General features: G+C 70.5%; 48 protein-coding genes and 1 pseudogene (1 of these 49 running past the window's edge). 23 read left to right on the top strand and 26 right to left on the bottom strand.

Annotated features, from left to right (window positions below; translation table 11 throughout):
• Positions 1 to 165 carry the 5' end (the start) of a ricin-type beta-trefoil lectin domain protein gene (locus QQ657_RS33055; protein WP_284746209.1) on the bottom strand. Its footprint begins 2,217 nt before the window's first position, so 165 of the gene's 2,382 nt are visible here — the first part of the coding sequence; the start codon lies at positions 163 to 165; its stop codon lies beyond the left edge, outside the window.
• A gap of 26 nt (positions 166 to 191) precedes the next feature.
• Positions 192 to 2,159, bottom strand: coding sequence for an alpha-L-fucosidase (locus QQ657_RS33050; protein WP_284746208.1), 1,968 nt, complete (start codon positions 2,157 to 2,159; stop codon positions 192 to 194).
• Positions 2,160 to 2,413: 254 nt separating this feature from the next.
• Here QQ657_RS33050 and QQ657_RS33045 point away from each other — a divergent pair, with 254 nt between their 5' ends.
• Both QQ657_RS33045 and QQ657_RS33040 read left to right on the top strand, forming a co-directional pair.
• Entirely contained in the window at positions 2,414 to 3,793 is a 1,380-nt protein-coding gene (locus QQ657_RS33045) for a glycoside hydrolase family 43 protein (protein WP_284746207.1), read from the top strand.
• Between the two features lie 33 nt (positions 3,794 to 3,826).
• Complete coding sequence (locus QQ657_RS33040; protein WP_284746206.1) at positions 3,827 to 5,443, top strand: glycoside hydrolase family 27 protein; 1,617 nt, start codon at positions 3,827 to 3,829, stop codon at positions 5,441 to 5,443.
• Between the two features lie 258 nt (positions 5,444 to 5,701).
• Here the strand turns inward: QQ657_RS33040 and QQ657_RS33035 are convergent, their stop codons facing one another.
• The 4 genes from QQ657_RS33035 to QQ657_RS33020 form a co-directional block, all read right to left on the bottom strand.
• Complete coding sequence (locus QQ657_RS33035) at positions 5,702 to 7,135, bottom strand: arabinofuranosidase catalytic domain-containing protein (protein ID WP_284746205.1); 1,434 nt, start codon at positions 7,133 to 7,135, stop codon at positions 5,702 to 5,704.
• Between the two features lie 56 nt (positions 7,136 to 7,191).
• The gene (locus tag QQ657_RS33030) at positions 7,192 to 8,217 is read right to left on the bottom strand and encodes a LacI family DNA-binding transcriptional regulator (protein WP_284746204.1); all 1,026 of its coding nucleotides are present in this window, start codon (positions 8,215 to 8,217) and stop codon (positions 7,192 to 7,194) included.
• A gap of 69 nt (positions 8,218 to 8,286) precedes the next feature.
• Positions 8,287 to 9,639 (bottom strand): RICIN domain-containing protein, encoded by a 1,353-nt coding sequence (locus tag QQ657_RS33025; RefSeq protein ID WP_284746203.1) that lies wholly within the window; start codon positions 9,637 to 9,639, stop codon positions 8,287 to 8,289.
• Between the two features lie 143 nt (positions 9,640 to 9,782).
• Positions 9,783 to 10,526, bottom strand: coding sequence for a FadR/GntR family transcriptional regulator (locus tag QQ657_RS33020; protein WP_284746202.1), 744 nt, complete (start codon positions 10,524 to 10,526; stop codon positions 9,783 to 9,785).
• Between the two features lie 259 nt (positions 10,527 to 10,785).
• On the opposite strand from QQ657_RS33020, the gene QQ657_RS33015 reads away from it, so the two are divergent.
• Both QQ657_RS33015 and QQ657_RS33010 read left to right on the top strand, forming a co-directional pair.
• A complete protein-coding gene (locus QQ657_RS33015) occupies positions 10,786 to 13,155 on the top strand; it encodes an RICIN domain-containing protein (RefSeq protein WP_284746201.1) in 2,370 nt (789 codons plus the stop codon).
• Between the two features lie 16 nt (positions 13,156 to 13,171).
• Positions 13,172 to 14,254, top strand: a complete 1,083-nt coding sequence (locus QQ657_RS33010) for an RICIN domain-containing protein (protein ID WP_284746200.1) — start codon at positions 13,172 to 13,174, stop codon at positions 14,252 to 14,254.
• A gap of 75 nt (positions 14,255 to 14,329) precedes the next feature.
• Here the strand turns inward: QQ657_RS33010 and QQ657_RS33005 are convergent, their stop codons facing one another.
• Positions 14,330 to 15,100 carry a FadR/GntR family transcriptional regulator gene (locus tag QQ657_RS33005; RefSeq protein ID WP_284746199.1) on the bottom strand — a complete coding sequence of 257 codons (771 nt, stop codon included), beginning with the start codon at positions 15,098 to 15,100 and terminating at the stop codon, positions 14,330 to 14,332.
• Positions 15,101 to 15,325: 225 nt separating this feature from the next.
• Here QQ657_RS33005 and QQ657_RS33000 point away from each other — a divergent pair, with 225 nt between their 5' ends.
• From QQ657_RS33000 to QQ657_RS32980, 5 genes are read left to right on the top strand one after another with little or no spacing between them, the layout of a single operon-like run.
• A complete protein-coding gene (locus tag QQ657_RS33000; protein WP_284746198.1) occupies positions 15,326 to 16,687 on the top strand; it encodes an ABC transporter substrate-binding protein in 1,362 nt (453 codons plus the stop codon).
• Positions 16,684 to 17,592 carry a carbohydrate ABC transporter permease gene (locus QQ657_RS32995; protein WP_284746197.1) on the top strand — a complete coding sequence of 303 codons (909 nt, stop codon included), beginning with the start codon at positions 16,684 to 16,686 and terminating at the stop codon, positions 17,590 to 17,592. The genes QQ657_RS33000 and QQ657_RS32995 overlap by 4 nt, the downstream gene beginning before the upstream one ends.
• Entirely contained in the window at positions 17,582 to 18,457 is an 876-nt protein-coding gene (locus QQ657_RS32990) for a carbohydrate ABC transporter permease (protein ID WP_284746196.1), read from the top strand. The genes QQ657_RS32995 and QQ657_RS32990 overlap by 11 nt, the downstream gene beginning before the upstream one ends.
• Before the next feature lie 18 nt (positions 18,458 to 18,475).
• Positions 18,476 to 20,368, top strand: a complete 1,893-nt coding sequence (locus QQ657_RS32985) for a DUF8034 domain-containing protein (protein ID WP_284746195.1) — start codon at positions 18,476 to 18,478, stop codon at positions 20,366 to 20,368.
• Complete coding sequence (locus QQ657_RS32980) at positions 20,365 to 21,234, top strand: amidohydrolase family protein (protein WP_284746194.1); 870 nt, start codon at positions 20,365 to 20,367, stop codon at positions 21,232 to 21,234. The genes QQ657_RS32985 and QQ657_RS32980 overlap by 4 nt, the downstream gene beginning before the upstream one ends.
• Here QQ657_RS32980 and QQ657_RS32975 read toward each other — a convergent pair.
• Positions 21,219 to 22,157, bottom strand: a complete 939-nt coding sequence (locus QQ657_RS32975; protein ID WP_284746193.1) for an oxidoreductase — start codon at positions 22,155 to 22,157, stop codon at positions 21,219 to 21,221. The two genes, QQ657_RS32980 and QQ657_RS32975, sit on opposite strands and share 16 nt — an antisense overlap.
• A gap of 259 nt (positions 22,158 to 22,416) precedes the next feature.
• On the opposite strand from QQ657_RS32975, the gene QQ657_RS32970 reads away from it, so the two are divergent.
• The gene (locus tag QQ657_RS32970) at positions 22,417 to 26,949 is read left to right on the top strand and encodes an RHS repeat-associated core domain-containing protein (RefSeq protein ID WP_284746192.1); all 4,533 of its coding nucleotides are present in this window, start codon (positions 22,417 to 22,419) and stop codon (positions 26,947 to 26,949) included.
• Positions 26,950 to 27,127: 178 nt separating this feature from the next.
• Here QQ657_RS32970 and QQ657_RS32965 read toward each other — a convergent pair whose 3' ends face one another.
• Positions 27,128 to 27,961 (bottom strand): hypothetical protein, encoded by an 834-nt coding sequence (locus QQ657_RS32965; RefSeq protein ID WP_284746191.1) that lies wholly within the window; start codon positions 27,959 to 27,961, stop codon positions 27,128 to 27,130.
• Between the two features lie 816 nt (positions 27,962 to 28,777).
• A pseudogene (locus QQ657_RS57005) lies at positions 28,778 to 28,969 on the bottom strand (hypothetical protein); the annotation flags it as partial.
• 594 nt (positions 28,970 to 29,563) lie between these two features.
• Here QQ657_RS57005 and QQ657_RS32955 point away from each other — a divergent pair.
• The gene (locus QQ657_RS32955) at positions 29,564 to 32,698 is read left to right on the top strand and encodes a PA14 domain-containing protein (RefSeq protein WP_284746189.1); all 3,135 of its coding nucleotides are present in this window, start codon (positions 29,564 to 29,566) and stop codon (positions 32,696 to 32,698) included.
• A 69-nt stretch (positions 32,699 to 32,767) separates the two neighbouring features.
• Here the strand turns inward: QQ657_RS32955 and QQ657_RS32950 are convergent, their stop codons facing one another.
• Complete coding sequence (locus tag QQ657_RS32950) at positions 32,768 to 33,622, bottom strand: DeoR/GlpR family DNA-binding transcription regulator (RefSeq protein ID WP_284746188.1); 855 nt, start codon at positions 33,620 to 33,622, stop codon at positions 32,768 to 32,770.
• A gap of 275 nt (positions 33,623 to 33,897) precedes the next feature.
• Here QQ657_RS32950 and QQ657_RS32945 point away from each other — a divergent pair, with 275 nt between their 5' ends.
• Genes QQ657_RS32945 through QQ657_RS32935 form a run of 3 tightly spaced genes read left to right on the top strand, consistent with a single transcriptional unit; the run spans position 33,898 to position 36,944 of the window.
• Complete coding sequence (locus QQ657_RS32945; RefSeq protein WP_284746305.1) at positions 33,898 to 35,037, top strand: SIS domain-containing protein; 1,140 nt, start codon at positions 33,898 to 33,900, stop codon at positions 35,035 to 35,037.
• Between the two features lie 3 nt (positions 35,038 to 35,040).
• Positions 35,041 to 36,012 (top strand): N-acetylglucosamine kinase, encoded by a 972-nt coding sequence (locus QQ657_RS32940; RefSeq protein ID WP_284746187.1) that lies wholly within the window; start codon positions 35,041 to 35,043, stop codon positions 36,010 to 36,012.
• Positions 36,009 to 36,944, top strand: coding sequence for a DMT family transporter (locus tag QQ657_RS32935; RefSeq protein ID WP_284746186.1), 936 nt, complete (start codon positions 36,009 to 36,011; stop codon positions 36,942 to 36,944). The genes QQ657_RS32940 and QQ657_RS32935 overlap by 4 nt, the downstream gene beginning before the upstream one ends.
• A gap of 34 nt (positions 36,945 to 36,978) precedes the next feature.
• On the opposite strand, the gene QQ657_RS32930 is transcribed toward QQ657_RS32935, so the two are convergent.
• Both QQ657_RS32930 and QQ657_RS32925 read right to left on the bottom strand, forming a co-directional pair.
• Positions 36,979 to 37,563: a DUF2218 domain-containing protein gene (locus QQ657_RS32930; protein WP_284746185.1), complete on the bottom strand. Its 585-nt coding sequence runs from the start codon at positions 37,561 to 37,563 to the stop codon at positions 36,979 to 36,981.
• A 3-nt stretch (positions 37,564 to 37,566) separates the two neighbouring features.
• Positions 37,567 to 38,178, bottom strand: coding sequence for a class I SAM-dependent methyltransferase (locus QQ657_RS32925; protein WP_284746184.1), 612 nt, complete (start codon positions 38,176 to 38,178; stop codon positions 37,567 to 37,569).
• Between the two features lie 76 nt (positions 38,179 to 38,254).
• Here QQ657_RS32925 and QQ657_RS32920 point away from each other — a divergent pair, with 76 nt between their 5' ends.
• On the top strand, positions 38,255 to 38,836 hold the full coding sequence (locus tag QQ657_RS32920) for a TetR/AcrR family transcriptional regulator (protein ID WP_284746183.1): 582 nt from the start codon (positions 38,255 to 38,257) through the stop codon (positions 38,834 to 38,836).
• A gap of 1 nt (position 38,837) precedes the next feature.
• Here QQ657_RS32920 and QQ657_RS32915 read toward each other — a convergent pair whose 3' ends face one another.
• Positions 38,838 to 39,815: an AraC-like ligand-binding domain-containing protein gene (locus tag QQ657_RS32915; protein WP_284746182.1), complete on the bottom strand. Its 978-nt coding sequence runs from the start codon at positions 39,813 to 39,815 to the stop codon at positions 38,838 to 38,840.
• Between the two features lie 159 nt (positions 39,816 to 39,974).
• Between QQ657_RS32915 and QQ657_RS32910 the strand changes: the two genes are divergently transcribed.
• Genes QQ657_RS32910 through QQ657_RS32895 form a run of 4 tightly spaced genes read left to right on the top strand, consistent with a single transcriptional unit; the run spans position 39,975 to position 43,745 of the window.
• Positions 39,975 to 40,928 (top strand): VOC family protein, encoded by a 954-nt coding sequence (locus QQ657_RS32910; protein WP_284746181.1) that lies wholly within the window; start codon positions 39,975 to 39,977, stop codon positions 40,926 to 40,928.
• Positions 40,929 to 40,939: 11 nt separating this feature from the next.
• Positions 40,940 to 41,932 carry an alpha/beta fold hydrolase gene (locus QQ657_RS32905; RefSeq protein WP_284746180.1) on the top strand — a complete coding sequence of 331 codons (993 nt, stop codon included), beginning with the start codon at positions 40,940 to 40,942 and terminating at the stop codon, positions 41,930 to 41,932.
• Positions 41,929 to 43,107: an acyl-CoA dehydrogenase family protein gene (locus QQ657_RS32900; RefSeq protein ID WP_284746179.1), complete on the top strand. Its 1,179-nt coding sequence runs from the start codon at positions 41,929 to 41,931 to the stop codon at positions 43,105 to 43,107. Before QQ657_RS32905 ends, QQ657_RS32900 begins: the two co-directional genes overlap by 4 nt.
• Positions 43,107 to 43,745, top strand: coding sequence for an alpha/beta hydrolase (locus tag QQ657_RS32895; RefSeq protein WP_284746178.1), 639 nt, complete (start codon positions 43,107 to 43,109; stop codon positions 43,743 to 43,745). The genes QQ657_RS32900 and QQ657_RS32895 overlap by 1 nt, the downstream gene beginning before the upstream one ends.
• 11 nt (positions 43,746 to 43,756) lie before the next feature.
• Here the strand turns inward: QQ657_RS32895 and QQ657_RS32890 are convergent, their stop codons facing one another.
• Positions 43,757 to 45,235, bottom strand: a complete 1,479-nt coding sequence (locus tag QQ657_RS32890; RefSeq protein WP_284746177.1) for an FAD-dependent monooxygenase — start codon at positions 45,233 to 45,235, stop codon at positions 43,757 to 43,759.
• Between the two features lie 62 nt (positions 45,236 to 45,297).
• On the opposite strand from QQ657_RS32890, the gene QQ657_RS32885 reads away from it, so the two are divergent.
• Positions 45,298 to 45,924 (top strand): TetR/AcrR family transcriptional regulator, encoded by a 627-nt coding sequence (locus QQ657_RS32885; RefSeq protein ID WP_284746176.1) that lies wholly within the window; start codon positions 45,298 to 45,300, stop codon positions 45,922 to 45,924.
• Between the two features lie 62 nt (positions 45,925 to 45,986).
• Positions 45,987 to 46,457, top strand: a complete 471-nt coding sequence (locus QQ657_RS32880; RefSeq protein ID WP_284746175.1) for a YdeI/OmpD-associated family protein — start codon at positions 45,987 to 45,989, stop codon at positions 46,455 to 46,457.
• Positions 46,458 to 46,549: 92 nt separating this feature from the next.
• Here QQ657_RS32880 and QQ657_RS32875 read toward each other — a convergent pair whose 3' ends face one another.
• The 4 genes from QQ657_RS32875 to QQ657_RS32860 form a co-directional block, all read right to left on the bottom strand.
• The gene (locus QQ657_RS32875) at positions 46,550 to 46,795 is read right to left on the bottom strand and encodes an acyl carrier protein (protein WP_284746174.1); all 246 of its coding nucleotides are present in this window, start codon (positions 46,793 to 46,795) and stop codon (positions 46,550 to 46,552) included.
• A 13-nt stretch (positions 46,796 to 46,808) separates the two neighbouring features.
• Positions 46,809 to 48,014: a ketosynthase chain-length factor gene (locus QQ657_RS32870; protein WP_284746173.1), complete on the bottom strand. Its 1,206-nt coding sequence runs from the start codon at positions 48,012 to 48,014 to the stop codon at positions 46,809 to 46,811.
• On the bottom strand, positions 48,011 to 49,276 hold the full coding sequence (locus QQ657_RS32865; protein ID WP_284746172.1) for a beta-ketoacyl-[acyl-carrier-protein] synthase family protein: 1,266 nt from the start codon (positions 49,274 to 49,276) through the stop codon (positions 48,011 to 48,013). Before QQ657_RS32865 ends, QQ657_RS32870 begins: the two co-directional genes overlap by 4 nt.
• A gap of 117 nt (positions 49,277 to 49,393) precedes the next feature.
• Positions 49,394 to 49,825 (bottom strand): MerR family transcriptional regulator, encoded by a 432-nt coding sequence (locus QQ657_RS32860; RefSeq protein ID WP_284746171.1) that lies wholly within the window; start codon positions 49,823 to 49,825, stop codon positions 49,394 to 49,396.
• 50 nt (positions 49,826 to 49,875) lie between these two features.
• On the opposite strand from QQ657_RS32860, the gene QQ657_RS32855 reads away from it, so the two are divergent.
• Complete coding sequence (locus QQ657_RS32855) at positions 49,876 to 51,324, top strand: MFS transporter (protein ID WP_284746170.1); 1,449 nt, start codon at positions 49,876 to 49,878, stop codon at positions 51,322 to 51,324.
• A 359-nt stretch (positions 51,325 to 51,683) separates the two neighbouring features.
• Here the strand turns inward: QQ657_RS32855 and QQ657_RS32850 are convergent, their stop codons facing one another.
• From QQ657_RS32850 to QQ657_RS32820, 7 genes are read right to left on the bottom strand one after another with little or no spacing between them, the layout of a single operon-like run.
• A complete protein-coding gene (locus QQ657_RS32850; RefSeq protein ID WP_284746169.1) occupies positions 51,684 to 52,922 on the bottom strand; it encodes a cytochrome P450 in 1,239 nt (412 codons plus the stop codon).
• A complete protein-coding gene (locus QQ657_RS32845) occupies positions 52,919 to 53,983 on the bottom strand; it encodes a methyltransferase (protein WP_284746168.1) in 1,065 nt (354 codons plus the stop codon). The genes QQ657_RS32850 and QQ657_RS32845 overlap by 4 nt, the downstream gene beginning before the upstream one ends.
• Positions 53,980 to 54,444, bottom strand: coding sequence for a cupin domain-containing protein (locus QQ657_RS32840; protein WP_284746167.1), 465 nt, complete (start codon positions 54,442 to 54,444; stop codon positions 53,980 to 53,982). Before QQ657_RS32840 ends, QQ657_RS32845 begins: the two co-directional genes overlap by 4 nt.
• Positions 54,445 to 54,446: 2 nt before the next feature.
• The gene (locus QQ657_RS32835) at positions 54,447 to 54,779 is read right to left on the bottom strand and encodes a hypothetical protein (RefSeq protein WP_284746166.1); all 333 of its coding nucleotides are present in this window, start codon (positions 54,777 to 54,779) and stop codon (positions 54,447 to 54,449) included.
• Complete coding sequence (locus QQ657_RS32830) at positions 54,776 to 55,171, bottom strand: SCP2 sterol-binding domain-containing protein (RefSeq protein WP_284746165.1); 396 nt, start codon at positions 55,169 to 55,171, stop codon at positions 54,776 to 54,778. The genes QQ657_RS32835 and QQ657_RS32830 overlap by 4 nt, the downstream gene beginning before the upstream one ends.
• On the bottom strand, positions 55,168 to 56,178 hold the full coding sequence (locus QQ657_RS32825) for a methyltransferase (RefSeq protein WP_284746164.1): 1,011 nt from the start codon (positions 56,176 to 56,178) through the stop codon (positions 55,168 to 55,170). Before QQ657_RS32825 ends, QQ657_RS32830 begins: the two co-directional genes overlap by 4 nt.
• On the bottom strand, positions 56,178 to 56,963 hold the full coding sequence (locus QQ657_RS32820; protein ID WP_284746163.1) for an aromatase/cyclase: 786 nt from the start codon (positions 56,961 to 56,963) through the stop codon (positions 56,178 to 56,180). The genes QQ657_RS32825 and QQ657_RS32820 overlap by 1 nt, the downstream gene beginning before the upstream one ends.
• Positions 56,964 to 57,154: 191 nt before the next feature.
• Between QQ657_RS32820 and QQ657_RS32815 the strand changes: the two genes are divergently transcribed.
• Positions 57,155 to 57,556 (top strand): group I truncated hemoglobin, encoded by a 402-nt coding sequence (locus tag QQ657_RS32815; protein WP_284746162.1) that lies wholly within the window; start codon positions 57,155 to 57,157, stop codon positions 57,554 to 57,556.
• The last annotated feature ends 115 nt before the right edge of the window (positions 57,557 to 57,671 follow it).

Here is a 57,671-nt window from a genome sequence, read left to right as displayed (position 1 = left end):
GCCGCCGCTGACCGCGCCGACGCCGTCGAACGTACGGCCGGCCGATCCGCCGTTGATGGTGATCGAGGTGGCGGCCTCGGCCGGCGCAGCCGCGGCCACCACACCGCCGGCCAGGACGACGACGGCGACCAGCGAGGCTCGCACCCTCCGGAACAGGGTTGGCATGGCAGTGCTCGCTTCCGACGAAGGGGTCAGACGGCTGTGACGGTCCACTGGTTGTTGGTGCTGCTGTTCGGCGCCCACAGGACCACCGGGGAGCCGGCCGTGGTGGTGCCCGCGCCGTCGAGTGCGGTGCCGGTGCCCCGGTTGACGATCTGGTAGCGCCCGTTCCCGAGCCCGGTCAGCCGCCACTGCTGGTTGTCGCTCCCGGTCCAAGACGTCTGCACGGCGTTGACGCCGTTGCCCGTCCGGCCGCCGCTGTCGGCGACCATGCCGTTGGTGCGGTTGACGATCCGGTAGTAGCCGCTGCCCAGGTCGACGAGTTGCCACTGCAGGTTGGCCGAACCGTCGTAGGACCACTGCTTGAGCACCGACCCGGCCCCGACGGTCCCGCCGCTGTCGAGCACAAGACCGGTGGTGACGTTCGCGATCCGCACCCAGCTCGTCGGGACCGGGCCGGAGCCCAGGGCCGGGATCTGGCCGGAGAACGTCAGCTTGACCACGTACGCCGGGGCGCTGAACGGCGCCGACGGCAGCCGGACGTGCAGCCCGGAGCCGTCCTGGGTGCGGTCGGGCAGGTCGGTGTACGACCCGGCGGTGGCGCCGAGCAGCTCCACGGACTTCAGCGAGCCGAGGGTGATCCGGCCCGACCCGAGCGTCCCGATGTCCAGCGTGCTGCCCGGCCAGCCCAGGACCGTGGCGTACAGGACGGTGTTGTCCTTGCTGCGGGTGAACCGGATGTCGCGGTTGGTCCCCTCGCGCGGCGTCGTGAAGGAGCCGCCACCCATCTGCGTCGGGCCTTCGCCGAAGGACGACCAGGCGCGGGTCGCGTAGATGGATTCCCCGAAGCGGGCGAGGTAGTCGCCGATGCCGAGCAGGATCGTCCGCTGTCCCGAAGGGATGGTGCCGTCGGCCATCGGCGCGATGTTCAGCAGCATGGTGCCGTTCTTGCTGACGCGGTCGATCAGCGAGTGCAGCATCGCCTTCATCGAGTAGTAGCCGATGCCGGTCGTGTAGCACCAGCTGGAGCTGGAGATGCTGTCGTCGGTCAGCCAGTACGGGTTCTGGATGTCTCCCGGTCCGCCGCGTTCGAAGTCGAAGACCTCGCCTCGGTTGTCGAAGCCGTCTTTGTAGGTCGCGACGACGTCCTTGTTCCACGCGACGGCCTTGTTGTAGTAGTACGAAAGGAAGTTCAGCCGCCGGGACTCGTCGACGCGGGGCAGGTTGAAGTCCTGCCAGAGCAGATCCGGCTGGTAGCCGTCAATGACTTCGGCCAGCTTGTCATACCAGAGCTGGTTCTCCGCCGTCGAGCCCAGCTGGCCGTACAGCTTGCGCAGGCTGGAGTCCGACTGCGTCGGCACGTGGTCGTAGTAGCCGGTGAAGTGGTAGGCGTGGTGCAGCGACACCATGAACTTGAGGCCCCGGGCGCGGATCGCGTCGGCGTGCAGCCGCACCAGGTCCAGCCGCGGCCCCTTGGCGACCGAGTTCCATTCGTTGACGGCGCTGTTCCACATCGAGAAGCCGTCGTGGTGCTCGGCGACGGGCCCGGCGAACTTCGCGCCGGCGTCGGCGAACAGCTGCGCCCACTCCGCCGGGTCGAAGGCCCCGCCCGCGGACTTGAGCTTCGGCGCGAACTGCACCCAGTTGCCCGCTTTGTCCCGGGCTCCGTTGACGAAGTTGTGGTATGGCCACGCCGACGGATCGCCGTACACGGCCTGGTGGTGGTTGTTCTCCGCCGAGCCCCCGACGTACATGTTCCGCGGGTACCACTCGTTGCCGAACGCGGGGACGCTGAAGACGCCCCAGTGGAAGTAGATGCCGAACTTGGCGTCCTGGAACCACTCCGCCGCGGGCGGGTGCTGGTCGACCGACGACCAGGTGGGGGTGTAGCTGCCCGGCCCGGCGGTGGCCGAGGCGACTCCGCCGCGCAGGAGACCGGCCGTCGCCGCGCCGCTCACCGTGATCAGACCCAGCATCGAGCGACGGCTGAACTCGGGCATGGCGGAAAGCCTCCTCGGCTCCGAAAGCGAGTTAGCGCTAACACACTCTGTCTAGGCTCAGGGGATGCCGGCGGTCAAGACTCACGAGTGGTAAACCTTTGCAGTGCGGCGAAATCGCAGCGTGCACCGCCCGGCCGAGGTGTAACTTTCACGCTTCGCCACGAATTCTTGTGAGCGTGAACATCACCGTGCCACACTGCTTCTCGCCTGGCCTCGGAGCGCGAGCAACGGTGACCACAACCGAAGGAGCACCCGTGAAAGCCGCTTCGACGACCGTCCGACGCCGGCGCACCCTCACCCTGGTCGTCGCGCTGCTGTGCGCGCTTGGCGTGGTCCCGGCCGTCGCCAGGGCCGACAACCCGATCGTCCAGACCATCTACACCGCCGACCCCGCGCCGCTGGTGTACAACGGCCGCGTCTACCTCTACACCGGGCACGACGAAGACGGCTCGACGTACTTCACCATGAAGGAATGGCGGGTGTGGTCGTCGGCGGACATGGTCAACTGGACCGACCACGGGTCGCCCTTGAACCTCGCCAGCTTCACGTGGGCGAGCGCCAACGCCTGGGCGGGCCAGACCGTCTACCGCAACGGCAAGTTCTACTGGTACGTCCCGATGACGGTCCGGGCGACCGGCGCGATGGCCATCGGCGTGGCGGTGTCGACCAGCCCGACCGGGCCGTTCAGCGACGCGCTCGGGCACCCGCTCGTCGGCAACGGCGAGATCGACCCCACGGTGTTCGTCGACGACGACGGGCAGGCCTACCTGTACTGGGGAAACCCGCACCTGTGGTACGTCAAGCTCAACGCCGACATGATCTCCTACTCGAGCGGACCGACCCAGATCCCGCTCACCACCGCCGGGTTCGGCACGCGCACGGGGAACACGAGCCGGCCGACGCTGTTCGAGGAAGGACCGTGGGTCTACAAGCGCAACGGCTTGTACTACAACGTGTTCGCGGCGAAGTGCTGCTCGGAGTTCATCGGCTACTCGACCGCGCCCGGCCCCACCGGGCCGTGGACCTACCGCGGGACGGTCATGCCCACCCAGGGCTCCAGCTTCACCAACCACCCGGGTGTGATCGACTTCAACGGGAACTCATACTTCTTCTACCACAACGGCGCTTTGGCGGGCGGCGGTGGCTACACGCGCTCGGTCGCCGTGGAGAAGTTCACCTACAACTCCGACGGCACGATCCCGACCATCAATATGACTTCAACGGGCGCGCCGCAGGTGGGCACGCTCAACCCGTACACGCGGCAGGAAGCGGAGACGATCGCCGGGGAGTCCGGCGTCGAGACCGAGCCGTCCGCTGAGGGTGGGATGAACGTCGGCTACCTCGAGAACGGTGACTGGATCAAGGTCAAGGGCGCCGCGTTCGGGTCGGGTGCGCGGTCCTTCACCGCGCGAGTCGCCTCCGCGGCCGCCGGTGGCCGCATCGAAGTCCGGCTGGACAGCACCGGGGGCACGCTGGCGGGCACCTGCACCGTTCCCGCGACGGGCGGCTGGCAGACCTGGACGAGTGTGTCCTGCCCGGTGACCGGGGCGACCGGGACGCACGACCTGTACCTGCGGTTCACCGGGGGCAGCGGCTACCTGTTCAACGTCAACTGGTGGCAGTTCGCCGCCTGACCTCGCCACCTCCACTCACGGAAAGGGGCGACGATGCCCGTTCGACTGCGCCACCTGCTCACCGCCGCGGCCACCGCGCTGGCCGTGGCACCAGCCGCCGTGGCCGCGCCCGGCAGTCCGGCGCTCACCCCGCCACTGGGGTGGAACAGCTGGAACAGCTTCGGCTGCGGCGTCACCGAGACCGCCATCCGCCAGGCGGCCGACGCGATGGTCTCGTCCGGGATGAAGGACGCGGGCTACCAGTACGTCGTCGTCGACGACTGCTGGTTCGACCCGCAACGCGACTCCCAGGGCGCCCTGCGCGCCAGCTCGTCGAAGTTCCCCAGCGGCATGAAGGCGCTGGGCGACTACATCCACGGCCGGGGCCTGAAGTTCGGCCTCTACCAGGTGCCGACCGACCGCACCTGCGCCCAGCGGACCGGCACCTACCCCGGTTCCACCGGCAGCGCGGGGCACGAGGTCCAGGACGCCGCGACGTTCGCGTCCTGGGGCGTCGACTACCTGAAGTACGACTGGTGCTCCCCCGCCGGCACGCGCGACGAGCAGGTGGCCCGGTTCACGGTGATGCGCGACGCGGTGCGGGCCACCGGGCGCCCGATCGTCTACAGCATCAACCCCAACAGTTACCACGCCATCACCGGCGACAAGTACGACTGGGGCCAGGTCGCGGACCTCTGGCGCACCACCGAAGACCTGCTGGACATCTGGCAGAACGGAAACACGAACAGCTACCCGATGGGGGTCGGCAACGTCCTCGACGTCACGGCTCCGCTGGCCGCCCAGGCCGGCCCGGGGCACTGGAACGACCCGGACATGCTCGTGGTCGGCCGGCCCGGGCTGTCGCTGACCGAGTCCCGCGCCCACTTCGCCCTGTGGGCGCTGATGGCCGCGCCGTTGATGGCGGGCAACGACATCCGCACGATGTCGGCCGACATCAGCGCGGTGCTGCGGAACCCGCGGCTGCTGGCGATCGACCAGGACCGGCTCGGCGCCGGGGGCCGCCGGGTGCGCGACGACGGCAACGTCGAGGTCTTCGCCAAGCCGCTGGCCGACGGGTCGGTCGCGGTCGGGCTGCTCAACCGCGGGAGCGCCACGACCACCGTGAGCACGACCGCCGCGCAGATCGGGCTCTCCGGCACGGCGTTCACGCTGACCGATCTGTGGACCGGCGCGACTTCGACGACCGGCGGGGCGATCAGCGCGAGCGTCCCCGCTCACGGGGTCGCGGCTTACCGGGTGTCCGGCGGTGCTCCTTTCGCTGCAACGACCTCACGGCTGCGCGGCGCGGGTTCCGGCCGATGCCTCGACGTCGACAACGCCTCGACGGCCGCAGGCGCGGGCACGCTGATCTGGGACTGCCAGACCGCGGCGAACCAGCTGTGGACCAGTTGGGAGAACGGCGAGATCCGCGTGTTCGGCGACAAGTGCCTCGACGCCGACCACCAGGGCACCACCAACGGCACCCGGGTGATCAGCTGGCCGTGCAGCGGGCAGGACAACCAGAAATGGACGCTCGGCACGGACGGCTCGATCCGCAACGTCCACTCCGGACTGTGCCTGGACGCCGAAGGCGCGGCCACCGCCAACGGGACCCACGCGATCCTGTGGTCCTGCAACGGACAGCCGAACCAGCGCTGGGCCCGCGCTTGAAAGGAGTTCGACGACGGCCGGACTGAAACGACCCTCGTCAGTGTTCTGCTGCTCGCCGTCACCGGGACCACCACCCCACCAGCGGCGGCCGCGTCCCTGGTTGAGGTGAGCGACTTCGGCACCGATCCGGGGAACATCACCCTCACAACAACGGCAGCACGGCGACCGACGGCTACAACGCGGTGCTCGCCCCAGCAGAACCGAACGCCCGAGCCGGTCCCTGGCGGCTCGGGCGTCCGGTTCTCCCCGGAATGAAGCTCAGCGATATCCGGCAGCGACGACGTTGGCCTGCACCGCGTTCTCGACCGCATCGGACGGATAACCTGCGACCATCGCCCCTTCGTAGAACGTCCCGGCGCTCAGGTTCGCCCCACCGCCGGGCTTGCAGCAGTCGCCGCCGCTGCCCAGGACGATCGCTCCCTGCTTCTTCATCGGGCTGTACCCGCTCGGGAGACCGCCGTCCCACAGCGTCGTGAGGCCGCCGGACTGGGCGTCGCTGCCCTTGATCGCGAAGCGGGACGTCCCGTTGTTCTTCAGCACCGCCGTGACGAACTTGCTGGTGAACGCGCGCTGGTTCGGGTTCCACGTCTGGCTGCCGCCGGGGTACAGCCCCCATTCGAGGTCGGCCTGCACCCACGGGCCGGTGCCGGAACACCCGCCGAACCAGCACTGCTTGCCGAAGTTGAGCGCGTCCATCGCGCCGGCCGCGTCGGCCTTCCGGGTCGTCTCGCTGTTGCCGTAGTCGAAGCAGCAACCACTGTTGACGTGCGTCCCGCTCGTCACCATGTACATGCCCTCGGGCGCGCTGCCGGTCGGCACGCCGGTCAGGTGACCGTCGCGCCAGTAGCTGTTGCCCGGGTTGATGTACAGCGAATACGCCTTCCGGCCGCCGACCGTGAGCGACTCCGTCGTCGCCTTCGCCGGACTGCTCTGGCTGGACCCGGGCACCACGCTCGACCCCTGGTACCACAGGTCGTTCCCGCGCCCGGACTGGTCGTAGACCACCGTGATGACGCAGGAAGTGCCGGCGCAGAAGGAATCCGCGACCCCCGCATCCGTGGCGATGTTCCGGGTGGTGTTGTCGGACGCGCGCCGGACCTGGTACAGGTTCCCGGTGTAGGACCCGTACAACGCGCGCACCGTGCTGTGCGCGGCGATGCACGGCGTGCCGCCCGAGGCGTAGATGTCGCACGGGCCTGTGCCGGACGGCTGAGTCCCGGTGCTCCACCGCTGGTTGCTCTGACCGTGGCAGGTCCACAGGATGACCGCGGTGCCGTTGGCCGTCCCGGCCCCGTTCACGTCCAGGCACAGCCCGGACTGGACCCCGGTGATCGTCCCGTCGGAGTTCTGCCGCCACTGCTGGTTCGCCCCGCCGGTGCAGGACCAGATGATCACCGCCGTCCCGGGCGCGGTCTGGTTGCCGTAGGCGTCCACGCACCGCGTCCCGCTCAGCGCCCGCAGTTCCCCGGCCGAGCCGAACTCGAAGGCCTGGCTCGCCTGGCCGGAGCAGTCCCGGATCTCCAGCGCCGTCCCCGGGGTGTCGGCGCCGCCCGTCACGGTCAGGCACCGCCCCGACGCCGCGCTCGTGAGCGACGTCGACGCCGCGGCCGCGGGTACCGCACCGGCCAGCGCGGCCGCCAGCAGCACCGCCAGGACCAGGACGGCCCGCACCGGGTTGACTCGAGTGGTCACGAATCCTCCTTCGGGCGCCGCGGCGCCGTTGTTAGCGCTAACACCATAAGGATCAGTCAGCCCGATATGCGGGCGACGAGCTCGGTGTCCAGCACCGCGCAGCGGGGCCCGGCGGAGCCGCCGAGCATCGCGAGCAGCTCACCCGTCATCCGCGCCCCCATCTCTTCGATCGGCTGGCGGACGGTGGTGAGCGGCGGATCCGTGCGACGGCCGATCGGCAGGTCGTCGAACCCGATGACGGCCACGTCCCCGGGTACCCGGCGGCCCGCCCGGCGCAGGGCCCGCATCGCGCCGACCGCCATCATGTCGGAGGCGGCGAAGATGGCGTCGACGTTCGGCCGCCGGTCCAGCAGCCGGGCGGTGGCGTGCTCGCCGGAGGCCTGGCCGAAGTCTCCGAACACCACCAGCCCCCGGTCGCCGTGGCCCGCGCCCGCCACCGCCTGCCGGTAGCCGAGCAGCCGGTCCACCCCCGCGGTCATGTCCTGAGGTCCGGCGATGGTCGCCACCGTGCGCCGGCCCGCGTCGAGGAACCGCTGGGTGGCCCGCTGGGCACCGCCGCGGTTGTCCACGTCGACGTAGGAGGAGCGGCCGGGTTCCCGCGCGCAGACCGGGCGGCCGCCGAAGACCACCGGGATGCCGAGCCAGCCCAGGTCGAGCGGACGGCGGCCGTGCATCCCGACGACGAGGGCGCCGTCGACGTGGCCGCCGTCGAGGTAGCGCACCACCGGGGCCTGGTAGTTCTCCGTCGCGGGCACGGTGAGCAGGACGAGCTGCAGGCCCGCCTCGGTCAGCTCCCGCCCGGCACCGGTGGAGATGCGGGCGAAGTAGGGGTCGGCGAACAGCCGCAGCACCTCCTCGCACACGACCAGCGCGACCGACCCGGTGCGCCCCGCCGTCGCCCGCGCGGCTCTCTGCCGGGCGTAGCCGAGAGCCGACATCGCGGACTCGACCTGGTTGCGGGTTTTCGGCCGGACCCGGGGGAAGCCGTTGAGCACGCGGGACGCGGTGGCGGTCGACACCCCGGCCGCCCGGGCGACGTCGGCCAGGGTCGGACGGAGTTCGGGTGACTCGGCGATGGACACGTTTCGCTCTCCCAAGACGTCGTTGTCTTTTGTGGGCTCGCTCGAGGATATCGCCCGGATCCGGGTACCTCAGGCGCGCTGGAGCCGGAACCGCTGGTTGGCGCCGCCGGTGGCCGTCCACTGCGAGACCCGCGCGCCGTCGGTGGCCGAGGCTCCCCAGACGTCCATCGTCAAGCCGCTCAGCCGGTTCACCAGGCCGACGACGCCGCTGCCCAGGTCGGTCACCCGCCACTGCTGGGCGGCGGTGCCCGTGTCGGCCTGCTGGCTGATGTCCGCGCCGGTGGCCGAGCCGGCGACCTGCAGCACCAGGCCGCTGTGCCGGGCCCGGACGCGGTAGTAGCCGTCGCCGGAGTCGAGGAAGTCGAACTGCTGGTTCTGCCCGCCGGTGGCCGTCCACTGCTGCAGCAGTGCGCCGGCCGCGGTGGAGACGCCGCTGATGTCCAGGGCCTTGCCGCTGTGCTCGGCCACCAGGGCGTAGTTCACGCCGACCTGCACCGGCGTCCCGGACGGCGGGGTCGACGAGCCGAACTGCGTGACGAACTTCCACACCTCACCCGACGTCCAGGTCTGCCAGCCGCTGCAGGTGCAGCCGTCACGCGGGCCGGGGTCGTGACCACCGTCGAACGCGGCCCAGACCACCGGGTACCCGGTCCGGCAGCCGGAGTAGGCGGTGACGACGTGCGTCCGGCTGCCGCTCGACGGCTCCGGCGGATTCTGCGCCGTACACCCGTTGTTGCGGACGAACTGGTCGCGCAGCGATCGTCCGGACGCGATGGGCAGGACGGTGTCGCCGATGCCGTGCATGCCGATGTAGGCGACGGGCTGGGTGCCGCCGCCGCACCCGCTGAGGTTCGCCCCGGAGTAGACGGCGACCGCGCGGAAGACAGTGGGCCGAGCGCAGGCGAGCGCGTAACTCATGGCGCCGCCGTAGCTGAACCCGCCCGCGAAGACCTGCGAGGTGTCGACGCAGAGCGCTGACTCGAGCTGCTTCAGCAGGTCGTCGATGAAGGTGACGTCCTGGCCGCCGGGGTTGGCCCAGCCGTTGCCGTTGCCCTGGGGCGCCACGAAGATCGTGCCGTTGCCGGCGCTGTCGGCCAGCCGCCGGAGCCCGTAGTAGGACCAGTTGTAGCCGTCGGTCCCGCCCGAGTCGACGTCGTTGGCCGTGCCGCCGTACCAATGCAGCCCGACGAACAGCCGGTAGGGGTGGGAGGTGTCGTAGTTCGCGGGGACACGCAGGATGTAGCTGCGGTTCTGGCCGCCGCTGGAAATCGTGTGGCTGCCGCTCGCCAGCCCGGGCGCGCTTCCGCAACCCGCCGTTCCCGCCGCGGCCGCCGCCGTCTCGCCGGAAGCGGGGCCGGTCCCGGCCATCGCCACCAGCGCCCCGATCGCGAAGGACGTGAGCAGGCTTCCGAACTTCATCATCGCGCGGCTCCCTCTGGTCGTCGAACCGGCTGAAGTCAAGATAGAAGTCGACGACGGCGAAGGTCAATGCGCCATGAAACTTACTCTCCCGCAACGGATCGCACCGGCTCGCACGGTCCACAAAGGAGTGAGCACGGGCGTGCTCACCGGGTGAAGAGGCGCCGCTGGATCTCGCGCCGGTAGTCCTCCAGGGTGTTGTCGAGGTGGACCGCGGCCGCCCGGGCCGCCTCCTCCGGGTCGCCGTCGCGGATCGCCCGGTAGATCGCCGCGTGCTCCTCGATCGCGTCCGCGGCGTGCCCGCCGACCGCGCCGGACATCCCGATGATGTTCGTCTGGCGTTGCAGGCGGCGGGCTTCGCGCACGGCCGCGACGAGGAACTGGTTGTGGGACGCGGTCGCGATGCACAGGTGGAAGTCGTCGTCGCCGCGGTCGAACAGCGCGCTCTGCCCGGTCAGGTGGCCCTGCCGGCAGGTCTCGGCGGCGGTCTCGATCGCGCGCAATTCGGCCGGGGTGGCGTTCGCCGCCGCCAGCTGGCCGGCCGCGGTTTCCTGGACCCGGCGGAACTCGAAGAGCATGTAGACGTGGTCGAGGTCGGCGGGCAGGAAGAAGCCGCCCCAGCGGGAAGCGCCGAGCATGCCCTCGTCGTCGGAGACATACAGCCCACGTCCCTTGTGCGCGCGTACCCGGCCGATCGCCGAGAGGATCTTGACGGCCTCCCGCACCACGGTCCGGCTGGTTCCCATCCGCGCCGCCAGCACGACCTCCGTCGGCATCCGGTCGCCGGGCCGCAGGTCCAGCTCGGCGATCAGGTGCAGGATCTGCTCGGCCACCACTTCGTAGCCGGGCCGGTACGGCGCGGGCGGTGCGGCTTCCTCGTCACGGGTCACCCGATGAGTATGACTCAGTGGGCATCGGCCAGTGACGATACCTCGCGGCCCGGCGGTCCGGTCAACAGCATCGCGGCACGGAATGAAACTTACATGCGTTCCCCCAGGTGAAATATCGAACGGCGCCGCTGCGTCCGTTCGCCTCTTGACGCCGACCCGATCTTGGCCTCGTATGAGTCGTACACATCCTTCCCCGGTTGTCTGGTCCACTGTGGACTCCCGGGCGCCCGAGGTCCCCGTTCCCGGAGAGGTACCCGCCATGCCGCCGCGCACCGGATCCGTGGCCGCCGCGCTCGTCACCGCCCTCGTGGTGAGCGCGGTGGCCGCGCCGCCCGCCCACGCCGCGACCGTCACCATCGCCGTGGCGCCCACCGGCGACGACGCCAACCCCGGCACGCCCGAGCAGCCGGTCGCCACCCCGGCCAAGGCCCAGCAGCTGGCCCGCGCCCAATCGGCCGCCAGCGACGTCGTCGTGCGGCTCACCGGCGGGACCTACCGGCTGTCCGCCCCGCTGACGTTCACCAGCGCCGACTCCGGCCAGAACGGCCACACCGTCTCCTGGCAGGCCGCGTCCGGCCAGACACCGATCCTGTCCGGCGGCACGCAGGTCACCGGCTGGGCGGTGCAGGACGCGAGCCAGAACATCTGGGCGGCGTCCGTGCCCCAGGGCGCCGACTCCCGGCAGCTGTTCGTGGACGGGGCCTTGGCGCCACGCGCGTCGATCCCGATCTCGCGCAGCGACGTGCAGATCACGACGTCCGGGATGACCATCGTCAACTCCGCGCTGAACTACCTCGCGACGCTGCCGCAGCAGAACCGGATCGAGGTGGAGAGCCAGAACTCCTTCACCGACCGCTACTCCCCCGTCGACCACGTCAGCGGCACGTCGATCGTCATGCAGCAACCGGCGTGGAACAACAACAACTGGGGCTACGACACCCTCGCCAAGCCCTTCGGCGGCGGCCAGCTGTTCCTCGAGAACTCGTACTCGTTCCTGAAGAACACCGGCCAGTGGTACCTGGACCCGCAGGCCGGGAAGCTCTACTACAAAGCACCGAGTGGCTGGGCGCCCGGCAGCCACGACGTCGAGCTGCCGCGGCTGACGTCACTGCTGCGGATCAGCGGCAGCTACGACAACCCGGTGCGCGGCCTCAGCTTCAGCGGTCTGCACTTCGAGCACACGACCTGGCTCACGCCGGGGACGTCGGTCGGCTACGCGAACCAGCAGAGCGGCACGTTCCTCCCGGCCGCGGTGTCGATGCCGGGTGACTTCCTGAGCTCGTGCCAGTCGGGCTGCCCGCTGTTCGAGGGCGCCCGCAACGGCTGGGCGCAGGCGCCGGCCGCCGTCCAGGTCTCGGCCGCCACCGGGATCACGTTCAGCGGCAACACCTTCACCCACCTCGGCCAGGTCGCGCTGGGCATCGGCAACGACGCGAACGCCCACGCGTCCGGGGTCGGCCTCGGCGCGTCGTCGATCACCGTGGACCGCAACACCTTCACCGAGGACTCAGGCGCGGGCGTCGTCGTCGGCGGTGTACGGCCGGACGCCCACCACCCGTCGAACCCGGCCATGACCAACCGCGACATCACGCTGTCGAACAACACCGTGAGCCGGGTCGCCCTCGACTACCGGGAGATGGCCGGCATCCTGTCGACCTACGTCACCCACGCGGTGATCACGCACAACGACGTGGCGAACCTGACCTACGACGGCATCGACGTCGGCTGGGGCTGGGGCGCGAACGACCCGGGTGGCAGCCAGGACTACCGCAACCGCGGCCTCTACAACTACCAACCCGTGTACTCCACCGCGACGACGTTGCGGGACACCGTCGTCAGCTACAACCGGGTGCACGGCACGAAGAAGCTCATGCACGACGGCGGCAGCATCTACAACCTCTCCGCCAACCCGGGCAGCTCCATCGACCACAACCACGTGTACGACAACAACCGCACGGTCGGCCTGTACCTGGACGAGGGCTCCCGCTACGTTTCCCTGTCGGCCAACGTGATCCAGGACTCCGGGGTCTGGGCCTTCACCAACGCGAGCGGCACCAACAACACCAACGACAGCACCTTCAGCGGCAACTGGTACAACGGCGGCGCGACGAACGTGGCCACCGGTTCGCCGCACAACAACGTCCTCAGCGGGAACGTCCAGGTGAGCGGCACCAACTGGCCCTCGGGCGCCCAGCAGGTCATCGCCGCCGTGGGCCCGGCCGGCACGGGGTCGGCCGCGAGCCCGGTGCGCGCGGCCGGCGCGGGCAGGTGCCTGGACGTCAACGGCGTCAGCACCACCCCCGGCGCCCAGGTGCAGATCTGGGACTGCACCGGCGGCACCAACCAGTCCTGGACCCGTACGAGCGCGGGAGAACTGACCGTCTACAGCGGCGACAGCACCCGGTGCCTGGACGCGTCCGGGCAGGGCACCACCCCGGGCACCAAGGTCGTCATCTGGACCTGCAACGGCGGGGCGAACCAGCGCTGGCAGGTCACCTCGGCCGGCGCCGTCACCGGTGTCCAATCCGGACTGTGCCTGGACGTGACCGGCAGCGGCACGGCCAACGGCACGCCCGTCCGGCTCTGGACGTGCACCGGGCAAGCCAACCAGCAGTGGACCTTCGGCTGAACGATCGAGGAGAGCCATGAGAATCCGACTCGTCGCGGCCGCGACGGCCCTGTTCCTGAGCGCGTTCCTCCCGGGCACCCCGGCGGCCGCGGATTCCAACGGCGGGGTCCGGGTCATGCCGCTGGGCGACTCCATCACCGAAGGAACGCAGGTGCCCGGCGGGTACCGGATCGGGCTGTGGCAACGCCTGAGCGCGGGCGGCTACCAGGTCGACTTCACCGGCTCGCAGTACAACGGCCCCGCCGCCCTCGGCGACCACGACCACGAGGGCCATCCGGGCTGGCGCATCGACCAGATCGACGCGAACGTCGTCACCTGGCTGCGGAACACCGGCTCCCACACGGTCCTGCTGCACATCGGCACCAACGACGTCCTGCAGAACTACGACGTCGGCCGCGCGCCCGCCCGGCTGTCCGGCCTGATCGACCACATCACCGCGACCGCACCGGACGCCGAGGTCTTCGTCGCGACGATCATCCCGCTCGCCAACGCCGGGCAGGAGTCCGCGGTCCGCACGTTCAACTCCGCGATCCCCGGCATCGTGACGAGCAACCAGAACGCCGGCAAGCACGTACACCTGGTCGACATGCACTCCGCGGTGACCACCGGCGACCTGATCGACGGCATCCACCCCACGGCCACCGGGTACGACAAGATGGCCGCCACCTGGTTCGGCGCGCTGCAGTCGGTGTCCGGGAGCATCGGCACGCCGGGGACGTCCACGGCGCGGCAGATCGTCGGCGCGCAGTCGGGCCGGTGCGTCGACGCCGCGAGCGCCGCCAACGGCACCCAGGTGCGGCTGCAGGACTGCGGCGGGCAGGCCGGCCAGGCGTGGACCCGGGCCGGCCAGACGCTGACCGTCGGCGGGACCAAGTGCCTCGACGCCTCCGGCCACGGCACGGCCAACGGCACCCCGGTGATCGTCTGGGACTGCCACGGCCAGGCCAACCAGCAGTGGACGGTCAACGCCGACGGCACGATCACCGGCGTCCAGTCGGGTCTTTGCCTCGACGCGTACGGGCAGGGCACCGCCAACGGAACCCAGCTGATCCTCTGGGCCTGCGGCGGGCAGGCGAACCAGCGGTGGACGCTGCGTTAGAACCGCCATGGCGCGCAGGTTCCGGCGGCGCCGGGTGGTCGCAGGCGCCGGTCACCGGGCCGGGGGCCGGCACGCTCAGCCGAAGACGCGCCGCTGGATCTCGCGGCGGTAGTCCTCGAGGGTGTTGTCCAGGTGGACCGCCGCGGCCTGCGCCGCCGCTTCCGGGTCGCCGTCGCGGATCGCCTGGTAGATCGCCGCGTGCTCCTCGACCGCCTCCGCCGCGTGGCCGCCGACCGTGCCGTGCAGGCCGATCGTGCTGGACTGGTGCTGCAGCCGCCGCACCTCGCGCACCGCGGCCAGGAGGAACTGGTTGTGGGACGCGGCCGCGATGCCGAGGTGGAACTCGTCGTCCCCGCGGTCGAACAACGCGGCCTCGCCGGTCAGGTGGCCCTGGCGGCAGGTTTCCGCCGCCGCCTCGATCGACCGCAGCTCGCCCGGCGTGGCCCGGGTCGCCGCCAGCCGCCCGGCGGTCATCTCCTGGACCCGGCGGAACTCGAACAGCATGTAGATGTGCTCGAGGTCGGTCGGCAGGAACCGGCTGCCCCAGTGCGCCGAGCCGAGCATCCCCTCGTCGTCGGCGACGTACAGGCCCCGCCCCTTCTGCGCGCGCACCCTCCCGATCGCCGAGAGGATCTTCACCGCCTCGCGCACCATCGTGCGTGAGCTGCCCAGCCGGCCCGCCAGCTCGTTCTCGGTGGGCATGCGGTCGCCCGGCCGCAGCCGCAGCTCGGCGATGAGCCGGAGGATCTGCTCGGCGACGAGCTCGTAGCCGGGCCGGTACGACGTCGGCGACCGGGTCTCCGGCGGGTCGCCACCGGCGGGACCGGGTTCGATCGATGCGGGCACGCCGTCTCGCCTCCTCCGCCTCGTCGTGAGCATGAAGCATACATTTGGATCGACGTTCCGAAAATGAGTAGTACACATTTTCCTCTCTTCACCCTCTTGACTACGGACATCGGAGGCACTGTCATAGACGCCACGCCCAGCAACGCGAGATGTGTCGGACACATAGCCGAAGGCCGTTGCCTGATCAGGTAGACCTGCGGGCACCACGATGGAGTGGAGTAGCTCATGACAGCCCCAGCCCCCGGAGCCGGAAGATCAGCCCCGCGCCGCCGACGGTCCGCCGGACTGGTGCTCGGCGTCGCGGCCGTCCTCGCCGCGGTCACGGCGTGCGGGAACGGCGGCAGCGGAACCGGCGCCCAGACCGGGTTCCAGCCCGTCCAGCAGACCGGCGGACCGCTCACCGTGTGGGTCGACTCGACGCGGCTGCCCGCGGCGCAGCTGTACGAGAAGCAGCACCCGGCGGTGAAGCTGAACATCGTCACCTACGACGGCGACGCCAACGGCTCCAACTACCTGCAGACCAAGGTGAGCCTGTTCAACCGCACCCGCAGCGGCTGGCCGGACGTCGTGTTCAGCACCCAGAACAACGAGACCTCCTGGGCGGTGCAGGCCGGCTTCACCGCGCCGCTGAACAAGGGGCAGATCCCCGACGCGACGCTGAGCGGCTGGGCCCCCGGCGCCAACGACCCGTGCACCGTGGACGGCACGCTCTACTGCCTGCGCAACGACCTCGCCCAGACCGTGCTCTGGTACAACGCTTCGCTGATGCAGCAATGGAACTACCAGGTGCCCAAGACCTGGGAGGAATACCAGGCACTGGGCCAGCGCGTCGCCACCGAGCACCCCGGCTACCTGGTCGGCACGGCCGGGGACAACTTCACCCCGGAGATCTACCTGTGGGCCGGCAAGTGCGGCGCCAACGAGATCACCGGCCCGAAGGCGGTGAAGGTCAACACCACCAGCCCGGCCTGCACCCGGATGGCGGCGCTGCTCGACACCCTGGTCAAGAACCGCACGATGTCCACCAGCAGCGTGTTCAGCTCGGACTTCGACAAGAACTCCGGCGACAAGATCCTCATGCTGCCGGGGCCGTCCTGGTTCGGCGGATCGATCTTCCAGGAGTCCCTGAAGACACCGAAGGGCCAGATCGGCGTCGCGCCGATGCCGCAGTGGGCCGGCGAAACCGCCCCGTCGGTCGGCAACGTCGGCGGGGGCACCTGGCTGCTGTCCGCCCACAGCGCCAACCTCAAGGACGCCACCGACTTCCTCACGTGGGTGACCACCGCGCCCGACTACCAGGGCCAGGTCGCGCCCGGCTACCCGGCGAACACGACCGCGGCCAAGGCCTGGCTGGCGAAGCAGACGGCCAGTGGGTACTACGCCGGCGACATCACCGCGCCGCTGCAGACGGCCGCCGCGCAGGTGTGGCCGGGCTGGGGCTACGGGCAGTTCAGCCAGGAAGCGATCTGGGCCGCGACCGTCACCACCGGCCAGACCGCCGGCAAGACGATCGTCTCCCTGCTGCCCGACTGGCAGAAGGCGATCACCGACTACGCGAAGTCCAACGGGTACGAGGTCAGCCAGTGACCACGGCCGCCCGGCCGGCCGGCGCACCGTCCCGGCGACGGACGCGCTGGCCGGGCCGGTCCGGCCACCTCTTCGTCGCCGCCTACGTCGTCCTGCTGGTCGCGTTCGGGGTCGTGCCCACGGTGTACGCGATCTACTTCGCTTTCACCGACGCGGGCGACCGCTTCACCGGCCTGGCGAACTTCGTCGACGCCGCCGCCGACTTCCGGTACTTCTCCGCCGTCGGGCACGTGGCGCTCTACCTGCTGTGCTGGCTGGTGTCACTGGTCGTGTTCGTCGTCGGGCTGGCCCTGCTGCTGCACCGCCTGACCTCCCGGGCGGCCGGCACCACCCTGCGCTTCCTCTACTACATCCCCGGAGCGCTGGCCGGTGCGGCCAGCGTCATGGTCTGGCTGTTCATGCTGGACCCGTCGGTGAGTCCGCTGAGCTTCCTGTTGCGGGCGCTCGGATTCGAGACCTTCGGCGAGGTCGTCGCGCCCGGGAACCTGCCGGTCCTGTTCACCATGATCGCCTTCTGGACCGGGGCGGGCGGCTGGATCGTCGTGCTGTACGGCGCGCTGAACACCATCTCCCCCGACCTGCTGGAAGCGGCGCGGATCGACGGCGCGGGCGCGTGGCAGACCGCGTGGCGCATCCAGATCCCCCTGCTGCGCAAGTGGATCGTCTACATGGTGATCCTCGCCTTCGCCGGCGGCACCCAGCTGTTCGTCGAACCGCAGCTGCTCTCGCAGGCGAGCGTCGGGGTCGCCGGCCGCGACTACTCGCTCAACCAGCTCTCCTACGACTTCGCCTTCCAGAACAACAACGTGAACACGGCCGCGGCCATCTCGGTGGAGCTGCTGGTGATCGGGGTGGTCGTCGCCGGCGTGTTCGTCGCCCGATCGGGGTTCTTCGATGCCGACTAGGCCCCGCCGGAAGCTGCCGAACCCGCTGTCGGTGCTGGTGCTCGCGCTGTTCGTGATCTTCTTCGTGCTGCCGGTGCTGTGGCTGCTGCTGGCCGCGACCAAGACGGACGACCAGCTCGTGCACGGCAACCCGCTGTCGTTCGGCTCGTGGGGCGCGCTCGGGGACAACTGGACCGCGCTGACCACGTTCGGGGACAACGCGATCTTCCTGTGGCTGGGCAACTCCGCGCTCTACTCGTTCATCGCGCTCGCGATCACGCTGTGCGTGGCGATCCCGGCCGGCTACGCCCTCGCGATGACCGAGTTCCGCGGCCGGCGCACGCTGCTCGTCGCAACGCTGGTGGTCATGCTGATGCCGAACGCGACGCTGGTGGTCCCGCTGTTCCTCGAAGTCAACGCCGTCCACCTGATCGGCTCGATGTGGTCGATCATCCTGCCGTACTCGTTCTACCCGTTCGGCGTGTACCTGACCTACATCTACTTCTCCACCGCGCTCCCCCGCGACCTGATCGACGCGGCGAAGCTCGACGGCTGCTCGCCGTTCGGCGTGTTCCGCCACATCGCCCTGCCGCTGGCCGCCCCGGTCGTCGCCCTCGTCGGGTTCTTCAGCTTCGTCGCCAACTGGACCAACTACTTCCTGCCGTACGTCCTGCTGCCGGAAAGCGACCAGTTCCCCGTCCAGGTCGGCCTGGGCACCCTGCTCAACGCCGTCCCGCAGTTCAACCCGACCGTCGGCACCGCGGCGGTCCAGCGCCCGGAACTCGCGCTGGCCACCCTGCTCGCGATCACCCCGGTGCTCGTCGTCTTCCTCTTCTCCCAACGTTTCCTGGTCGCCGGAATGCTCGCCGGCGCGACCAAGGAGTGACCACCATGGAGAACTTTGATGCATCCCGTCATCACGGCCTCGGTACCCCTGCTCGAACCGCCGGGCTGGGCAATCGCGCAGCGCGAGCTGTTCGCCTTGCTCGACCGGGCCTGGCGCCGGTTCGCCGGTGACTTCACCGGCCCGGACGGACGGCTGCGCTACGAGGGCGAGCTCACCACCCGCGACGGCGTGGACGACTTCTACGAGACGTTCTTCAACTGGCCCCAGCTCTACCTGCTGGGCGGCGCCGACGACCTGCTCACCGAGTCCGAGCACCACTGGGAAGGCGTCACCCGGCAGCTGACCGAGCTGGGCATGCTGCACGACGAGTACGAACGCGGCTACGACTGGTTCCACCAAGGCGAAAGCCTGCTGCTGCTGTACTTCCTGTGCATGGCCGCGCCCGCGCGGTGGTGGGACCGGGCCCTGCGCTTCGCGGAGCTCTACGTCGATCCCGTGCACGGCAACTACGATCCCGTCCACCGCATCATCCGGCGCCCCCACAACGGCAGTGATCCGGCGCGCGAGGGGCTCTTCGACGGCGGCGCCTACCCGTGGCTGCCCCGGGAGGCCATGACGTACGGCTTCCCGCTGGAGTGGCTGCCGCCGGACGACTCCGCGCTGGGCGAGCAGATGCACCGGCGGATGGGGGCAGGCGACACCGCGGTCAACCTGGCGGCGTCCGGGCTGGTCCTCAACGCCCTGCTGCTCTCGGGTGACGGGCGCTACCGCGACTGGCTCGCCGAGTACGTGGGCGCGTGGCGCGAGCGCGCGGCCGCCAACGGCGGCATCCTGCCCGACAACGTCGCGCCCGACGGCACCGTGGGCGGGCTGCTGGAGGGTCGCTGGTACGGCGGGCACTACGGCTGGTCGTGGCCGCACGGCTGGTACAGCGTCGGGCACGCCGCCGTCGTCGGTGCGTTGTCGGCCGCGCTCGCCACGGGCGACGACACGTTCACCGACCTGGTGCGCCCGGCGCTGGACGAGATCATCGCCCAGGGCAAGGTGATGGCCTTCACCGAAGCGGACTCCAGCCTCGGCTCCAAGTGGTCGGTCCAGCTGCGCGAAGACATGCACACGCCCACGCTGCACGTTCCCTTCCGCCACGACGACCGGGGCTGGTTCGACTACAACCCGATGCTGATGGGCGTCCCGGTCGCGCTGTGGCACCACTCCGCCTCGGCGGAAGACCGGGATCGCCTCGACCGGCTGCGGGCCGCGAGCGGCTACGACTGGCAGACCGTGCGGCCCTTCCGCAGCAAGGAAGAGGCCGGCCACGAAGAGCCGTGGTTCGCCTACCTCGCCGGCGACGACCCCGGCTACCCGGAGCGGATCCTGGCCGCGGCGCAGGCCCAGGTGCGCCACCGGCTGACCCGCATGGAGCGCTACCGCGACCGGGAAGTCCCGGAAGCCGACATCCACCTGTGGCAGCAGTCCAACCCGGTGGTCACCGAGGCACTGGTCCAGCTCACCTGGGGCGCCCCGCAGGTCGTCTACAACGGCGGCCTGCAGCAGGCCCGCGTGCGCTACTACGACGCGCAGGCGCGGCGCCCGGGCCTGCCGCCGTCGGTGTCGGCCCTGGTTTCGAGCATCGACCCGGAGGGGACCGTGCTCGACCTGGTCAACCTCGACCCGGAAGAGTGGCGGTCGGTGATCGTGCAGGCGGGGGCGTTCGCCGAGCACCACATCCGCACCGCGCGCTACAGCGTCTGCGACGACCCGTCGTGGATCGGCGATCTCTACGACTACGGCCACGGCGAGCCGGCGGTGACGTCCGCGTCGATCGGCGTCGGCGGGCCGTGGCTTCAGGTGGAGCTGCCGCGGTCCACCCGCATCCGCCTGACGTTGCGGCTCGCCCTGCGGGCCCGCCCGCCGTCCTACGCGACGCCGTTCAACGAGCCCGCCGCGTGACCGGGGTCCTCGACGCGCACGTGCACTTCTGGGACCCGCGACGGCTGCGCTACCCCTGGCTCGACGGCATCCCGGAGCTCGACCGGCCGTTCACCCCCGCCGATTTCCCGGGACGTCCCCGCGGCGACGTCATCGTCGTCGAGGCGGGACGAGTGCCCGCGGACGCCGACGGCGAGCTCGCGTGGCTGCGGGAGGAAGCGCGGCGGCAGCCCTGGATCCGCGGCGTCGTCGCGCACGTCGACGTCGAAAGCCCGGCAGCGACGAGCCGGTTCGTGGCCGGGTACGGCGGTGACCCGTTCGTGGCCGGGGTCCGGCGCAACGTGCAGGACGAAGCGCCCGGTTTCCTCCACGGCAACGGGTTCCGGGCGGGCGTGCGGCTGCTGGGCGAGGCGGGGCTGCCGTTCGACGCGTGCGTCCGCGCCCACCAGCTGCCCGAACTGACCGAACTGGCGGCCGCCTGCCCGCGGACCACGATCGTCCTGGACCACCTCGGCAAGCCGGCGCCGGGCGGCCCCGGGTACGAGCGGTGGCGCCGGGACCTGCGCCGGCTGGCCCGGCACGCCAACGTCCTCGCCAAGCTGTCCGGCCTGGCCACCGAGACCACCCCGGGCACCGCCCGCTCGCTCGTGGTCGACGCGGTGCGCGAAGCCCTGGACGCGTTCGGCCCCGAGCGGTGCCTGTACGGCAGCGACTGGCCCGTCATGACCCTGGCCACGGACTACGCGGCGTGGCTGGACGTGGTCCACGACGCGCTCGCCACCCACCCCGCCACGGCCGCGGACGCCGTCCTCCACGACAACGCCGTCCGGACCTACCGGACGAGGAGCCGCGGCAACGTCGCCTTGTCCCGTCATGGCAAGGGATAGCGCACGCCGGTGAGCTGTTCGCACCTCTCCCACAGCAGCGCACCCGCCGCTTCGTCGCGGGCGGTGGCGGACGCCTCGACCCGTTCCGGCCGGCCTTTGACGCCGTGCACGCCGCGGGGTCCGTACAGGTCCCCACCACGCACCTCGGGATCGACGGCCGCCCGGAGCGTGGGCAGCGCGCCGTCGGCGGCGGTGTTGACGAGCGGAGCCAGCAGCCACCGCAGCGGTGGCGCCGACAGCACCCGCATGAAGCCGCCGCTGTTGCGGCCGAACTCGGTCGACGCGGCACCGGGGTGCGCGGCCACCGCGATCGCGCGTTCTCCCCCGGCCGCCAGCCGCCGCTGGAGTTCGGCCGTGAACACGAGGTTGGCCAGCTTCGTCTGGGTGTAGGCGGGCCAGCGACGGTAGCGCCGATCGGCGAAGGCCAGGTCGTCGAGGTCCAGCCGCCCCAGCTCGTGACCACCGCTGGTCACCGTGACGATCCGCCCGGCCGGCGCCGCCAGCACCTGCCGCATCAGCAGGCCGGTGAAGGCGAACGGTCCCAGCTGGTTGGTGACGAACGTCCGGTCCACCCCGTCGATCAGGGTCAGCGTCCCGAACGCGGCACCGGCGTTGTTGACCAGGAGGTCGATCCGGTCGAACTCGCCGCCGATCTCCGCGGCCGCTCCCCGGACGGACGCCGCGTCCGCGAGGTCCAGCCGGACCGGGTGGAGGTCGGCATCCGGTACGGCCGAGCGGATAGCGTCACCCGCCAGCGCGGCTTTGCCGGGGTTCCGGCACGCCAGGACCACGCGCGCACCCTTCTCGGCGAGCATCCGCGCGGTTTCGAAGCCGATGCCGGAGTTCGCGCCGGTCACCACCGCCGTGCGCCCACGCAGGTCGGGCATGTCGGCGGCCGTCCATCCCGGGGTCGACCTGGTCACGTTCTCTCCTCGACGCGAGTGGTGCCACACCGGACATTTCCGGCCGGCACGAGGCGGATGACGCGGAAGGCTAACGGGCGGCGGCGGGCAGGCGAGTCCCCCTTCAGAGGACATCACCACCGGCGCGACGAGACGGACGGGCAGTGATCGCGCCCGGTTGTGTCCCGTTCTCGCGGATCTGTTCGAACACTCCAGTGGCTTCCGGTACCGTGCTCGCGTCTGCCGGAGCCCTCGCAAGGAATGCAAGGATGGTTGTGTAGTGGCAAATCCGCTGGTCGCGGAGACCAAGGACTCGACCAAGGCGTATTCGGGGATTTCGCTGCTGGAGTCGGCGAACGACCTGAAGTCCGCGATCGAGAGCGGCGACTGGGCCTCGGTCGCGATGGGCGCCGTCGGCACCGCGCTCGACGCCCTCTCGATGGCGATGGACCCCTTCGGGGCGATCCTCGCCGCCGGCGTCGGCTGGCTGATCGAGCACGTCGGGCCGCTCAAGGAAGCGCTTAACGGGTTGACCGGCAACGCCGACGAGATCGCGGCGCAGTCGGAGACCTGGAAGAACGTCGCCACCGAACTGGGCAGCATCGGCCAGGACTTGACCGGCATGGTGAAGACAGATGTCTCGTCCTGGACCGGAAATGCCGGGGACATGTATCGCCAGCGGGCGCAGGATACGGTCACGCTGCTGGAAACCGCCCAAAAGGGTTGTGACGGCGCGTCCAGCGGCGTCAAGACCGCCGGTGAAGTCGTCGCCGCGGTGCGGGCGCTGGTGCGCGACATCATCGCCGAACTCGTCGGGCACCTGATCAGCTGGGCACTGCAGGTGGTCTTCACCTTGGGCATCGGGATGACCTGGGTGGTGCCGCAGGTGATCGGCGCGGTCGCGAAGACGGCGTCGAAGATCGCGGACCTGGTCAAACGGCTCGTCACGGCGCTCAAGGCGCTGGTTCCGCTGCTCAAGCGGGCGGGTGACTTGTTCGGCGACGCGGCGAAGGCGTTGAAGAACATCAAGCCGGGCAAGGGCGCGCCGCCGCCGAAGCACGCGGACATCAACGGCAACCCCAAGGGCCTCGACGGGCCCAAGGGCAAGGGCGGCCCGGACGCGCCGCCGCCGAAGACGGACCCGCCCCCGAAGGGCGGCGACGGCACCACCCCCTCGGGCGCGAAGGGCGACGGCACCACGCCGTCCGGCAGCAAAGGCGGGCCCGATGCCCCGCCCAAGGCCGATCCGCCCCCGGCGTCCAAGGGACCCGACGACACGCCCTCCCCCAACGGCAACACCACCCCTTCCGGCGGCGGCAAGGGCCCGGGCGGCACCCCCAAGGACGGCGGCGGCAAGCCGAAGGACGGCGGGCTCTCCACCGACAACAACGCGCCCAAGGAGAACTCGACCCCGGCCGACTGCCGGCCGGGCAGCGGCGACCCGATCGACATGACCACCGGCCGGATGATGCTCGCCCAGACCGACGTCGAGATCGACGGCGTGCTGGCGCTCGTGCTGGACCGCAGTCACTTCTCCGGCTACCGCAGCGGTGCCCATTTCGGACGGTCCTGGGCCTCGACCGCCGACCAGCGCCTGGAGATCGGCGACGACCGCATCGACTTCGCCGCCGAAGACGGCACCCTGCTGGTCTTCCCGGTCCCCGGCGCGAGCGGTGTCACGCCGGTGGAAGGCCCCCGGTGGCCGCTGCGCCGGCTCGGGGACGAATACCTGCTGGACCAGCCCGATCGCCGCCGCACCCTGCACTTCGCCACCGGCGCCGCGGTGTGCCCGCTGACCGCGATCTCCGACGCCGACGGCAACCACATCGGCTTCGACCGCGACGAGGACGGCGTCCTGCGCGAAGTCCGGCACTCGGCCGGGCACCGGATCGCCGTCACCACGGTGGACGGCCGCGTCACCGAGCTCGCCTCGGCCGGCGTCGTCCTGGCCCGGTTCAGCTACGACGACCGGGCCCACCTGGTCGAGGTCGTCAACTCGTCGGGGCGGCCCTACCGGTTCACCTACGACGAGCTCGACCGCATCACGAGCTGGCAGGACCGCAACGGCTGGGGCTACGGCTTCACCTACGACGAGCTCGACCGCTGCGTGCGCGGTACCGGCCCGCGCGGATTCCTCAGCTACACCTTCGCCTATGACAAGGAAAACCGCGTCAACCGCGCCACCGACTCACTCGGCCACACCACGACCTACGAGCTGAACGAGGAGTTCCAGCTCGTCCGCGAGACCGACCCGCTCGGCGGCGTCACCGGTTACGCATGGGACCGCCACGACCGGCTGCTCGCCTACACCGACGCGCTGGGCCGCGTCACCCGCTACAGCTATGACGAGCAGGGCCTCCGCACGTCGGAAACGCGCCCGGACGGGACCGTCCGCAGCATTCGCCACGACGGGCGGGGCCGGCCGGCGACCGCGGTCGAACCCGACGGTGCGACCTGGTCCTACGCCTACGACACCGATGGCAGGCTCGTCGCGACCACCGACCCGGCGGGCGGCGTCCGCCGCTACGGCTACGGCCGGCGCGGCGAGCTCACGACGTTCACCGACGAAGAAGGCCGCACCACCGGCATCGAGTGTGACGCGCTCGGCAAGCCGCTGACCGTCCTCGACCCGGCCGGGGGCCGCACGGCGTACGCCTACGACCCGCTGGGCCGCGTCGTGTCGATCACCGACCCGACCGGGAACACGACGAACCTCGCGTGGACGGTCGAAGGCGAACTGTGGAAGCGCGTGGCCCCGGACGGATCCGTGGAGCGCTTCACCTACGACGGCGAAATCAACGCCGTGGAGCACACGGACGCGACGGGCGCGGTGACACGGACCGACTTCGGCCCGTTCGACCTGCCGGTGTGCGAGATCGCCCCGGACGGCAGCCGGACCCGGTTCGGCTACGACACCGAGCTGCGGCTGATCTCGGTCACCAACGCGAGTGGCGCGCAGTGGCGGATCGACTACGACGCTGCCGGGAGGGTGGTCCGGGAGACGGACTTCGACGGCCGGGTCGTCACCTACCGCCGCGACGCCGCCGGGCAGCTGCTCGAGAGCCGCAAGGGCAGCGGCGAACCCACCACCTACACGTGGGACGCGCTGGGCCGGATGACCGGCAAGCGGTGCGGGGACGCCGTTACGGCTTACACCTACGACGCCGCGGGCCGGCTGGTGCGCGCGGTGACCGCCGACGCCGACCTGACCCTGACCTACGACGCGCTCGGCCGGGTCGTCGCCGAGTCCTGCGACGGCCGTGAAGTCCGGTCCGCCTACGACCGCAGCGGGCTGCTGACGACCCGCCGCACCGCCACGGGCGTCGAAAGCTCTTGGAGCTACGACGCGGCGAGCGCACCGACCGCACTGGTCACCGCCGGCCGTTCGATCCGGTTCGCCCACGACCCCGCCGGGCGCGAGATCGGCCGCGTCTTCGGGCGCGCGGCGCTGTCCCAGGCTTGGGACGCCAACGACCGGCTCGTCGAACAGGTCCTCACGGCCGAGACCGGCCAGGTGCTGCAGCGGCGCGGCTACGAGCACCGGGCCGACGACGTGCTCGCCGGAGTCGACGACCTGCTCGCCGGCCGTACCGAGTTCGACCTCGACCGGCTGGGCCGGATCACCGGGTTGCGCCGGCCGGGTGGCGCCGAGCGCTACGCCTACGACCAGGCCGGCAACATCACCGCCGCGGAGTGGGGCGCGCACCCGTCCGCCGGTGCCCGCGAGTACGCCGGGACGCTGCTGCGGCGCGCCGGCGAAGTCGGCTACCGGTACGACGAGCACGGCCGGCTGATCTGGCGCGGGCAGGCCGGTTCCGAGGCAGGCTGGACGTTCGGCTGGAACGGCGACGACCGGCTCGAGCAGGTGCGGACCCCGGACGGGCAGGTGTGGCGCTACGCCTACGACGCGTTCGGGCGCCGGGTTGCCAAGCGCCGCCTCGGCCCGGACGGCTCGACGGCCGCCGAGACCCGGTTCGTCTGGGACGGTGTCTTGCTTGCCGAGGAGATCGTCACGATCGCGGGGGTGCCGTCCCGGACCACGACGTGGGAGTGGGAGCAGGACCGGCCGGCGCCGGTGAGCGTGCTGGACCGTCACCACGACGCGGACGGCTCGGTCGTGGAGCAGTTCCACGCCGTCATCGCCGACCTCGTCGGCAGCCCGGCCGAGCTGGTGGACGAGTCCGGCCGGGTCGCCCGGCACTCGGCACAGTCGCTGTGGGGCGTCGAGACGGCGAGCGCGTCCCCGATCCCGTTGCGGTTCCCCGGTCAGTACTTCGACGCCGAGACGGGCCTGCACTACAACGTGAACCGGCACTACGAGCCGGAAACCGGGCGGTACATCAGCCCGGATCCGATCGGGCTGGGCGGCGGCACCAACCCGCACGCGTACGTGCGCAACCCGACCGGCTGGCTCGACCCGGTCGGCCTCAAGGACGGCAAGTGCAAGGGCGGCAAGGCGAACAACCCGGTGCTGGCCAACAACCGGCCGGGTCAGCCGGTGTTCCACGGCAACGCCAACGTCCCGGTCACCGAGATCAGCGACAAGAAGTTCGTGGGTATCCTGCAGGACCTCGCCAAGGGGCGCGGCGAGGGATCGCGGCGGGCGAAGGAACTGCTCAAGCAGATGGAGGAAGGCCGCGGCTGGCAGCAAACGGCGGGCATCCACCAGGGCGGCCTGGGCGGCGCGGCCGGCGGCGCCGACCCGCGCCCGCACATCACGGTGAGCGTCGGCGGCCGGGGTTACCACGTCCACGTCGGTGGCAAGAACGGAAACCTGTTCGCCCAGGACATCACCCCGAACCCGATCCGCTGACGGGAAGCGGAGCGCCGGTGGCCGGGCGCGACTCGGGCTCGGCCCGGAATGGCAGCACTCGCCGATGGAGGATTCCGGACGACCAGCGCCCCGAATCCTCCATCGGCACCTCGCGACACTGGTTCGCTGCCGCCGCCGGAGGCAGCACCATGCGGAAGATCAAGCCGGCGGTCAACGATCAGCGGTGAACCTGCCACTGATCGTTGGCGTGCACCACGGTGCGAGACAGGTTGGGGCACAGGAAGTTCGCGGTCGAGGAGTTGGAGATCACCGAGGTGTTGCCGGTGCCCGCGGCCTGCCAAGAACCGTTCAGCTTGATCTTGTAGCTGCTGCTCTCGATGTTCCGGGTGCCCAGCGCGGTGCAGTAGGCCGCCGTGGTGTTCCCGCTGGCGTAGATCTCGAAGATGTTCCAGCTGCGGTTGTCCCGGGACTGGTCGGTGCCCGATTGCGTGTACAGGGTGTCCCACCGGTTGGCGTGATAGTTGAACAGCGACGCGGTCCACGTGTTCCTGCTCGCGTCGGTCTGCTCCACCTTGCCGTGGTAGGAGTCGTGGCCGTTGACCGAAGTCACGTAGTTGGTGCGGAAAGCGGCGTCGATGTTCACCGACTTGGCCACGGTCACCCCGACGCACCAGTCCCAGGCCCAGACCTGCTTGGCCCCGCCGTTGTAGGCGGTCACCAGCTCCACGCAGGACCCCGGTGCCTTCATCGTCGGGGCGTAGAGGGTGTCGCCGGAGACGGTGAGATCGCTGTAGGCCGCCTGGATCGCGTCCTGCCCGGTGACCGCGGTGCCACCGGTGTAGACGCCCCAGTCGTCGTGGATGCTGGTGGCCTGGGTGCGATGATCGGCCTGCCCGGTCCGGATCTCCCGGAACCGGTCGGCGGCGGCGACCTGGGTGGTGCCGTCGACGGCACCGGCCACGACGGTGCCGTCCGGGGCCGACGCCGCGATCGAGGTGGCCGGCACGCTGAGGAATACCGCGGTGGACAGCACGATGAGAGCTTTTCGCATCAGAACTCCTTGTCTGAAAGCGCATCGCTCAGGCCCGGATCCGGTGCGTGAGCGGGGTTCGCCGGGGCGGGTGGCCCCGCACGCGAATCAGGAGGTGACCGGCTTCAGACCGCACTCGGGCAGGATCTCGTTGACCGGCCACGGTTCCCGCGCCGCTCAGGGCGACGCCGGAGCACCGGACGGCCGGTTCCCCGACTCGCGAACCAGCCGGATCGTGCGCACTCGAGATCAAGGCGAAACCGAAGTGGCGAGCGTCAGTCGGCACCCTCCGGGGACGGGGAGATATTCACCCACCAGTGTGAGAAAGGCTTACCCCGTGGTCCAGACTTTCCGCCCAACCTGTCTGATTCCTGTCTCTACCGCGGAATCCGGCGCAGGACGGGCGGGGACCTCCGCCGAGGGCGTGCTGCACTACCGGGCAGAAGGCACGCTCGGAACCCGAGCCCGAACTCGGGCACGGCAGCCATGCACTGTCCGATCAGGACGGTCTCACGTCGCGCGAAAAGGACGTTCGTAGTCGGTCCGGTCGTGGAACTTGGTGATGTCCCCCTTGCCGTCCTGCTTGAGACGCGGGTACTCGGTCACGTCGAACACGTTGTCCGGGCGCCGGTACGGGTAGACGTCGTGGCCCTTGCCCAGGTACTTGTCCGGGTTGTTCTTCCCGGGCACCCGCTCCATGTGACCGCCGGACCAGAAGAAGTGCTTGTCGGCCTTCAGCATCTTGTCGAGCTCCGGCTTGAACTTCTCGAACTCTTCCTTGGTCATGTTGTCGACGCGGATGGGCTGCTTCCGCGGGCTCTTCCGCGTCGCCGGCTGGGCCGGGATCGACCCGAAGGGATCCATGGCCATGGACAGCGCATCGAGCGCGACCCCGACGGCGCCCATCGCGACCGAGGCCCAGTCGCCCTTCTCGATCCCCTCTTTGAGGTCGTTCGCGGACTCCAGCAGCGGCAACCCGGAGATGGCCGTGGTGGAATCTTCGCGCTGAGCTACCAGCGGGTTCGCCACGGCGTCTGCTCCTTCTCGCGGTTCATGCGCACTCGATGACCGCCGCAACCCCCGGCTTCCACCGTGACGACGTCGCGCACACAGGGGCCGCGGACGACTCTGGTGACCGGGCAGCGTCGATCCCCCATCGGCGCGACCTTGGCGAGTCCGCGCCACCAACCGGGGGTTAACTGCGCGGGAGGCCCGCCGGAAGAGCCCGTTCGCACCTGCGGTTCGCCTTCTACTGCCGCACCAGCGCTACGGGGGCTGCGTGGCGACGCGTGCCCCTCAGCTACCGTGCCGTGGGTGGCTGAGGGGCACGTCAGCCGAAGGGATCGATCTCGGGATTGTTCTCGGCCGGCGGCGGTCGTCCGCGCTGGGTGGCCGTGACCGCCCGTCCCGCGTACTCGCGGGAGGCCCGTGCCGGGGGCCGGCTGACCGGCACTCCCGCGGCGGCCCGCCATCCACGAGCTCGCAGCCGCCCATGGTCACCAGGGGCGTTGGCAGTCGGCCCTCAAGATACCGACATTCGGCGGTATCGAGGAGTCCGATTTATCTGTTTGGATCCCTCGGAGAGCGTTTTACAACGTTGTAAAAGTGAAGGGGATCTCGCCGATGAGAAGAGCCGCTTCCGTCCTCCTCGCCTTGCTGGTGGCGCTGGGCGTGGCGTCGGGAACGCCGCCCGCAGGCGCCGCCGAGCCCGTGCACGGCCTGAAGGCCGAGTACTTCACGCCGTCGGCGCCGGACGCGCACGACTTCGCCGACCTGGCCGGCACCGCGCTCGACTCGGAGGTCAACCATCCGGACCTGACCTCGGTCTTCGGGTTGGTCACCGGGCGCACGGAGCACACGACCGCCCGGTGGACCGGGCAGCTCGCCGTGCCACAGACCGGCGACTACACGTTCTACGCCATCGGTGACAACGGGTTCCGGCTGTTCATCGACGGCGCCCCGGTGATCGACCACTGGGTCGGGGACTGGGACACCGAGCAGACCAGCGCGCCGGTCACGCTGACCGCCGGCAAGCAGTACGACTTCAAGCTGGAGATGTTCCAGGACACCGGCGGCGCCAACATGTTCCTGCGCTGGTCGAGCCCGGCCATCGCGAAGCAGATCGTCCCGCTGTCGGCGTTCACGCCGCCGGCCGACTACCAGGTCGTGCCGCGGACGGCGGAGGTGTCCAAGGACGGTCGCACGCTCACAGCCGGCTTCGACGGCCGCGTCTCGGGTGCCAACGACCTGCAGGACCACGTGCGGATCGAGGTCGACGCGACGCCGATGCCGGTCTCGTCCGTCACGACGAGCCGCGACCGGGTCACGATCCGGCTGGCCGAGAGGGTCCTGAAGGGCCAGCGGGTCAGCGTCTACTACGACGGCGCGGGTGCGCTCGCGGTGAACGGCACGAAGGTCGGCAAGACCATCCGCAGTGTCGCGAACGCGTCGACCGAACGGCTCCGGACGCCGTGGGGCGAGAACGTCGACACGCGCCACCCGCTGCCGGAGTACCCGCGGCCGCAGCTCGAGCGCGACAAGTGGGTCAACCTCAACGGCCCGTGGGAGTTCTCGGCCGCCAAGGACGGCGAGCAGCCCACGTTCGGCAAGAGGCTGCCCGAGAAGGTCGTCGTGCCCTACCCGATCGAGTCGCAGCTCTCCGGGCTCGAACGGCACGAGGACCACATGTTCTACCGCCGCACGATCACCGTCCCGCGCGACTGGAAGATCGGCGGCGGGCAGCGCCTCAAGCTCAACTTCGGCGCGGTCGACTACCAGGCCAAGGTCTGGGTGAACGGCAAGGTCGTCGCGGAGCACACCGGCGGTTACACGGCGTTCAGCGCCGACATCACCGACGCGCTCAAGCGCGGTGACGAGCAGGAGATCGTCGTCGCGGTCACCGACACGACCGGCCCGTACCAGCCCAAGGGCAAGCAGTCCCCCAACCCCGGCGGCATCTTCTACACCCCGTCGTCGGGCATCTGGCAGACGGTGTGGCTGGAACCCGTGGCGGACAAGGGCATCGACGAGATCAAGACGACTCCCGACCTCACCACCAGCTCGCTGGCGCTGAACGTCAAGTCCGCGGGCAACGCCACGGTCACGGCGGTCGCCAAGGACGCGCGCGGCCGGCAGGTCGGCGCGGTCACCGGACCGGCGAACGCGAACCTGAAGCTACCGGTGCCGAACCCGCACCTGTGGACGCCGGACGACCCGTACCTGTACCAGCTGGAGATCAAGCTGGGCGGCGACAAGGTCAAGAGCTACTTCGGCATGCGGTCCACCGGCATCACCAATGTCGGCGGCGTGCCCAAGCTGACGCTCAACGGCAAGCCGTTCTTCTCCCTGATGCAGCTGGACCAGGGCTTCTACCCGGACGGCCTGAACACCGCGCCGAGCGACGACGCCCTCGTCTTCGACCTGAAGGCGCAGAAGGACCTCGGCTTCAACGCCGTCCGCAAGCACATCAAGGTCGAGCCGGCCCGCTGGTACTACCACGCGGACCAGCTGGGACTGCTGGTGTGGCAGGACTTCGTGTCCCTCGACGACGGCAACAACCCCGCGGCGCAGCAGGCGTGGCTCAGCCAGGGCCTGGAAGAGATGCACCAGCTGCAGAACTACCCGTCGATCTACGCGTGGATCGTGTTCAACGAGGGCTGGGGCGAGTGGGACAAGACGGCCACCGGCCGGATCGCCGACCAGGTCAAGGCCGCCGACCCGAGCCGGATCGTCAACGCTCACAGCGGGGTGAACTGCTGCGCCTCCAAGGGCGACTCGGGCCGCGGCGACGTCCTCGACCACCACGACTACAACAACACCGACCCGGCCGCCTCGGACGGCAGGCGCGTCGCGATGGACGGCGAGCACGGCGGCTTCACGTTGCGGACGCCGGGTCACCAGTGGCCGGGTGCGCCGATCGCGATCTACAGCGGCGTGGCGGACAAGGCGGCGCTGACGGCGAAGTACGTCGACAACACCCGCACGTTCTACCTCGGGCAGGCCCGGGCCGAGCTGTCGGCCTCGGTCTACACGCAGGTCACCGACCTGGAGGGCGAGCTCAACGGGCTCTGGACCTACGACCGCAAGCGCCTCAAGGTCGACCCCGGTCCCGTCCGCGAGATCAACCGGCGCGTGATCGAGGCCGGTGCCAATGCGGGCAAGCCCTACCCCTACGCGGGGAAGGCCGCGTGGAACCTCGACGAACGCGGGGGAACGACCGCGAGGGACTCGAGCGGCGGCCACAACCCGCTGACGCTCACCCCGGCCGGGGTGGCGTTCAAGGACGGCGCGCTGCAGTTCACCGGGGGCTCCGCCGACACCTACGGCCCCGTCGTCGACACGACCGGTGACTACACCGTGTCCGCGAAGGTGCGGCTCGACCAGCTGCCCGGCAACTACGCGACCGCGGTGAGCCAGGACGGCAGGGAGCGGGAAAGCCCGTTCTACCTGCAGTACGGGCAGGGCGCGTTCGCGTTCAGCACGCCCGGCGGCAACCGGGCCCGGTACGAGGTCGTGCCGGAGATCGGCCGCTGGTACGAGCTGACGGGAGTCCGGGCCGGCAACGAGATCCGGCTCTACGTGGACGGCGTGAAGGTCGCGACGGCACCCGCCGGACCGGCGCTCGCGGGCACCGGCGCGTTCACGGTCGGGCGGGCCAAGTACAACGGCGGCAACGTCGACTTCTGGAGCGGCGCGGTCGACGACGTCCGCGTGGCCGGCAAGGCGTTGACGGACGCGGAGGTCGCCCTGCTCCCTTGACGCCCTGCCACACCGGCGAAGCGGGTGCCGCTGCCCAGCGCGGCACCCGCTTCGCACCGGGGTTCCTTCTCACGCGATCGATCGGCGGTTCTCCCCCTGCGCGGGCACCTCGACGACCGTCACCCGCACTCCCGCCGCACGCATCGCCGCCACGCTGCCCGCGTCGGCCGATGAATCCGTGATCAGCTCGTCGACCTCGGTGATGTCCCCGATCCGCGCCAGCGTTCGCTTGCCGAGCTTGCTGCCGTCCGCGATGACGACCACCCGTTGCGCACGGCCGAGCATCGCGCGGTTCGTTCTCGCCTCGTTTTCGTCGTGGGTGGTGATGCCGCCCGCCGCGTCGATGCCGTCGACCCCGATGAAGGCCGTGCCGATGTTGATCGACGCCAGCACCTGCTCCGCCCACGGGCCGACGAGCTCGTAGGACCGCGGTCGCGAGACACCGCCGACGACGACGAGCTTCACCCGGGGCCGCAGCACGATCTCCATGGCCGTGTTCAGCGCGTTGGTCACCACCGTGAGATCCGCGCGGTCGGGCAGTTCCTTCGCCAGCTCGCCCGTGGTCGTCCCGCCGGTCAGCGCGATCACGTGCGGACCTGTGGGCAGCCGGCGCACCGCCTGCCGGGCGATCGCCCGCTTCGCGTCCCTCGACCGGCCTTCCCGGTACCGGACCGGCAGCTCGAAGGCGACCCCCTGGGCCAGCGCGCCGCCGTGGGTCCGGGTCAGCAGCCGCTGCTCTTCCAACGCGGTCAGGTCGCGTCGCAGCGTGGCGTCGGAGACGCCGAACCGGCGGGCGAGCTCGCCGACTCGCAGGCGGCCCGTTTCGCCCAGTTCGCGCACCATCTCCGCCATCCGTTCGGACCGGGGCGCGCGATTTCGGGGCCGCTCTTCTCCCAGTGGATCGACGACATCGAGAAGGCTCATACGTGCGCACTATACGACGGTTTCGAGCACTTTCGTGCATCGATCCGCCGACCCATCAGCGGGCACACCCCGGTTCGCCGGGTCTGATCGCGCAAACGAACATCCGCGATGCTCGTTTGGACGGCAACTCTTGCCCGCCGGACGCGGCACGCCGTACCAAGAGCACACCGCCGATGGCAGGCGATCCTCCTGGCGGAGCCGGCCGGGTTCCGGCGCACCCGGTCCAGGTGGAAGCCGCCGGCCGGCCGCCGACCCGAAAGGTGATGTGGGTGTCGATGCACCAGCCGCAGCCGGACGAAAGCCGCACCGCCGGCGAGATCCGGCAGCAACCCGGCACGTGGCCCGCGGTGGCGCGGACCGTCGCCGCCGCGCGGGCCGACATCGACCGCCTGCTCGGTGACGCGCTCGTCGACCCGCGGACCCGGATCGTCCTGACCGGCGCGGGAACCTCGGCCTACATCGGGGAAGTCGTGGCCCCCGACCTCGCCCGGCACCTCGCCCGGCCGGTCGAACCGATCGCGACGACGGACATCGTCGCCGACCCGCGCTCCGTGGTGGTCGACGACCGGCCGGTGCTGCTGGTGTCGTTCGCCCGCAGCGGCGACAGCCCCGAGTCGGCCGCCGCGGCCGAACTCCTGCGGCGCCTCACTCCCGCGCTGCACCACATCGTCATCACCTGCAACCCCTCCGGCGCTCTCGCCCGCCGCTGGGCCGACGCCAAGAACGCCGTCGTGCTGGCGCTTCCCGGCCGGCTGAACGACCGCGGCTTCGCCATGACGTCGTCGTTCACCGGGATGGCCTTGGCCGCCCTGCTCGCCCTGGGCCCCGAGGTCGACGTCGACGGCGCGGCCCGAGCGGGGTCCGCCGTCCTGGTCACCGCGGCGAGCCGGGCGGAAGCGGTCGCCGCCACCGATCCGGCCCGGCTGGTCTACCTCGGCTCCGGCGCGCTGAGGGGACTGGCCCGCGAGGCCGCGCTGAAGTGCCTCGAACTCACCGCCGGCGCGGTCGTCGCGGTCGCCGACACCCCGCTGGGCTTCCGGCACGGCCCCAAGTCGGTCCTCGACGACCGGACCGTCGCGATCATCTTCCCGTCCGGCGATCCGTACACCCGCCGCTACGACGACGACATCACGCGCGAGCTCGTGGAGTCCCTGGGGCCCGGGCGAGTGCTGGTGATCGGCTCCGACGCGGACGGCGACGCCCCGGCCGGCGCCGGTGAGTGGCCGATCCCGGGGATCGCGCACCTGCCCGGCGCACTGCGCGCGATCGTGGCGGCCATCCCGGCGCAGTCGATCGCCTTGGCGTGTTCGCTCGCGCGGGGCCTGACCCCCGACAACCCGTTCCCCGGCGGTGAAGTCAACCGCGTGGTCCGCGGGGTCGTCATCCACGAGTTCCCGAATCCGGCGAAAGGCTGAGCCATGTTCCTCGGTGTGGACGGCGGTGGGACGAAAACCGCCTTCAGCCTGATCGACGAGCGAGGGCGCGTCGTAGCGGAAGCCCGCACGGCCGGCCTCTACTACCTGCAGCAGGGCATCGACATCGTCGAGCCGCTGCTGCGCCGGGGAATCGGCGAGGTGTGCGCCACCGCGGGCGTCGACGTCGCCGACCTCTCCTACGCCTTCTTCGGCATTCCTTGCTACGGCGAGATTTCCGCCGACGTGCCCGTGCTCGACGCGCTCCCCCGCCGCATCCTGGGCGAAGTCGGGTACGCGTGCGGCAACGACATGATCTGCGGCTGGGCGGCCTCCCTCGGTGGCGCGGACGGCATCAACGTCGTCGCGGGCACCGGGTCCATCGCCTACGGAGAACACCGGGGACGGCACTGGCGAGCCGGCGGCTGGAGCGAGCTGTTCGGCGACGAAGGGTCCGGTTACTGGGTGGCGGTCCAGGGTCTCGGCGCGTTCTCCCGGATGAGCGACGGGCGCCAGCCGCCGAGCGCGCTGGCCGAAGAGATGCGCCGGACGCTCGGCGTGACCACCGACCTCGACGCCATCGACATCGTCATGAACCGGTGGCATGGGGACCGGGGGAAGATCGCGGACCTCAGCAAGGTCGTCACCCGCGCCGCCGAGGCGGGCGACCCCACCGCGGCCGTCATCCTCGGCCGCGCCGGGCGGGAGCTCGCCCTCCACGTCGAAGCCGGTGCCGCCGCGCTGGGGTTCGAGCCGGACCAGACCGTGCCGGTCTCCTACTCCGGCGGCATGTTCGGCTCGGCCCACCTCCTGGGTTCCTTCCGCGAAGCGCTCCAGCACGGCAGCCACGGCTACGAACTGCGAGAGCCCCTGCTGCCTCCGCACGTCGGCGCGGCGGTCTACGCCGCCCGGCTGGCGGGCCACACCATCCCGCTCGACCGGATTTCCGCCGTCCCCACCTTGGAGGGGTTGTCATGAGCGCTTCGAAGCGGCGCGCCGCCTGGATTCCCTACGCCGGCCTGCTGGTGCTGTTCTGGGGTGTCTGGGGCGCGTTCTCCAGCCTGCCCACCTCCCGCTACGGCTACCCCGACCCGATGGTCTACGTCATCTGGTCGATCACCATGCTCATCCCCGCGTACTTCTCCCTGCGTGGGCAGAAGATCGACCGCCGCCCGATCGCCGCGGTCTACGGCCTGCTGATCGGCCTGACCGGCGCCGGCGGGCAGCTGGTGCTGTTCAAGGCGCTCACCATCGGGCCGGCCTACATCATCTTCCCGATCGTGGCGCTCTCCCCGGCGATCACCGTCTTGATGGCGTTCGCGGCCCTGCGTGAACGGCTCACCGCGCTCAGCTGGATCGGCGCCGCCCTCGCCTTGGTCGCCATCGTCCTGTTCTCGGTGTCTTCGGGCGACTCCCAGGAGACCAGTGGGACCTACCTGTGGCTCGCGATCCTGGTCTGCATCGCCTGGGGCGTGCAGGCGTACTTCATGCGCAAGGCCGCCGTCGTCGGGGTCAACGACGCGACGACCTTCGGCTGGATGACCGTCAGCGGGCTCCTGCTGATCCCGGTCGCGATCGTCATGATGGGTGGCCTCCCCCTGTCGTTCCCGTGGCAGGCTCCCGCTTTGACCGCGATCACCCAGCTGCTCAACGCCGTGGGCGCGCTGTTCCTCGTGATGGCCATGAGCCGGGGCAAGGCCACGATCGTCGCACCGGTCACCAACGCGCTGGCGCCGGTGCTGACCATCGTGCTCTCGCTGATCGTCTTCCAGACCCTGCCGACCGGTTTCCAGCTCGCCGGCATCGTGCTCGCCCTCGTGGGCTCGTCGCTCATGGTCTACAGCACGGAAAAGAGCGGCGAAGAACCGGCCGAAGCCGCACCGGCCGATCGGCGGGAAGCCGCGTCGTGACCACGCGGATCCGGATCGCCCGGGACGCTCGCCGTCACCGGTCCCGGCGTCGTCCCCTGCCGTGTCCCCGGATCCGATGCCGGGCGAACACGGCCACGGCGACGATCTTCACGATCACCAGGACGACGAGGACGTCGGCGGCCACGCTCGTCCAGCGCCAGGCAGCCAGCGCCGCGCCACCGGCCACGACGTGGGCGACCACGGCCAGCGCCACGGCCACGATGAGCGCGATGGTCGTGCCGCGCGACCGGCGAACGACACCGATGTCACGGCCGGGGCTGTCGTGGCCTTCCCAGCTCACCTTGAGGTCGTCACGCCGGCCGAACCGTTCCAGGTCCGCGGTGAGAATGTCCTGAAGCCGCGTCAACTGGTCCACGTCGTCGGCCTCGATGCGCACCGCCAACGTGTCCGAAGTGGACCGCAAGGTGCAGTCACCCCGGCTGAAGGTGATCTTTCCTTCGTTCCCGGCACAATCGACCTTCACCACCTCGGGACGCGCCTGCCCGTTCCCGCCGTGCAGGTGCGCTGCCTTCCCGCCCATGGCCTCGGCGTGCCGGCACAGCTGGGCGAGGAACCGTTCGGCGCGTGAGGTGACGATGTGCGCTTCGGCGACCGGCATCGTTCAGATCCTCCTCAGCGCGGCGGACCAGGCGCGAATGCCGTCGGGATCGGTGGTGATCTCGATGGTCGCGGGCTCGATCGAGTCGACGTGCCACCCGTCGGCGTAGGCGCCGGCGATGTCCGCCCGCGTCACGCGGTGGATCCAGGGCCAGTCGCCGGCCGGCTGGCGGTCGCTGAAGCAGAGCAGGAAGCAGCGGCCGCCGGGGGCCAGCACGGCACGCAGGCCACTGACGTAGGCGGCGCGCTCCCCCGCGTCGAAGCTGTGGAAGAGGCCGCAGTCGAGGACGGTGTCGAACGACTCTCCCAGGTCTGCCACCCGGCGGGCGTCGTGGCGGAGGAACCGCGCGGTCCGCCCTCGCTCACGCGCTTTCTCTTCGGCGCGACGCAAGGCCGCGGCCGCCAGGTCGATCCCGGTGGCGTCCAGGCCGAGCCCGGCACACATCAGCACGTGCTCGCCGGTCCCGCACCCGGAGTCGAGGACGCGGCCCCGGATCGCGCCCGCGTCGGCGAGAGCACGGAAGACCCCTTGGGGCCGGCCGATGTCCCACGGCGGCGGGGTGCGGTACAGGTCGTCGGGGCCGCCCGGACGGCGGGCGTGCGGTGTGGTGGTCATCGGCCCAGTTTTATCGAGACACTTTGTCGCTGTCAATCCATAGTGTTTAGTTAGCGGCGTTCTGTATGCTCGGGGCGTGCCGAAGCTGTGGAACGACACGATCGAGGCGCACCGGGAGGCGGTGCGCGACGCGACCCTGGACGCGACCGCGGAACTGGTGGCCGAGCACGGGCTGACCGGCGTGAAGATGTCGCAGATCGCCGCGAAGACGGGGATCGGCCGGGCCACGCTGTACAAGTACTTCCCGGACGTCGAGGCGATCCTGTCCGCCTGGCACGAGCGCCACATCCGCGCCCACCTGGCCCGGCTGACCGAAATCCGCGATCAGGACGGCACGGCCCGCGAACGGCTCGAAAAGGTGCTGAACGCCTACGCGGTGATCCAGTGCGAGCGGGGCCGGCAGCACCACGGCACCGAACTGGCGGCGCTGCTGCACCGCGGCGAGCACGTCGCGCAGGCCCAGCACCACCTGCACGCGTTGTTCCGCGATCTGCTCGCGGAAGCGGCGAAGTCCGGGGACATCCGGAACGACGTGGCGGCCGACGAGCTGGCGACCTACTGCCTCCACGCCTTGACCGCGGCCGGCACGCTGCCGTCCCGGGCCGCGGCTCACCGCCTGGCCACCGTCACTTCAGCCGGCCTGCGACGCCCTGGCTGAGCTACTCAGCCGGCCCGGTGAGCGTCTGCCTGCGGAACTCGGCGGGCGTCAGGCCGGTCTCCCGCTTGAAGACCTGCCCGAAATGGGAAGCGCCGGAAAATCCGCGTCGTGCGCCGATCGCGGACGCCGGAACGTGGGTGAGCGCGGGGTCGGCCAGGTCGAGCCGGCAGCGTTCGACGCGCCGCTCGCGGATGCAGCGGGACACCGTCGTGCCGGTCCGTTCGAACAGGGCGTGCAGCGACCGGGGAGACAGGAAGTGCGCGGCCGCGATCCGGGCGGGGCCGAGATCGGCGTCGGCCAGGTTCGCGTCGATGTAGCCGAGGATCCGCTCGAGCAGATCCTCGTGCGGGGACCGCGCGGGAACGGCGTGCCCGAGCTCGCCGCGCAGCATCGCGCCGACGAGGGTCATCAGTGATCGCACGGTGGTGGGCCCGTGCACGCCGAGCGACTCGAGGTTGCGGTTGACGCTGAGCACCGTGCTCCACACCGTGTCGGTGAGGCCCGGCGCGCACTCGAACGCCCGCGCGGTGATCTCGCCCAGCGGATCGTCCTGCCGGGGTGTGATCGCGGTCTTCGGGAACCGGATGCAGGTGGAGCGGTAGTCGTCACCGACGGTGAGCGTGGCCGGCTTGCCCGAGTCGTAGAGCGCGAACAGACCGGGCGTGAGCACGGCGACGCGGCCGTCCTGCGCGATGCGGATATCCCCGGAGAGCTGCAGGGTGAGCACGTAGAACCCGGCGTCGGCGGCGCGGATCGTGCGGTGGTCGCGGTAGGCGGCGTGCCGTCCGGAGGCCATGTCGACGAAGCTGACCCCGTGCAGGTGCCGGTCGCGGACCCGGCCGGTGAACCGGTCCGGCCGGTCGCAGTCGAAGTCGAAGCTCAACACGCTGCGCCGGACGGCGTCCGCCCAGGACGTGAACGAGATCGGACGCGGCGCCACCCCGGCGTACTGCTCCGTCAGCGCTGTTAATGACGTCATCGTCATCTCCACGGTCGGTCAGCCCCACGGTACCCAGCGACCGCGCCCTGCACCACGGCTGCGCTGGTTCGACATCGCCGTGCGCTCTCGCGCCACACGCCGGGCCGCGGCGTTCCTACAGTTCGCCTCGGCGGACGTCTCACTGTCGAGGAGCCACCCATGACCTACGTGCAAGGTTCACACCACGTGACGCTCTCGGTGGCGAACGCCCAGGAAGACGTCGACTTCCACGTCAAGATCCTCGGGATGCGCTTCATCAAGCGCACCGTCCTGTTCGACGGCTCCCTGCCGATCTACCACCTGTACTACTCGAACGCCGCGGGCGACCCGTCGAGCGTCGTCACGACCTTTCCCTGGGCGCAGGCCGGGTTCTTCGGCAAGCGCGGCACCAACCAGGCTCGCGAGGTCCTGCTGTCGGTCCCGGACCACTCGCTGGACTTCTGGCACGGCAGGCTGACCGGGCACGGCATCGAGGTCACCGACGTCGAGCAGTTCGGCCGGCGCCGGCTCGCGTTCCGGCACCCGTCGGGCATCGAGTACCTGTTCGTCGGCAACGACGGCGACGAGCGGGTGGGCCACCCCGGCCACGGCGTGCCGCAGGAGCACGCGATCCACGGCATCCACGGCGTGGGCGTGCACATGGCCACCCCCGATCGCATGGTCGAGTTCGCCGGCGAGTCGTTCTTCGCCCAGGACGCCCTCGCCGAGGAGGGCGACGTCATCGGGCTGCGGATCGGCGACGCCAAGCACGGCAACCACCTCGAGATCACCGTCGACCGCGCCGGCGACCAGGGCACCTGGAGCTACGGCGCGGGCACCTACCACCACTTCGCGTGGAACGTCAGCACCCTGGAGAACCAGGACGCGGTGAAGTTCGAGATCGAAGGACGCGGCTACACCGACATCTCCGAGCTGAAAGACCGCAAGTACTTCAAGAGCGTCTACGTGCGCACCCCGAGCGGCGCGCTGTTCGAGCTCGCCGTGACCCACGCCGACGGCGGCTGGACCTGCGACGAGTCGCCGCACGAGCTGGGCACCCGGTTCCAGCTGCCGGAGCAGTTCGAACACCGCCGCGACGAGATCCTGGGCCGGCTGGAACCGATCGACGTCTGAGGGTGGCCGGCGTGGCGGCACCGCACGTGGCCGGCGGGTACGAGATCACCGTCCGGCGTGGACAGTTCTGGGTGCCCGGCGAGCGGGTGCGCACGGACCACGGGACCGTGCAGCGGGCGCCGCTGTTCGTGCACTGGGAAGCGCCGCCGGGCGCCGCTCACCCCGTCCCGCTCGTGCTCGTGCACGGCGGTGGCGGGCAGGGCACCGACTGGACCGGGACCCCCGACGGCAGGCCGGGCTGGGCGACCAGGTTCGTCGAGGCGGGTTTCGCGGTCTACGTCGTCGACCGCTGCGGGCACGGACGCTCGCCCTACCACCCCGACATCGTCGGGCCGATGGGCGCGCCGTTCCCCTACGAGGCGGCGCAGGCGCTCTTCCTGCCCGCCGGGGAGCGCGACGCGCAGACGCAGTGGACGTACGGACGGGAGATCGGTTCGGCCGACCTCGACCAGCTGCTCTGCCCGATGGGTCCGCTGCCCGCCGACCTGGCCGAGTCGCAGCGCCTCGACGCGGACCGGCTGGGCAGGCTGCTCGACGTCGTGGGCGAGGCCGTGCTGGTGACCCATTCGGCGGGTGGCCCGGTCGGCTGGCTGACCGCGGCCGCGCGGCCGGACCGGGTCGTGGCGATCGCCGCGATCGAGCCGATGGGGCCGCCGTTCGCGGAGTTCCCGGGCCTCGGCGCGTTGACGTGGGGCCTGACCAGCGCGGAGCTCACCTGCGACCCGCCGGCCGGTGACCCGTCGGAGGTGCCCGGACGGCGCATCCCGGCTCTCGCGGGCAAGCCGGTCGCGGTCGTGACGGGCGGGGCCTCGGCGTTCGCCGGCTTCGCTCCGGAGGTCGTGGCGTTCCTGAACGCGGCCGGGGCCGACGGCCGGCACCTGCACCTGCCGGACTTCGGCGTCGGCGGCAACGGGCACGGGCTGATCTTCGAGGCGAACTCGGACGAAACCGTGAAACCCGTCATCGACTGGATCCTGGCCACCACCCGAGGACGGACATCATGAACCAGCTGAACGTCAGCGCCGAGTTCGACGCGCTCATGGCCCGGCTCGACGCGATCACGCCGCTGCTCGAGGAAACCGCCGAAGAGGGCGAGACACTCGGTCGCGTGCCCGACAACGCCGCCAAGGCCCTGCACGAAACCGGCGTGTTCAAGGTCGGCATCCCCGGGGAGCTCGGTGGCTACGAGTTCTCGCCCCGCCAGGTGATCGACACGATCGCCAAGCTGTCCTATGCGGACGCTTCCGTCGGCTGGGCCTTCATGGCCGTGCAGATGGTCACCGGCACGACGGCCGCCTACCTCGGCCCGGACGCCGTCGCGCAGCTGTACCCGGACGTCGGCAACGGCGGCCACGCGCTCATCGCCGGCCAGGGCACCAAGCTCGGCACGGCCGTGCGGGTGGACGGCGGCTACCGCATCAGCGGGCACTGGCACTTCGCGTCCGGGATCTCGATGGCGACCCACGTCCACACCGCCGCGCTCTGCCCGGAGACCGGCGAAGCGCTGGTCTTCACCCTGCCCAAGGACCAGGCGACGATGATCGACAACTGGGACGTCATGGGCCTGCGGGCGACCAGCAGCCACGACTACGTGTGCGAGGACCTGTTCGTGCCGGAGAGCCACGTGTACGGCATCGCGACGACCGACGTCCGGCACGGCGGCGCGATCTACCGCATGGGACTGGCGAACATGGCCGGTATCTGCCACACCGGGTGGGCGCTCGGGGTCGGCCGCCGGATGCTCGACGAGCTGAAGACACTGGCGGCCAAGAAGACCGGCAGCCCGAACGCGTCGGTGGACACGCAGCAGTTCTACGCCGAGTACGCCCAGGCCGAGGCGAAGCTGCGCGCGGCGCGGGCCTGGGCGATGGAGGTGTGGGCGGACAGCGAAGCCACTTTGGACCGCGGCGAGCCGCTGGACACCGAGCAGGAGACGCTGACGCGCCTGATGCTCAACAACACCACGTGGTCGGTGCACGCCGTGGGCCAGACCGTCTACAAGTGGGCGGCGACGGCGGCCCTGCGGCGCGGTGTCCTGCAGCGGTTCTTCCGCGACCTGCACGCCGGCACGCAGCACATCACGTCCAGCCCGGTCGTGCTGCAGAACTGCGGCAAGCTGCTCAGCGGCCTGGCACCCGGTTCGCACTGGGTGTTCCTGGACCTCCAGGAAGCGCGGTGATGCCCCCGTCACTCGTCGAGTGGGGCACCCCGGCGGACCGGGCCGAACTGGCCGTGCTCGCCGTGCACGGCCGCGGCCAGGACCCGGCGTTCATGCGCGCGACGGCGCATCGGTTCGGTTCGGCGCCGGTGCGGTTCTTCGCGCCGGAAGCCGAGGGCAACACGTGGTACCCGCTGTCGTTCCTGGAGCCGGTCGAGCGCAACCAGCCCGCGCTGGACCGGTCGTCGCGGATCCTGGAGGCGTGCATCGACCGGCTCGCCCAGGCAGGTTTCGACCGTCGGCGGGTGGTGCTGTGGGGCTTTTCGCAGGGCGCCTGCCTGCTGTCACACGTGGTCCTCACCGACCCGCGGCCGGTGGCCGGGCTGGTGTTGTTCACCGGCGGCTACATCGGCACGGCGCCGCCGCCGGTGCCGGGCGACCGGGCCCTGCACGGAGTTCCGGCCGTGGTCCGGAGCATCGAGGACGACCCGTGGGTGCCCCGGCACCGGGTGGAAGACACGGCCGCGCTGCTGCGGCAGGCCGGGGCGCAGGTCGACGTCCGCATCGACCCGGGCACCGAACACATCATCACCGCCGAGGCCTGCGCGGCGGCGACCGAGTTGCTCAAGGCAGCGGCGGCCGAGCGCTCCCCTGGTTGACCGGAGCCGGGTCAGCGTGGTTTGCCGAACCAGGTGGACAAGGCTTCGCGCAGCGAGGCTGTATCGGGGGTGCCGTACGCGGCCCAGGCGACGTAGCCGTCCGGGCGGAGCAGCAACGCAGTCACCCCGGGTGTCTCGGGTAGCCGACACAGGTCGACCCGGTCGATCCAGCCGTCCGCGACGGCCCGCACCTCCGCCGAGCCGGTCCGATCAGCCAAAACCGGCCGCGCGGCTTCAGCCAAACCGGGCAGGTCGGGCAGGTACCGCCCGGTCAGCGGATGAGTCCAAGCGCCTACGTCGTAACGGATGTCGAGGCCTTGCAACCGGGCTCCCAGCAGATCGGTCAGGGTCACATCGGCCTCCAGCAACCGGGCGAACAGCGCGCGCATCGCGCGGCTGTGCGGGTCCGGCCGCATGATCGCGATCTGGGCGCGGGTGTTCTCCAGCACCCGCTCGGCCACCGGGTGACGTTCGGCGGTGTAGCTGTCCAGCAGGCCATCGGGCGCCCATCCCCGCACGGTCGCGGCCAGCTTCCACCCCAGGTTGGCGGCGTCCTGCAGGCCGGTGTTCAGGCCTTGGCCGCCGAAGGGCGGGTGCACGTGCGCGGCGTCGCCGGCCAGCAGCACCCGGCCCATGCGGTAGGTCGCCGCCTGGCGGGTGTTGTCGGTGAACCGGGCCGCCGACTCGACCGCGGTGACGACCACGTCGGTGTCGCTGACCCGGCGCAGGGCGTCCTGCAACTCGGCCCGGGTGACCGGGGCGTCGCGGTCGGCGGGCGGTCCGGCGAACTCCACGGTGAGGATCCGGCCGGGTTTCGGCCCGTGCGCGTACAACCCGCGGCCGGTGACGTGCCATCCGGTGGGCAGCGGCACAGCGGGATCCAGGGTGAGCACCGCCTGGTAGCCGGTGGTCAGCGGATCCGTGCCGGGAAACGCGAAACCCGCCAGCTTGCGAACGGTGCTGCGGCCACCGTCGCAGCCGACGAGGTAGGCGCACCGGATGGTCTTCGCGCCATCGCCGGTACGCACGTGCACGGTCACGTCGTCGGCGTTCTGGGTGAGGCCGGTGACCTCGTGGCCGGTCAGCACCGGCACGCCGAGCTCGGCCACCCACGCGCCGAGCAGCCGCTCGAGTGCTTGCTGCGGCAGGACCGTGGGCGGCGGGATCTCGAGGGACGACTCGGTGTTCAGCAGCAAGCCCGCGAAGTGCCCGCCGAACCGGGCCTGCCCTCGACCGTCGGCAGCGGTGCGCTCGCGGGCGAACGACGCGAACCCGTCGCCGTACTTCGCGCTCTCCTCGGCGATCCGGGCCGCGAGCCCGCGCCGGGCGAGCAGCTGGGTGCTGCGCCCGCTGATCCCGCCCGCCTTGAGGGCTTGGTTCTGTTCGGTCAGGCGCTCCATCACGGCCACGGAGACACCGGCAAGGCTCAGCTCGGCCGCGAGCAGGAGCCCCACCGGGCCGGCACCGGCAACCACTACGTCAACGTTCATGAAACCTAGGATCGACCTAAGTTTATGACGGTGTCAAGTTTGACTCTGGTATAACTTTGGCCATGCACGAGGGACTGCGGGAACGCAAGAAGCGGGAGGCTCGGCAGCACATCTCCGATGTCGCGACGCGCCTGTTCGCCCGGCGCGGGTTCGAGGCTGTCACGGTCGTGGAGATCGCCGAGGCGGCCGGCGTCGCCAAAGCGACCGTCACCAACTACTTCCCCCGCAAGGAAGACCTGCTCCTGGATCTGCAGGCGGAGGCCGAGCACCTGCTCGTCGATGCCCTCCGGGAGCGTCCGCCCGGCCAGCCGGTCGTCGAAGCGACCCGGGCCTTGATGCACCGGTTGCTGGCCCAGCGGCACGTGCTGTCCACCGCCGCGCCGGGCATGGCGCGATTCGGCCGCTTGATCGCGGACAGCCCCGCGTTGCTCTCCCGGGCCCGAGAGCAGCGCGAGTACCTGGAATCGGCCGTGGCCCGCTGCCTGACCGAGGAAACCGGCGATCCGGTCCGCGCCGACCTGGTAGCCCGGCTGCTCCTGGCCGCGGCGACCACCGTCGTGGTCACCCCGACCCGGCGGCTCGTCGCCGGTGAACCGGCCGAGACGGTCGCCGCGGATCAGAAACGGGTGATCGACGAGGCTTTCGACGTGCTGGCTGCCGGGATCGGCACCTTCGGCAGCAACACCTGAGCCGAAGCCGCGCCGGCAACGGAGGGGACCACGACCGCGACAACCATGCGACGATCCCGGTCGTGAACCCGCAGCAGTTTCGTGCCGTCATCACCGCCGGTCCGCGCAACCACGCGGTCATCGCGGTGCCGTTCGACCCGGACGAGACCTGGGGCGCCAAGGCCGACCATCCCGTCGGCGGCACGATCGACGGCAAGCGGGTCCGCGGGAGACTGTCGCCGACCGGCGGCGGATGGCAGCTGACCGTCACGCCGACCTGGCTGCGCGACACAGGCGTCACCATCGGCACCGAGGTGACCGTCGAACTGGCCCCGGAAGGTCCCCAACGCGCAGACCTCGCCGACGACATCGCCGCGGCACTGGCCGCCAACCCCACCGCCGCCGCATTCTTCGACACGCTGGCGCAGTTCTACCGCAAGGCCTACCTCCGCTGGATCGAGGCGACCACCCGCCGTCCCGACCTCCGCGCCGCTCGGATCGCCGAAGTGGTCGACCTCCTCGCGGCGCGGATCAAACAACGACCACGGCCGTGACGGCCCGGACCCGTACCCCCCAACGATGCGCGAGCGATTGGAACGTTCTCCCGACGGACCAGATCGTCCATGTACGCCAGGGATCCGCCGAACTACACCTCGATCCGATCGTTGATCAAGCGGAGCACCTCGCCGGGTGTGCGTGCCTCGGTGATCAGGTCGTCGGGGACGACCAGGCCGCGATCCCGCTTGAGCACCGCCGCCGTCTCGATGAGCGCGAGCGAGTCGTAGCCCAGCTCCTCGAACGAGACGTCCGCGATGTCGGCCGGTAGCGCGTCGCCGCCGGCGCAGTCGACGAGGATGTCGCGCAGGTCCTCGATGCTCAGAGTTTCGGTCATGTCAGCTCCTGTCTCAGAGTGCCTGGATGACGGTGGCCGCGTTGAAGCCCCAGCGGCCGCGGGCGAGGACGAGGGCGGTGCGCACCGGCACCGGCCGCGGCTCGCCGGTCACGAGGTCGATGCCGTAGTCGCCGGGCACGGTGGCGGTGCCGAAAGTCGGCGGGATCACGTTCTCCTGGATGCTCATCAGCGCGGCGACGACGTCGAGCACGGCCCCGCCGGACAGGAGCCTGCCGGTCAACGCCTTGGGCGCGGTGACCGGTACGCCACGGACACCGAACAACTCCCGCAGCGCCAACGCCTCGGCACCGTCGAGCTCCGGGACGCCTGCCGCGTCGGCGAATACGACGTCGACGTCGCCGGGCTCGATCCCGGCGTCGGCCAGGGCGAGCCCGGCGGCGCGCCGCAACCCGGGCGGAGCGCCGGTGTCCGGGTGCGGGTCGAATGTCGCCGCGTAGCCGGCGATCTCGCCGTACCCTCGCACGCCGCGAGCGCGCGCCGATTCCGCGCTCTCCACAATGCACATCGCGCCGCCTTCACCCGGGATGTACCCGGCCGCGCGTGCGTCGAAGGGGCGGTACGCGGTGGCGGGGTCCAGGTCGACGCTGACCCGGCCGCCCGCGAGGTGGGACAGCCAGCCCCACGGATCGAAGGCGGAATCGACCCCGCCGCCGACGACCAGCGGCACGCCGCCGCGGATCGTGCGGGCGGCGTGGCCCAGCGCGTCCAAGCCGCCCGCCTGCTCCGCGACAAGCGCGCTGCTCGGGCCGCGCATCCCGTGCCGGATGGAGATCTGGCCGGTGTTCACCGCGTAGAACCACGCGAACGACTCGTACACGCTGACGTGCTCGGGCCCGTGCGCCCACAGCTTGTTGAACTCCCGGTGGGTGAATTCGAAGCCGCCGGAGGCGTTGGCCGTGACGACGCCCATGTCGTAGTCGGCCAGCTCGGCGGGGTCGACCTCGGCGTCCTCCAGCGCCCACTGGGCGGCGACGAGCGCGAGCCTGGTGGAGACGTCCGTCTGCGGAAGCAGCCTGCCTGGCAGGTACTCCGCGCTGTCGAGTTCACGGACCAGACCGGCCAGCCGCGCCGGGTAGCCCGACGTGTCGAACCGGTCCAGCTCGGCGATCCCGCTGCGGCCGGACAGCGTCGCCGCCCAGAATTCCTTGACGCCGAGCCCGTTCGGCGCGATCACCCCCAGCCCGGTGATGACGCTCATGCCGCCGCCCTGGTCAGCACCATCGCGCTCTGGAACCCGCCGAACCCGCTGCCGACGGTCAGCACGGTGTCCACGTGGTGCTCGCGCGCTTCCACCGGGACGTAGTCGAGGTCGCATTCGGGATCCGCGGAACGCAGGTTCGCCGTCGGCGGGACGGCCTGGTTTTCCATGGCCAGCAAGGAAGCCGCGATTTCCACCGAGCCGATGGCGCCCAGCGAGTGCCCGACCATCGACTTGATCGAACTGACCGGCGTGCGGTACGCGTGCTCGCCCAGGCTGCGCTTGAACGCGGCGGTCTCGTGCCGGTCGTTCTGCTTGGTGCCCGACCCGTGCGCGTTGATGTAGTCCACGGCGTCCCCGTTCACCCGCGCCTGGTCCAGCGCGGCGCGGATGGCTTCGGCCATCTCCCGGCCGTCGGTCTTGAGCCCGGTCATGTGGTAGGCGTTGCACCGCGTGGCGAACCCGCCGACCTCGGCGTAGACATGCGCGCCGCGGCGGCGGGCGGCGGTCATCTCCTCCAGCACGAACATCGCCGCGCCCTCGGCCAGCACGAAGCCGTTGCGGGTGCCGTCGAACGGCCGGGACGCCTGATCCGGCACGTCGTTGTAGGTGGTCGTCGCCTTGATCGCGTCGAAGCTGGCGACCACGATCGGCGTGATCGGGGTGTCCGCGGCGCCCGCGACCACGACGTCCGCGCTGCCCTCGCGGATCAGCGCGACACCGTGGCCGACGGAGTCCAGCCCGGATGTGCATCCGTCGGACACCATCGCGACCGGGCCCTCGGCCCCGACCGCCCAGGCGACCTCGGCGGCCATGACGCTGGGGACCATGTAGTCGAACATCTGCGGCGTGAGCTGATCCGGCGACATCGTCCAGCGCTTGCCCGAATCCGACAGCACGAGGTACTCGCGTTCGAGGCTGGTCGCCGCCGCGACCGCCGAGCCCAGGCTGATGCCGGTGCGGTGCGGGGAAATGCCGGTCAGCCCGCTGTCGGACAGCGCCTCGCGGGCGCAGACCACGGCGAACTGCGTCGCGCGGTCCATCCGCCGGATCTCCCGAGGACTCAGTCCTTCGGCCGCCGAGTCGAAATCCACCTCCGCGGCCACCTGGGAACGGTACGGCGACGGGTCGAAGAAAGTGATGCGCCGGGTTGCCGTCCGCCCGGCGGAAAGCAATTCCCAGAAGGCGTCCTTGCCCAGCGATCCGGGAGCCCGGACGCCCATTCCGGTAATGGCGACCCGGCGATTCGACCTGCCGTGCATAGGTGCGCCCTTCTCTGCGGAAGCCAGGTGCGGGAAAGGGTTCCCGATTCAAGGGGAAAGCTAGGCTTTCCCTCTCGACCCCCGCTCAACCTGGGCTCTACCGAGAGAGTCGCGCTTTCAGCGCGCGGGCGTCCACAAGCTGTCGGCGTCGCCCGCCTCCATGCGGCCGCGGTAGACGTCGATCTTGTGGTCGATGAGCTCGAGATTGTCCTGCAGCACCGCGATCTGCTCCAGCACGCCGGCGCGGTGCGACTCGAGCAGCGCGAGGCGTTCCTCCTCGTTGCCGTGGCCTTCGGAGACCAGCTCGGCGTAGCGGCGGATCGTCCTGATCGACATGCCGGTGGCGCGCAGCTTGGTGCAGACGCGGATCCAGTGCAGGTCACGCTCGTGGTAGCGGCGTCTTCCACCGGTGGTGCGGTCGACGTCGGCGACGACGAGACCGGCACGTTCGTAGTAGCGCAGCGTGTGCGCACTGACTCCGGTGCGGCGGGCGGCCTCGGCGATGGTCAGGCCCGCCTCCGGTGCGGGTGGCGACTTGACTTCGAGCACGCTCTAAATCCTAGCGTAGCGACGTACGAGAAGCCCACCGAGGAGAGCCCATGCCCGAACTCAGCCGACGCCGGCGCCTGCTGGTGCTCGCGATCTGCTGCGCCAGCATGATCGTCGCGACGATGGACATCTCGATCGTCACCGTCGCGTTGCCGTCGATCCGCAGCGATCTGCACGCCACCGAGTCGAGCCTGCAATGGACGGTCGACGCCTACACCCTGGTGCTGGCCGGTTTCTTGGTACTGGCCGGATCCACCGCGGACCGGTACGGCCGCAAGCGGGTGTTCCTGATCGGCCTCGCCACCTTCGGCCTCGGCTCGCTGCTGTGCGGGCTCGCCCCCGGCGTCGGCTGGCTGGTCGCGGCCCGGGCGTTGCAGGCGGTCGGCGGGACGATGCTCAACCCGGTCGCGATGGCCATCATCGCCACCACATTCCCCGTTCCCGCTCAGCGGGCCAAGGCGATCGGCGTGTTCGGCGCGACGTCCGGCCTGGCGCTGGCGCTGGGGCCGATCCTGGGCGGCGCGCTGGTCGACGCCTACGGCTGGCAGTCGGTGTTCTGGATCAACGTGCCGATCGTGGCGATCGCGATCGTGTGCACCGCGTTGTTCGTCCCCGAGTCCCGCGCCGAGCGCGCCCGCCGATTCGACCCGGTGGGCCAGGTTCTGGTGGTCCTGATGCTGGGCACGGTGGTCTACGCGATCATCGAGTCCGGGCGGCTGGGCTGGACGTCGCCGACGATCCTGATCCTGCTCGCCGTGGCCGTGCTGGCCGTGGCCGGCCTGGTCGGCTACGAACCGCGCCGCGCCGACCCGCTGCTGGAGCTGCGGCTGTTCCGGAGTGTGCCGTTCGCGTCGGCGCTGGTCATCGCGATCGCGGCACTGGCCGGGTTCGGCACGTTCCTGTTCCTGACCACGCAATACCTGCAGGAGGTCCGCGGGATGACCGCGATCACCGCCGGCCTGAGCCTGCTGCCTGCCGGCGCGATGATCGCGGTGGTCTCGCCGATTTCCGGCAAGATCGTCGGGGCGCGCGGGCCACGCGGACCGCTGCTGGTTTCCGGGGCCACGCTGGCTGCGGGCGCACTGGCGTCGCTGTGGCTGACACCGACGACGCCGCTGCCGGCCGTGCTGGCGATCTACCTGCTGTTCGGGGTGGCGCTGGGGACCAGCGCGGCGCCGATCACCAACACGGCGGTGTCCGGAATGCCGCGTTCGATGGCCGGTGTGGCGGCTTCGGTGGCTTCCTCCGGACGGCAGACCGGGACCACGCTGGGCGTCGCGATCGCGGGTGCGACGGTGAGCTCCTCCATCGGGCACGGCGGAATCGCGTTCACGACCGCCGAGCACGGCGTGTGGTGGCTGGCCGTCGGGCTCGGGATCGCCGTGGTCGTGCTGGGCGTGGTGAGCACGAGCCCGCCCGCACTGCGATCGGCCGCGCGTGCCGCCGCCCTGTTCGAAGAGGTCGACCGAGGACGCTCACCGGTTCCCGCGGCCCGATGAGCGGGCGCCGCGGAGGGCGATGGTGACGAGGCGGTGGTCGGCGAAGAACGCCCGGGCGCGGTGGACGAATTCGACCGCGGTCCGGGCGGTTTCGCCGGGCAGGGTTTCCGGTCGAGGAAGCGGCGCCGGGCCGGACCGAGCTGGTGATCCCGACGGCGGGCGGAGTGTTTCCGGGTCCGGCGCAGCTGCTCGATCCGACCACCACGCCCTCGAGGGACAGCGGGGGCATTACGGGGGGCGCATGGACGGGTCTTTCCGCTCGGCGGACGAGGTGGTCGCACTCCTCATCCTGCCGCCGAAAGACCCGTCCCGCGTCTCAGGCCCCGCCAGCCGGCACCAACGTCATGACCCGCGGCAAACTAGCTGAGGCGGAACCGGATGCGGAGGTTCTCCACCTGCGGGAAGGCAACCCGGGTGCGCGGCCGCGGGGGCTCGGCGAGCGTGAGGTCCGCATAACGGGTCAGTAGAGCGCTGAACACCACTTCGGCCTGCAGGTTCGCGAGCCGCCAGCCCAGGCAGAAGTGGGTGCCCAGGCCGTACGACAGCAGCGCGGTGCCGGTCCGGGTGACGTCGAAGCGGTCCGGGTCCGGGAAACGCGCCGGGTCGCGGTTGGCGGCCGCGATCATCACCATCACCCGCGCGTTCTCCGGGATCGTGACGCCGCCGACGTCCACCGGTGACGTCGTCGTCCGCGGGATCATGTGCGCGGCCGGCGCGTACCGCAGTACCTCGTCGATCGCGCCGCTCAGCAGCGAAAGGTCCGCCCGCACCAAGTCCGCCTGGTCCGGGTGGGTGATGAACTGGTGCACGCCGTTGGTCAGGAAGAACGTCGTGGTCTCGCTGCCCGCGGCGATGATCATGTGACACATCTGAACGAGCTCATCGAACAACAGCCGCGAACCCTCGTCCGACGTGTCGATCAACGCCGACAGCAGGTCGTCACCACGCTCACGCTGCCGCGCGCGCACCAGCTCCCCGAAGTAGTCGTCCAGCGAGCGAGCGGCCTCGTTCGCCGTCCGCAGTTCCGAAGCGGTCATCCCCACCTCGAACACCCGCTGGAAGTCCCGGATCCACTCCCGCAGGCGCGGGGCGTCCTCCTCCGGCACACCGATGAGCCCGGCCACCACGCTGAACGCCAGCGGGAAGAACACGTCGTTGCAGATGTCTCCCCCGCCGCTTTCCTCCAGCGGACGCATCAGCGAATCGAACCGCCGCTCGATCAACGCCCGATGCTCCCGCACCCGTTTCAGGGTGAATGCCCGGTTCACGATGCCGCGCAACCGCGTGTGGTCCGGAGGATTCGCCCACAGCATGTTCGCGGCGAGCTTCCGCAGCGCGTGATGCTGTTCCCACTGCCCGCTGAACCGCCCGCCCATCCACGTGTACACGTTCTTGTCGACGTGCTTGTCGCGCAGGAACTCGTCGACGTCGTCGTGGCGCGTGAGCACCCAGCTGCCCAGGGTGCTGCGGTGCACCGGCGCGGCCTCGCGGATCCGGTGGTACCGCGAGAACGGATCCGCCAGGCCCTCCGGCGAAAACAGCAGTTCCGCCAGTGCCTCGTCGGCAGCGTGCGAGGACTGCGCGATCGTCGCCGTCATCCGGCTTTCCTGGCACTCAGGATCGCTTGCGCGGCCCAGGAATCCGGCGGCATGTCGGCGGGGTTCTGCGCGATCGCCCGGGTGACCTCGAATCCGCACTCCGCCAGCCACGCACGGTAGGTCGAGAGCTTCTGCGGGCCACCCTTCCCCATGGCGCAGCCGAGGAAGAACGCCGGGAAGAAATCGACGCCGTAGGAGTCCTTGACGTTTTCGGGGTACACCGGAACGAGAACGTGGACCAGTGAGCCGGGCTCGACCGCGGAATTGACTCCCTTGAGGATGGCGAAGACGTCCTTCTTGTCGAACATGTCGAGGAAATGCTTGATCAGAACGACGTCGAAGCCCGACGGAACGCTCTTGAAAACGTCACCACCGATGAACCCGCACCGGTCCTCCACGCCGTGCTCGCGGAAGTTCCGCAGTGCGGGCTCCCGCTTTTCCGGCAGGTCGAACGTCGTTACGCGCAGCCCGGTCGAGCCCTTCAGCTTGTGCGTCAGGATCGCGCCGAGGCCGGTGTTCCCGGCGAGGTCGAGCACCTGCGCACCGGCCGGGATCTCGACGTTCTCGAAGAACCACGGATCGATGTGCGCGGTATAGGTGTCCATCGCCTTGCCCCAGGACTCGCGCAGCTCCGGGTGTTCGCCCGCGGCGTCGTAGACGTTGCCCTCGAAGCCGTAGAACTCCTTGAGCCCCAAGGGAATCCCGGCGCGGACGCTCTCGGTCATGTAGTAACCCTGGCGCAGCATGAGGACCTTGATCATCCGCGAGATCGACAGCACGCGCTGCAGGTCGACGTCGGCGACGTCGGCGAGCCCGCCGAGGGCGTACGTCCCGGCAGCCTCGTCGAAGGCGACGAAGTCGTCCTTGACCAGGAGGTGCAGCAGCTGCTGCACGGCGTCCGGTGTGACACCGGCGGCGCCGGCGAGCTGCTCCGCCGTCCGCGGCCCGGCGTCGCGCAGTGCGTCGACCAGGCCGAGCTCGAAGCAGGACAACAGGGTGATGAACCTCGACGGCCCGACCATGTACTCGCGGAACCGGGTGAGGGTGGTTTCGGCGGTCATCGGGATCCTTCCGCTGGGTGGAATTCGGGCGCGCCGGTGGCGCGGATGCGCGGCCCGAGCAGCCGCAGGCCGAGCCCCGGCACGTCCGGGAACGAGTCCGGGTCGTCGCCCTGCGCGGCGAAGAAGTGCTCCAGCCCGCCGGGGCTGCAAATGGTGAGCACGGTGACTTCCCTGGCGGCCGCGTTGGCGAACGCGTGCGGCGTGCCGCCGGGCGCCCACGCCAGGTGCCGCGGGCCGAGGATGTGGCGACGTTCTCCCAGCTGGATCTCCAGCTCGCCGTCGACGACGTAGAACGCCTCGGTGAAATCGTGCGCGTGCAGGAACGGCCCGGACTGCCACGGGCTGAGCGTCCACTCGAGCAGGCTCAGCTTGCCGCCGGTGTCCTCGGCGAGCAGCTTGAACGGGATATTGCCGGGAGAGTTCGGACGGTACTGCGAAGGGTTCAGGATGAGAGGTTCCATGGTCACCTCGGGTCGGGTTCGGCGGGCGGGCCGGCCGTGTTGATCGCGACCACCCGGAAGGGAAACTCGCTGCGCCACCGTTTCGCGTACTCGCCCAGCGGCGGGTGCGCGAACAGCTTTCGCAGCGATTCGACGTCGGCACAGCGGATCTGCACCAGCGCGGACGCGGCGAACGTCGACGCGTCGACCGCGCTCGGCACGGAAACGCCGGTCCAGTGGTGGTAGGACTCCGCGAGGCCCGAGCCGAGCACGACCGCGGCGCCGTCCCGGAAGAACAGCTCACGGTCCTTTTCGGACATCGCGTCCGGGAACGACAGGACCAACGTGTGCGTCACCATGTCGTCCGCGCCCACAGATCGGCGATGAACCGCTGGTAGTTCCCGGACTGCAGCACCACCATCAGGTCCAGCACCTTCGCCCGGTCCCCGGTCACCGCGAACTGCCCGGTGACGAACGCCGTCGCGGCGTGCAGCTCACCCGACTCGAACGCCAGCAGGTCGCGGTAACTCGCGCGGATCGCCAGGTCGCTGTCGGCGAGCAGGCCGCGGCCGGCCCGGACGACCACGCCGCGCTCGGCCACCAGGTGGTAGTCCACCTCGCCCTCGGGGGTGTCGGTGGCGTGGAACTGCAGCCGGACGTTGACGTGCGGGACCTCCGGCAGATCCGGGGTCACCAGGTCACCGAGCTCATCGAGGTACTCGTCGGACAAGAACTTCACCGCGGTCATGGGATCACGGTCTCCACGATGTGCAGCAGCGTCCCGGCCGGGGTGACGTTCTCGACGCGCAGGTCCGCCCGCTCGGCGAGCGCGGTCACGCCGGCCTTGGTGTGCCGCTTTCCGTTGGTGTTGAGCAGGAACAGCAGGTCGATGCCGGTCGCGTAGCGGGGCTCCGGGCTGTCGTCGATCAGGTTCGTGATGATCAGCACCCTGCTGCCGGGGTGTCCGGCGCGCCGGGCGTTGCTCAGCGCCTTGACCGTCAGCTCGTCGTCCCACTCGAGGATGCTCTTGAACTGGTAGACATCCGCGTCGACAGGGATCTCCGCCAGGCAGTCGCCCGCGACGACCTGGGACCGCGCGGCCAGCTCACCGTCGGGACGCAGCCGCGGATCCGGCGTCGCGACCGCGGCGGGCAGGTCGACGAGCGTCCCGTGCAGGTGGGGGTGGCGCTCCAGGATCGTCGCCAGGGTGTACCCGCGGCCGCCGCCGACGTCGGCAAAGGTCTTGACGTCCACCACGTCCAGCGCGTCCGCGATCGCCGCCGACGTGAGCACGCTCAGTTCGGTCTGCGACCGGTTGAACGTCTCGGTCGACTCCGGCCACTCCTTGTGCAGACGGGTGAAGAAATCCTCGCCGAAGCGCTCGTCGAAGTGCCCGCGCCCGGTGCGCAGCGCCTGTTCGAGGTCCGGCCACAGCTGCCACACCCACGGCTCGGTGACCCACAGCACCCAGTTCTTCAGGCGCTCCGGGTGGTCCTCGCGCAGCAGCTTCGACGTGGCCGTGTGCACGATGCCCGCGTCGGTGTCGTCGAACAGGCCGTAGCAGCGCAGATTCCGCAGTACCCGTACGAGGATCGCGGCGTCGACACCCAGCGTGTCCGCCAGCTCGGCGACCGGCATCGGCGAGTCTCCGAGCGCGTCGGCGACGCCCACCCGGATGACGGCCCGCAGCGACGCCGACGCGGCCGACGCGAGCGACAGCTCCCGCAGGGCCGTGACCGGTGAGTCCACAGTCATCAGGCCGGGCTCCCGACGCGCTGGGCGCGCTTCTCCGACTCGTCGCGCACGGCGGCGAGGTCGGCGTGGCTGTTGTTCTCCACCGCGGCCTGCATCAGCCTGGTCGCCTCCTCCTGGCTGGGCACCTGGTCGGTCGGCCGGGCGGCGAAGTCGTGCGTGATGACCAGCTGGGTGCGGTTTTCGCCGAGCGGAAGCGCCCGCCACTCGCCGCTCATGTGCTGGATCATCGGGGCGTTCTCCAGCTGGCGGTAGGCGATCGTCCGGTTCGGACGGTCGAGATCGCGGCGGGAGACCCAGCTCTGGACCTGCCCGCTGACGTTCACCACGAGCCGCGCGATCTGGTACGCCTCGGTCTCCTCCAGCATCGTCACCGCTTCGGTGGGCGGAAAGAGCTTCGCATAGCCGACGACGTCGGCGAGCACCTCGTAGACGAGGTCGGCGTTCGCGTTCACGGTCACGGTGTGTTCGGTGTGGAACATGGCATCCCCGTTCTGTCCGTCGGAAAGCAGCACTTCGTGGTTCGCGTACGCGGCGTCGTATTCGATCTTCCCTCGCCAGTTCGAGATGAATTCGTGCACTGGCGCCGATTCGGAGAACTTCCGCAGCGTCGGCACGTCGGCGCAGGAGAACTGCGCGATGTGCGTCGCCGTCATGCCCTTGGAGTGCTCGTCCGCGGGCAGGAGCACGTGCCGTTGCCAACCGAAGTCCGTCACCAGCCCGGATTCGCCCGCCAGCACCTGCAAGCCGGAGAAGAAATCACGAATGTCACCCTCCTCGGCCTCCACCGGGAAACGGTACAGAAGAGTGTGTACGATCATGGTTTTCCCTCCACGTCGCGATGTGTCCCTGACGTCGGATGCTGGTGGTCGGTGGTCAAACCGCACTCAAGGGCGGCTAACCCGCGAACACGCTTGAGTGCGCTTCGAGGGCGACGGCGTAAGCCTGGCGGGAGCGACGGACCAGACGAGGAGAATCCATGGCGGACGCACCACAGGTTCCTTCCCTCTTCGAGCGGCTCGGGGGCATCTTCGGCATCGCGCACATCATCGATGTACTCGGCGACCGGCTCTACGACAACGACACGCTCAACCAGAATCCCGCCGTGCTGCGGCTGCACAACGAAAAGGGCCGGCCCGGCTTCAAGTTCACGCTCATCGCGTGGATGATCGAGCAGACCGGCGGGCCCAAGGTGTACCCGGGCGCGGACATGCGCACCGCGCACGCCGAAATGACCGTCAGCGACTTCGAGTTCGACGTGGTGCTGTGGGAGGCGGCCGCCGTGATGACCTACTGCGGGGTGCCGCAGCAGGAGCACAAGGAACTCATGGCGGTGCTGGAGAGCGTCCGCGACGACGTCCGGGCCGGCTCGGCGGCGTAACGGCAAAGACTCGTGAGTGGTGCGGGGGGGGGGGGGGGGGGGGGGGGGGGGGGGGGGGGCGGGGGGGGGGGGCGGGGGGGGCGGCGCGCCCGGCCCGCGCGCGAGCGCCGCCCCC

This window comes from Amycolatopsis ponsaeliensis (assembly GCF_030182635.1).
Lineage (GTDB): Bacteria > Actinomycetota > Actinomycetes > Mycobacteriales > Pseudonocardiaceae > Amycolatopsis > Amycolatopsis ponsaeliensis.
Note: the sequence above shows the minus strand (reverse complement) of the source record. Positions and strands in the feature narration are given on the sequence as shown.

Coding starts and splice junctions, on each gene's coding strand:
- QQ657_RS33050 (WP_284746208.1), bottom strand. CDS start 2,159: ATGCCCGAGTTCAGCCGTCGCTCGATGCTGGGTCTGATCACGGTGAGC.
- QQ657_RS33040 (WP_284746206.1), top strand. CDS start 3,827: ATGCCCGTTCGACTGCGCCACCTGCTCACCGCCGCGGCCACCGCGCTG.
- QQ657_RS33025 (WP_284746203.1), bottom strand. CDS start 9,639: ATGATGAAGTTCGGAAGCCTGCTCACGTCCTTCGCGATCGGGGCGCTG.
- QQ657_RS33015 (WP_284746201.1), top strand. CDS start 10,786: ATGCCGCCGCGCACCGGATCCGTGGCCGCCGCGCTCGTCACCGCCCTC.
- QQ657_RS33010 (WP_284746200.1), top strand. CDS start 13,172: ATGAGAATCCGACTCGTCGCGGCCGCGACGGCCCTGTTCCTGAGCGCG.
- QQ657_RS33000 (WP_284746198.1), top strand. CDS start 15,326: ATGACAGCCCCAGCCCCCGGAGCCGGAAGATCAGCCCCGCGCCGCCGA.
- QQ657_RS32990 (WP_284746196.1), top strand. CDS start 17,582: ATGCCGACTAGGCCCCGCCGGAAGCTGCCGAACCCGCTGTCGGTGCTG.
- QQ657_RS32985 (WP_284746195.1), top strand. CDS start 18,476: ATGCATCCCGTCATCACGGCCTCGGTACCCCTGCTCGAACCGCCGGGC.
- QQ657_RS32965 (WP_284746191.1), bottom strand. CDS start 27,961: ATGCGAAAAGCTCTCATCGTGCTGTCCACCGCGGTATTCCTCAGCGTG.
- QQ657_RS32955 (WP_284746189.1), top strand. CDS start 29,564: ATGAGAAGAGCCGCTTCCGTCCTCCTCGCCTTGCTGGTGGCGCTGGGC.
- QQ657_RS32950 (WP_284746188.1), bottom strand. CDS start 33,622: ATGAGCCTTCTCGATGTCGTCGATCCACTGGGAGAAGAGCGGCCCCGA.
- QQ657_RS32945 (WP_284746305.1), top strand. CDS start 33,898: ATGCACCAGCCGCAGCCGGACGAAAGCCGCACCGCCGGCGAGATCCGG.
- QQ657_RS32940 (WP_284746187.1), top strand. CDS start 35,041: ATGTTCCTCGGTGTGGACGGCGGTGGGACGAAAACCGCCTTCAGCCTG.
- QQ657_RS32935 (WP_284746186.1), top strand. CDS start 36,009: ATGAGCGCTTCGAAGCGGCGCGCCGCCTGGATTCCCTACGCCGGCCTG.
- QQ657_RS32930 (WP_284746185.1), bottom strand. CDS start 37,563: ATGCCGGTCGCCGAAGCGCACATCGTCACCTCACGCGCCGAACGGTTC.
- QQ657_RS32925 (WP_284746184.1), bottom strand. CDS start 38,178: ATGACCACCACACCGCACGCCCGCCGTCCGGGCGGCCCCGACGACCTG.
- QQ657_RS32915 (WP_284746182.1), bottom strand. CDS start 39,815: ATGACGTCATTAACAGCGCTGACGGAGCAGTACGCCGGGGTGGCGCCG.
- QQ657_RS32910 (WP_284746181.1), top strand. CDS start 39,975: ATGACCTACGTGCAAGGTTCACACCACGTGACGCTCTCGGTGGCGAAC.
- QQ657_RS32900 (WP_284746179.1), top strand. CDS start 41,929: ATGAACCAGCTGAACGTCAGCGCCGAGTTCGACGCGCTCATGGCCCGG.
- QQ657_RS32895 (WP_284746178.1), top strand. CDS start 43,107: ATGCCCCCGTCACTCGTCGAGTGGGGCACCCCGGCGGACCGGGCCGAA.
- QQ657_RS32890 (WP_284746177.1), bottom strand. CDS start 45,235: ATGAACGTTGACGTAGTGGTTGCCGGTGCCGGCCCGGTGGGGCTCCTG.
- QQ657_RS32885 (WP_284746176.1), top strand. CDS start 45,298: ATGCACGAGGGACTGCGGGAACGCAAGAAGCGGGAGGCTCGGCAGCAC.
- QQ657_RS32875 (WP_284746174.1), bottom strand. CDS start 46,795: ATGACCGAAACTCTGAGCATCGAGGACCTGCGCGACATCCTCGTCGAC.
- QQ657_RS32870 (WP_284746173.1), bottom strand. CDS start 48,014: ATGAGCGTCATCACCGGGCTGGGGGTGATCGCGCCGAACGGGCTCGGC.
- QQ657_RS32865 (WP_284746172.1), bottom strand. CDS start 49,276: ATGCACGGCAGGTCGAATCGCCGGGTCGCCATTACCGGAATGGGCGTC.
- QQ657_RS32855 (WP_284746170.1), top strand. CDS start 49,876: ATGCCCGAACTCAGCCGACGCCGGCGCCTGCTGGTGCTCGCGATCTGC.
- QQ657_RS32850 (WP_284746169.1), bottom strand. CDS start 52,922: ATGACGGCGACGATCGCGCAGTCCTCGCACGCTGCCGACGAGGCACTG.
- QQ657_RS32845 (WP_284746168.1), bottom strand. CDS start 53,983: ATGACCGCCGAAACCACCCTCACCCGGTTCCGCGAGTACATGGTCGGG.
- QQ657_RS32840 (WP_284746167.1), bottom strand. CDS start 54,444: ATGGAACCTCTCATCCTGAACCCTTCGCAGTACCGTCCGAACTCTCCC.
- QQ657_RS32830 (WP_284746165.1), bottom strand. CDS start 55,171: ATGACCGCGGTGAAGTTCTTGTCCGACGAGTACCTCGATGAGCTCGGT.
- QQ657_RS32825 (WP_284746164.1), bottom strand. CDS start 56,178: ATGACTGTGGACTCACCGGTCACGGCCCTGCGGGAGCTGTCGCTCGCG.
- QQ657_RS32815 (WP_284746162.1), top strand. CDS start 57,155: ATGGCGGACGCACCACAGGTTCCTTCCCTCTTCGAGCGGCTCGGGGGC.